Origin of the sequence: Streptomyces pilosus (genome assembly GCF_014649835.1) — a bacterium.
Classification (GTDB): domain Bacteria; phylum Actinomycetota; class Actinomycetes; order Streptomycetales; family Streptomycetaceae; genus Streptomyces; species Streptomyces pilosus.
Genome location: NZ_BMTU01000002.1, coordinates 398,830 through 455,092 on the forward strand (window position 1 = coordinate 398,830; position 56,263 = coordinate 455,092).

General features: G+C 73.8%; 54 protein-coding genes and 1 pseudogene. 30 read left to right on the plus strand and 25 right to left on the minus strand.

Annotation, left to right across the window (positions count from 1 at the left end):
- Positions 1-397 precede the first annotated feature (397 nt).
- Entirely contained in the window at positions 398-1,723 is a 1,326-nt protein-coding gene (locus tag IE118_RS06750; RefSeq protein ID WP_229846692.1) for a S1 family peptidase, read from the plus strand.
- Between the two features lie 134 nt (positions 1,724-1,857).
- Here the strand turns inward: IE118_RS06750 and IE118_RS06755 are convergent, their stop codons facing one another.
- The gene (locus tag IE118_RS06755) at positions 1,858-3,999 is read right to left on the minus strand and encodes a PP2C family protein-serine/threonine phosphatase (RefSeq protein ID WP_189556397.1); all 2,142 of its coding nucleotides are present in this window, start codon (positions 3,997-3,999) and stop codon (positions 1,858-1,860) included.
- Between the two features lie 265 nt (positions 4,000-4,264).
- Here IE118_RS06755 and IE118_RS06760 point away from each other — a divergent pair, with 265 nt between their 5' ends.
- From IE118_RS06760 to IE118_RS06770, 3 genes are all read left to right on the plus strand, one after another.
- Complete coding sequence (locus tag IE118_RS06760) at positions 4,265-6,709, plus strand: SpoIIE family protein phosphatase (protein WP_189556399.1); 2,445 nt, start codon at positions 4,265-4,267, stop codon at positions 6,707-6,709.
- A 122-nt stretch (positions 6,710-6,831) separates the two neighbouring features.
- Positions 6,832-7,014, plus strand: a complete 183-nt coding sequence (locus IE118_RS06765; protein ID WP_189556401.1) for a hypothetical protein — start codon at positions 6,832-6,834, stop codon at positions 7,012-7,014.
- A 135-nt stretch (positions 7,015-7,149) separates the two neighbouring features.
- Positions 7,150-7,650 carry a metallophosphoesterase family protein gene (locus tag IE118_RS06770; protein ID WP_189556403.1) on the plus strand — a complete coding sequence of 167 codons (501 nt, stop codon included), beginning with the start codon at positions 7,150-7,152 and terminating at the stop codon, positions 7,648-7,650.
- A 182-nt stretch (positions 7,651-7,832) separates the two neighbouring features.
- Here the strand turns inward: IE118_RS06770 and IE118_RS06775 are convergent, their stop codons facing one another.
- From IE118_RS06775 to IE118_RS06785, 3 genes are all read right to left on the minus strand, one after another.
- Positions 7,833-9,101, minus strand: a complete 1,269-nt coding sequence (locus IE118_RS06775) for a YncE family protein (RefSeq protein ID WP_189556405.1) — start codon at positions 9,099-9,101, stop codon at positions 7,833-7,835.
- A gap of 417 nt (positions 9,102-9,518) precedes the next feature.
- A complete protein-coding gene (locus IE118_RS06780; RefSeq protein ID WP_189556407.1) occupies positions 9,519-9,884 on the minus strand; it encodes a nuclear transport factor 2 family protein in 366 nt (121 codons plus the stop codon).
- 121 nt (positions 9,885-10,005) lie between these two features.
- Complete coding sequence (locus IE118_RS06785) at positions 10,006-11,760, minus strand: ABC transporter ATP-binding protein (RefSeq protein ID WP_189556409.1); 1,755 nt, start codon at positions 11,758-11,760, stop codon at positions 10,006-10,008.
- Positions 11,761-11,894: 134 nt separating this feature from the next.
- Here IE118_RS06785 and IE118_RS06790 point away from each other — a divergent pair, with 134 nt between their 5' ends.
- From IE118_RS06790 to IE118_RS06815, 6 genes are all read left to right on the plus strand, one after another.
- A complete protein-coding gene (locus IE118_RS06790; RefSeq protein ID WP_189556411.1) occupies positions 11,895-12,983 on the plus strand; it encodes an S-(hydroxymethyl)mycothiol dehydrogenase in 1,089 nt (362 codons plus the stop codon).
- Positions 12,983-13,612 carry an MBL fold metallo-hydrolase gene (locus IE118_RS06795; RefSeq protein ID WP_189556413.1) on the plus strand — a complete coding sequence of 210 codons (630 nt, stop codon included), beginning with the start codon at positions 12,983-12,985 and terminating at the stop codon, positions 13,610-13,612. Before IE118_RS06790 ends, IE118_RS06795 begins: the two co-directional genes overlap by 1 nt.
- A 101-nt stretch (positions 13,613-13,713) precedes the next feature.
- The gene (locus IE118_RS06800) at positions 13,714-14,628 is read left to right on the plus strand and encodes an SDR family oxidoreductase (RefSeq protein ID WP_189556415.1); all 915 of its coding nucleotides are present in this window, start codon (positions 13,714-13,716) and stop codon (positions 14,626-14,628) included.
- 50 nt (positions 14,629-14,678) lie between these two features.
- Positions 14,679-15,482 carry an SDR family NAD(P)-dependent oxidoreductase gene (locus IE118_RS06805; RefSeq protein ID WP_189556417.1) on the plus strand — a complete coding sequence of 268 codons (804 nt, stop codon included), beginning with the start codon at positions 14,679-14,681 and terminating at the stop codon, positions 15,480-15,482.
- A gap of 136 nt (positions 15,483-15,618) precedes the next feature.
- The gene (locus IE118_RS06810) at positions 15,619-16,314 is read left to right on the plus strand and encodes a L,D-transpeptidase family protein (protein ID WP_189556419.1); all 696 of its coding nucleotides are present in this window, start codon (positions 15,619-15,621) and stop codon (positions 16,312-16,314) included.
- A gap of 176 nt (positions 16,315-16,490) precedes the next feature.
- Positions 16,491-16,676, plus strand: a complete 186-nt coding sequence (locus IE118_RS06815; RefSeq protein WP_189556421.1) for a hypothetical protein — start codon at positions 16,491-16,493, stop codon at positions 16,674-16,676.
- Between the two features lie 223 nt (positions 16,677-16,899).
- On the opposite strand, the gene IE118_RS06820 is transcribed toward IE118_RS06815, so the two are convergent.
- A complete protein-coding gene (locus IE118_RS06820) occupies positions 16,900-18,270 on the minus strand; it encodes a S1 family peptidase (protein ID WP_189556422.1) in 1,371 nt (456 codons plus the stop codon).
- A 181-nt stretch (positions 18,271-18,451) separates the two neighbouring features.
- Between IE118_RS06820 and IE118_RS06825 the strand changes: the two genes are divergently transcribed.
- From IE118_RS06825 to IE118_RS06835, 3 genes are read left to right on the plus strand one after another with little or no spacing between them, the layout of a single operon-like run.
- Entirely contained in the window at positions 18,452-19,651 is a 1,200-nt protein-coding gene (locus IE118_RS06825) for a MalY/PatB family protein (protein WP_189556423.1), read from the plus strand.
- Positions 19,644-20,375, plus strand: coding sequence for a class I SAM-dependent methyltransferase (locus IE118_RS06830; protein WP_189556424.1), 732 nt, complete (start codon positions 19,644-19,646; stop codon positions 20,373-20,375). The genes IE118_RS06825 and IE118_RS06830 overlap by 8 nt, the downstream gene beginning before the upstream one ends.
- A gap of 10 nt (positions 20,376-20,385) precedes the next feature.
- Positions 20,386-20,766 (plus strand): PPOX class F420-dependent oxidoreductase, encoded by a 381-nt coding sequence (locus tag IE118_RS06835; protein WP_189556425.1) that lies wholly within the window; start codon positions 20,386-20,388, stop codon positions 20,764-20,766.
- 27 nt (positions 20,767-20,793) lie between these two features.
- Here IE118_RS06835 and IE118_RS06840 read toward each other — a convergent pair whose 3' ends face one another.
- Positions 20,794-21,210 carry a Zn-ribbon domain-containing OB-fold protein gene (locus IE118_RS06840; protein WP_189556426.1) on the minus strand — a complete coding sequence of 139 codons (417 nt, stop codon included), beginning with the start codon at positions 21,208-21,210 and terminating at the stop codon, positions 20,794-20,796.
- A gap of 163 nt (positions 21,211-21,373) precedes the next feature.
- Positions 21,374-22,096, minus strand: coding sequence for a TetR family transcriptional regulator (locus tag IE118_RS06845; RefSeq protein WP_189556427.1), 723 nt, complete (start codon positions 22,094-22,096; stop codon positions 21,374-21,376).
- Positions 22,097-22,225: 129 nt separating this feature from the next.
- Between IE118_RS06845 and IE118_RS06850 the strand changes: the two genes are divergently transcribed.
- Positions 22,226-23,071 (plus strand): ATP-grasp domain-containing protein, encoded by an 846-nt coding sequence (locus IE118_RS06850; protein ID WP_189556428.1) that lies wholly within the window; start codon positions 22,226-22,228, stop codon positions 23,069-23,071.
- A gap of 74 nt (positions 23,072-23,145) precedes the next feature.
- Entirely contained in the window at positions 23,146-23,793 is a 648-nt protein-coding gene (locus tag IE118_RS06855; RefSeq protein WP_189556430.1) for a peptidoglycan-binding domain-containing protein, read from the plus strand.
- Between the two features lie 44 nt (positions 23,794-23,837).
- Here the strand turns inward: IE118_RS06855 and IE118_RS06860 are convergent, their stop codons facing one another.
- The 3 genes from IE118_RS06860 to IE118_RS06870 form a co-directional block, all read right to left on the minus strand.
- Positions 23,838-26,285: a SpoIIE family protein phosphatase gene (locus tag IE118_RS06860; protein ID WP_189556432.1), complete on the minus strand. Its 2,448-nt coding sequence runs from the start codon at positions 26,283-26,285 to the stop codon at positions 23,838-23,840.
- A gap of 111 nt (positions 26,286-26,396) precedes the next feature.
- Positions 26,397-26,765 carry a hypothetical protein gene (locus IE118_RS06865; protein ID WP_189556433.1) on the minus strand — a complete coding sequence of 123 codons (369 nt, stop codon included), beginning with the start codon at positions 26,763-26,765 and terminating at the stop codon, positions 26,397-26,399.
- A 424-nt stretch (positions 26,766-27,189) separates the two neighbouring features.
- Positions 27,190-28,107: a MurR/RpiR family transcriptional regulator gene (locus IE118_RS06870; protein WP_189556969.1), complete on the minus strand. Its 918-nt coding sequence runs from the start codon at positions 28,105-28,107 to the stop codon at positions 27,190-27,192.
- Between the two features lie 174 nt (positions 28,108-28,281).
- Between IE118_RS06870 and IE118_RS06875 the strand changes: the two genes are divergently transcribed.
- Positions 28,282-28,443, plus strand: coding sequence for a hypothetical protein (locus IE118_RS06875; RefSeq protein ID WP_189556434.1), 162 nt, complete (start codon positions 28,282-28,284; stop codon positions 28,441-28,443).
- A 69-nt stretch (positions 28,444-28,512) separates the two neighbouring features.
- A complete protein-coding gene (locus IE118_RS06880) occupies positions 28,513-28,923 on the plus strand; it encodes a DUF3662 domain-containing protein (RefSeq protein ID WP_189556435.1) in 411 nt (136 codons plus the stop codon).
- Between the two features lie 135 nt (positions 28,924-29,058).
- On the opposite strand, the gene IE118_RS06885 is transcribed toward IE118_RS06880, so the two are convergent.
- Entirely contained in the window at positions 29,059-29,748 is a 690-nt protein-coding gene (locus tag IE118_RS06885; RefSeq protein ID WP_189556436.1) for a nucleoside/nucleotide kinase family protein, read from the minus strand.
- A 92-nt stretch (positions 29,749-29,840) separates the two neighbouring features.
- On the opposite strand from IE118_RS06885, the gene IE118_RS06890 reads away from it, so the two are divergent.
- The 3 genes from IE118_RS06890 to IE118_RS06900 all read left to right on the plus strand — a co-directional run bounded on the left by IE118_RS06890 (position 29,841) and on the right by IE118_RS06900 (position 32,872).
- On the plus strand, positions 29,841-30,578 hold the full coding sequence (locus tag IE118_RS06890; RefSeq protein ID WP_189556437.1) for an HAD family hydrolase: 738 nt from the start codon (positions 29,841-29,843) through the stop codon (positions 30,576-30,578).
- 173 nt (positions 30,579-30,751) lie between these two features.
- The gene (locus IE118_RS06895) at positions 30,752-32,230 is read left to right on the plus strand and encodes a hypothetical protein (protein WP_189556438.1); all 1,479 of its coding nucleotides are present in this window, start codon (positions 30,752-30,754) and stop codon (positions 32,228-32,230) included.
- A 153-nt stretch (positions 32,231-32,383) separates the two neighbouring features.
- Positions 32,384-32,872, plus strand: a complete 489-nt coding sequence (locus IE118_RS06900) for a DUF5709 domain-containing protein (RefSeq protein ID WP_189556439.1) — start codon at positions 32,384-32,386, stop codon at positions 32,870-32,872.
- A gap of 156 nt (positions 32,873-33,028) precedes the next feature.
- Here the strand turns inward: IE118_RS06900 and IE118_RS06905 are convergent, their stop codons facing one another.
- From IE118_RS06905 to IE118_RS06920, 4 genes are all read right to left on the minus strand, one after another.
- On the minus strand, positions 33,029-33,235 hold the full coding sequence (locus IE118_RS06905) for a hypothetical protein (protein WP_189556440.1): 207 nt from the start codon (positions 33,233-33,235) through the stop codon (positions 33,029-33,031).
- A gap of 184 nt (positions 33,236-33,419) precedes the next feature.
- Entirely contained in the window at positions 33,420-34,622 is a 1,203-nt protein-coding gene (locus IE118_RS06910; protein WP_189556441.1) for a glycoside hydrolase family 64 protein, read from the minus strand.
- A 322-nt stretch (positions 34,623-34,944) separates the two neighbouring features.
- A complete protein-coding gene (locus IE118_RS06915) occupies positions 34,945-35,841 on the minus strand; it encodes a Gfo/Idh/MocA family protein (protein ID WP_189556443.1) in 897 nt (298 codons plus the stop codon).
- A 230-nt stretch (positions 35,842-36,071) separates the two neighbouring features.
- Positions 36,072-36,485: a VOC family protein gene (locus IE118_RS06920; protein ID WP_189556445.1), complete on the minus strand. Its 414-nt coding sequence runs from the start codon at positions 36,483-36,485 to the stop codon at positions 36,072-36,074.
- Between the two features lie 109 nt (positions 36,486-36,594).
- Here IE118_RS06920 and IE118_RS06925 point away from each other — a divergent pair.
- Positions 36,595-36,962 (plus strand): annotated as a pseudogene (locus IE118_RS06925) (ATP-binding cassette domain-containing protein); the annotation flags it as partial.
- Between the two features lie 206 nt (positions 36,963-37,168).
- Positions 37,169-37,432 (plus strand): DUF5133 domain-containing protein, encoded by a 264-nt coding sequence (locus IE118_RS06930; protein WP_189556447.1) that lies wholly within the window; start codon positions 37,169-37,171, stop codon positions 37,430-37,432.
- 23 nt (positions 37,433-37,455) lie between these two features.
- On the opposite strand, the gene IE118_RS06935 is transcribed toward IE118_RS06930, so the two are convergent.
- Complete coding sequence (locus IE118_RS06935) at positions 37,456-38,424, minus strand: GlxA family transcriptional regulator (protein ID WP_189556449.1); 969 nt, start codon at positions 38,422-38,424, stop codon at positions 37,456-37,458.
- Between the two features lie 188 nt (positions 38,425-38,612).
- On the opposite strand from IE118_RS06935, the gene IE118_RS06940 reads away from it, so the two are divergent.
- Positions 38,613-39,086 (plus strand): hypothetical protein, encoded by a 474-nt coding sequence (locus IE118_RS06940; RefSeq protein ID WP_189556451.1) that lies wholly within the window; start codon positions 38,613-38,615, stop codon positions 39,084-39,086.
- 94 nt (positions 39,087-39,180) lie between these two features.
- Positions 39,181-39,396, plus strand: a complete 216-nt coding sequence (locus IE118_RS06945) for a hypothetical protein (protein WP_189556453.1) — start codon at positions 39,181-39,183, stop codon at positions 39,394-39,396.
- Between the two features lie 21 nt (positions 39,397-39,417).
- Here the strand turns inward: IE118_RS06945 and tgmB are convergent, their stop codons facing one another.
- The 3 genes from tgmB to IE118_RS06960 all read right to left on the minus strand — a co-directional run bounded on the left by tgmB (position 39,418) and on the right by IE118_RS06960 (position 41,056).
- Positions 39,418-40,401, minus strand: a complete 984-nt coding sequence (gene tgmB / locus IE118_RS06950) for an ATP-grasp ribosomal peptide maturase (RefSeq protein ID WP_189556455.1) — start codon at positions 40,399-40,401, stop codon at positions 39,418-39,420.
- Between the two features lie 16 nt (positions 40,402-40,417).
- Entirely contained in the window at positions 40,418-40,609 is a 192-nt protein-coding gene (gene tgmA / locus IE118_RS06955) for a putative ATP-grasp-modified RiPP (protein ID WP_149548982.1), read from the minus strand.
- A gap of 120 nt (positions 40,610-40,729) precedes the next feature.
- Positions 40,730-41,056 carry a YkvA family protein gene (locus tag IE118_RS06960; protein ID WP_189556457.1) on the minus strand — a complete coding sequence of 109 codons (327 nt, stop codon included), beginning with the start codon at positions 41,054-41,056 and terminating at the stop codon, positions 40,730-40,732.
- A 248-nt stretch (positions 41,057-41,304) separates the two neighbouring features.
- Here IE118_RS06960 and IE118_RS06965 point away from each other — a divergent pair, with 248 nt between their 5' ends.
- Entirely contained in the window at positions 41,305-42,597 is a 1,293-nt protein-coding gene (locus IE118_RS06965; protein ID WP_189556459.1) for a hypothetical protein, read from the plus strand.
- 144 nt (positions 42,598-42,741) lie between these two features.
- On the opposite strand, the gene IE118_RS06970 is transcribed toward IE118_RS06965, so the two are convergent.
- The gene (locus IE118_RS06970) at positions 42,742-43,893 is read right to left on the minus strand and encodes a hypothetical protein (protein WP_189556461.1); all 1,152 of its coding nucleotides are present in this window, start codon (positions 43,891-43,893) and stop codon (positions 42,742-42,744) included.
- Between the two features lie 452 nt (positions 43,894-44,345).
- Between IE118_RS06970 and IE118_RS06975 the strand changes: the two genes are divergently transcribed.
- From IE118_RS06975 to IE118_RS06990, 4 genes are all read left to right on the plus strand, one after another.
- On the plus strand, positions 44,346-44,747 hold the full coding sequence (locus IE118_RS06975) for a hypothetical protein (protein ID WP_189556463.1): 402 nt from the start codon (positions 44,346-44,348) through the stop codon (positions 44,745-44,747).
- Entirely contained in the window at positions 44,744-45,523 is a 780-nt protein-coding gene (locus tag IE118_RS06980) for a hypothetical protein (RefSeq protein ID WP_189556465.1), read from the plus strand. The genes IE118_RS06975 and IE118_RS06980 overlap by 4 nt, the downstream gene beginning before the upstream one ends.
- Positions 45,524-45,561: 38 nt before the next feature.
- Positions 45,562-46,080, plus strand: a complete 519-nt coding sequence (locus IE118_RS06985) for a roadblock/LC7 domain-containing protein (protein WP_189556472.1) — start codon at positions 45,562-45,564, stop codon at positions 46,078-46,080.
- Positions 46,081-46,164: 84 nt separating this feature from the next.
- Positions 46,165-46,539 carry a roadblock/LC7 domain-containing protein gene (locus tag IE118_RS06990; RefSeq protein WP_189556474.1) on the plus strand — a complete coding sequence of 125 codons (375 nt, stop codon included), beginning with the start codon at positions 46,165-46,167 and terminating at the stop codon, positions 46,537-46,539.
- A 47-nt stretch (positions 46,540-46,586) separates the two neighbouring features.
- Here IE118_RS06990 and IE118_RS06995 read toward each other — a convergent pair whose 3' ends face one another.
- Entirely contained in the window at positions 46,587-47,789 is a 1,203-nt protein-coding gene (locus IE118_RS06995; RefSeq protein WP_189556476.1) for a globin domain-containing protein, read from the minus strand.
- Positions 47,790-48,165: 376 nt separating this feature from the next.
- Here IE118_RS06995 and IE118_RS07000 point away from each other — a divergent pair, with 376 nt between their 5' ends.
- A complete protein-coding gene (locus tag IE118_RS07000; protein WP_189556478.1) occupies positions 48,166-50,538 on the plus strand; it encodes a glycoside hydrolase family 65 protein in 2,373 nt (790 codons plus the stop codon).
- A 91-nt stretch (positions 50,539-50,629) separates the two neighbouring features.
- Here IE118_RS07000 and IE118_RS07005 read toward each other — a convergent pair whose 3' ends face one another.
- From IE118_RS07005 to IE118_RS07020, 4 genes are all read right to left on the minus strand, one after another.
- Positions 50,630-51,994, minus strand: coding sequence for an FAD-dependent oxidoreductase (locus IE118_RS07005; RefSeq protein ID WP_189556480.1), 1,365 nt, complete (start codon positions 51,992-51,994; stop codon positions 50,630-50,632).
- 134 nt (positions 51,995-52,128) lie between these two features.
- Complete coding sequence (locus tag IE118_RS07010) at positions 52,129-54,855, minus strand: SpoIIE family protein phosphatase (protein WP_373303161.1); 2,727 nt, start codon at positions 54,853-54,855, stop codon at positions 52,129-52,131.
- A gap of 214 nt (positions 54,856-55,069) precedes the next feature.
- Positions 55,070-55,615 carry a hypothetical protein gene (locus tag IE118_RS07015; RefSeq protein WP_189556484.1) on the minus strand — a complete coding sequence of 182 codons (546 nt, stop codon included), beginning with the start codon at positions 55,613-55,615 and terminating at the stop codon, positions 55,070-55,072.
- Positions 55,616-55,643: 28 nt separating this feature from the next.
- Positions 55,644-56,198 (minus strand): ATP-binding protein, encoded by a 555-nt coding sequence (locus tag IE118_RS07020; protein WP_229846693.1) that lies wholly within the window; start codon positions 56,196-56,198, stop codon positions 55,644-55,646.
- Between the last annotated feature and the right edge of the window lie 65 nt (positions 56,199-56,263).

A 56,263-nucleotide genomic window follows, 5' to 3' on the forward strand; every position in this document is an offset into this window, starting at 1 on the left:
CCAGGCAACTTGCGCCCGGTCGGCGTGCAAGCGTGCAGACGCGGGCACGGCTCGGCGGCGACTTCTTCACATGGCTCACGGCATCGTCCCCTCCCGCCGCTTGCGTCCCCGGGCCGGATTCCGGCAGACCGGCCGCAAAGCCGTGCTCCGGCCCGTCGGCGCCGGGGCGGACACCGACTGCGGTGACCGCGTTGGGCATGCGCTGTGCAGATTCGCTGAAGCCGCCGTTCCGCTCACCCGCGGCAACGTGCTGCGCACGGTCGGTGACGTTCCGTGAAGCCGGAGGCGGGATTGAACACGCCTCGGGCCCCGCGCGTACCAAAAGCCATCCAGGCGCCCCCCGTTCACTGCCGCACGGCGGCAGGACGCCGGTACCCCCCCCAGGAGGTCGAGTAGTTTGAGTCACAAGCGAATGCCGAAGCGCAAGGCCGCGATAGCGGTGGGCGGTGCGGCGGCGCTCGGTGCCGCCGCGATCCTGCTCCCCCACGCCAACGCCTCACAGGACGGCGCGTCGGACGGCGCGGCCGCCGCGCCCAGGACCCTGAAGGCGGGCGACGCCTCGGACCTCGCCTCCCAGCTCGCCGGGCTCCTCGGCGACGCGTTCGCCGGCTCCTACTACGACGGCGAGAACAAGCAACTCGTCGTCAACGTCGTGGCCGGCGACGACAACACCGTCGTGGTGCAGGCCAAGAAGGCAGGCGCGGCCGTCCGCGAGGTCGACAACAGCATGACGGAACTGGAGGCGGGAGCGCGGACGCTGAAGGCGGAGGCCACCATCCCGGGCACCTCCTGGGCCGTGGACCCGCGCACCAACAAGATCCTCGTCACCGCGGACCGCACGGTCACCGGGGAGAAGTGGGACCGGCTGGAGTCCACGGTCGAGAGCCTCGGCTCCGGCATGGCGACCATCAAGAAGTCCGCGGGCACGTTCAAGACGTTCGTCTCCGGCGGCGACGCCATCTTCTCCGGCGGTGCACGCTGCTCGCTCGGCTTCAACGTGACCGCGGGCGACGGCACCCCGGCGTTCCTGACGGCCGGTCACTGCGCCGCCGGGGGCGACCAGTGGTCCGACGCGCAGGGCGGAGCGCCGATCGCCACGGTCGACCAGGCGGTCTTCCCGGGCGAGGGCGACTTCGCACTCGTCACGTACGACGACCCCGCCACCCAGGCGCCCAGCGACGTCGACGTCGGCGACCAGTCGGTCCCGATCTCGCAGGCGGCGGAGGCCACCGTCGGGCAGGAGGTGTTCCGGATGGGCAGCACCACCGGACTCGCCGACGGCCAGGTGCTGGGTCTGAACGCCACGGTGAACTACCCGGAGGGCACGGTCACCGGTCTGATCCAGACCGACGTCTGCGCCGAACCCGGTGACAGCGGTGGCTCGATGTTCACCCGGGACGGTCTCGCCATCGGCCTGACCTCCGGCGGCAGCGGCGACTGCACCTCCGGGGGCGAGACGTTCTTCCAGCCGGTCACCACGGCCCTGGCGGCGGTCGGCGCGACCCTCGGCGCCGACGGCGGAGCGGGCGCCGGCGACCAGGCGGGCGGCGAGCAGGACGCCGGTGGTGAGCAGGGTGCTGGTCAGGACGCCGGTGGCGGGCAGGCGGGCGCGGGAGAAGAGGCCGGCGCGGGCGACGGAGCCGGGCAGGACGCCGGTCAGGACGCAGGGCAGGACGCCGGTCAGGACGCCGGGCAGGAGTCCGGCCTGACCGACACCCACTGACGCCCCGCCCGGGGAGCCCGGCCCGGTCCCGCCACCGCGTGTGAGGGGACCGGGCCGCCGCGCGCGAGGCCGGACGGGGCCCGGGAGGACCTTGTGCGCCCCCGGGCGCGTGCCGCGCCTCCGGCCGGCCCGGTTCATCCGGTCGGCAGAGCCCTCAGCAGCAGCACCGCCACGTCGTCCGGCCGGCCCCCCACGTCCGCGCCGTGCTGGACCAGAGCGTCGGCCAGCTCGTCCATCGGCAGATCACCGAGGTCGGTGAGACGCCGGCCCAGATCGGCGAGCGCGACTTCGAAATCGGTCCCCGGGGACTCCACCAGCCCGTCGGTGTACAGCACGAGCACCGAGCCGGGGGAGAAGTCCACCTCGGTCGACGGGTAGGACGCCGAACCGTCGATCCCCAGCAGCGGACCACCCGCCAGGTCCAGCACCCGCACCCGCCCGTCGGGCCTGCGCAGCAGCGGCGGCGGATGACCCGCCCGGGACATCACGGCCCGGCCGCGCGCCGGATCGAGCCGCAGGTACAGACAGCTCGCGAACAGTTCCGCGCCCAGGTCCAGCAGCAGCCGGTTGGTGCTCCGCATGACGTCCTCGGGCGCCTGCCCGACGGCCGTGTACGCGCGCACCGCGGTGCGGACCTGGCCCATGAGCCCGGCCGCCGTGACGTTGTGCCCCTGCACGTCACCGATCACCGCCGCCGCCATGCCCTGCGTCGGCACCAGGTCGTAGAAGTCGCCGCCGATCTCCATGCCCTGGGTGGCCGGCAGATAGCGCGCGGCCGCCTCGATCCCGGCCAGCGACGGCAGCGTGTGCGGCAGCAGCGCCTCCTGCAGCCCGTGCGCCAGCCGGTGCTTGGCGTCGTAGAGCACGGCCCGCTCCAGCGCCTGGGCGATCAGCCCGGCCAGACTGGTCAGTACCGCCCGTTCCTCCGTCGCGAAGTGGTGCGGGGACGTGTAGGACAGCACGCACGTCCCCACCGGGCGCCCCGAGGCGATCAGCGGCAGGTACGCCCACGCCGAGAAGTCGGACAGGCTCACCAGCGACGGATACAGGCGTTCGACGTCCGCGCGGCTCTCGAAGAACGCGGGCACCCCCGTACGCAGCACCTGGCTGCCGGGGGTCGGCTCCGACAGCGGCATCCCGTCGTACCGCTCCACGACCCGCGGATCGGGGTACCCGCGGTGGCCCAGCACCTGCAGCCGGCCCGCCCGGGAGACGAGCACCACGAGCCCCTGGCTGCCCACCGCCGGGGCGACCTCGTCCGCGACGAGCTGCACCACGTCCTGCACCCCGACCGCCTCGGTCAGCGCACCGGCCAGGTCCAGCACCTGGCTGATGGTGACCAGCCGGGCGCCCGCCCGTCCCGGCTGCGGCGCCGCGCGGTTCATCTCCGTGACCGCGCGGGCCCGGCTGATCCGCACACTGAGGCCGGTGGTGCTCGGGTACAGCCGGAACGACAGCCAGTCGCTGGGCGGCCGCAGCGCGACGAACGAGGTGACGTGCTGGCTGAACAGCGCGGCCCGGTAGCGGTCCTCGTACACGGGGTCGTTCAGCCACGGCACCGACGCCCACAGATGGGTGCCGAGCAGCCGGCCGACCGGGACGTCGAGCAGGTCGGCGGCGGCCGCGTTGGCGAAGCCGACCCGACCGTGCACGTCGAGCGAGCACAGCCCGTACGGCAGCCGCGCCACCATCCGCGCCGCCTCCACCGAACCGAGCGTGCCGGCCGTGCCCCCCACCAGCGGAGCGGCCAGCAGATCCGGTTCGTCCGCCAGGGGCAGGCTCTGCTCGGCGGCCCGCTCCAGCCGCACCGCCAGCCGGTCGCAGGCGGCGGCCATGTGATCCCGCTCCCAGTCGGACAGCTCCTGCGGGCGTGTGCCCGGCCAGGTCACGAACACCGCCCCGTACGCCCTCGTCGCGGTCGCCACCGGCAGCGCGGCCAGCGCGAAGGGGTAGGGGAGCACCACGGCGATCCGGGGATAGCGGCGCGCCATCTCCTCCTCGCCGCCCACCCAGACCAGCCGCCGGTCGCGCACCGCGTCGGCGACCGGGATCGGCGCGCTCAGCGCCACCCGCTCCCAGGGCGCGGCGAAGGCGCGCGGCAGCCCCGCCATCACCGCCATCTCCAGCACCGGACGGTCCGGCGAGAGCAGGTACACCGCACCCGAGTGCGCGTGCACCTCGTCCATCATGGAGGCCAGCGTCAGCGACAGCAGCGGACGGCCCACCGGCGCCCGCGCACCCGCCGGCGCCCGCGCGGACGACTGCCCCTCGGACACGCCGACCACCTCCTCGCACGGCCGCGCCCCGCGACCCAATCTCCTCCCTGCCGGGCCGTCGCGCACGACGAGCGGCGGGGAAGGGGGCCGTGCGCCGAGGGGGAGAACGGACCGGTCGCCGTCCGCAGGCGCGGAGCACCACTCCGGTCACCCCCTCCGGGCGGGTCTCCACGGCCCGCCCGCCGGGACCGCCCGGGAGCGACCGGCGAGCCGGTCCGCAGCCGAACGCCCCCAGGGGCTGCGCCCGTGTCCCATAAGCGCTGTAATGGCCAACGTGGTCGGTGAGGGCGCTGCGGGACGCAGCACGAGGACGCTGCGCGCGGAAGGTGCCCTCGCGGCGATCGCGGCCGACCCGGAGTCACCCGACCGGGTGCGCAGGACGCTGGAGCAGGCCCTCGTCTTCGCCGGCGCCGCCTTCGCCGGCGTGTACGCGCCCAGCGCGGACGGGGAGGTGCTCTGTCTGGCGGAGTCCGCCGGTGTGCCGAGGACCCTGTGCGGGGTGCGGGACAGCTACCCCCTCGCGGAGCACTCGCCGGTGGCCGAGGCGTACCGCGGCCGGCCGGTGTGGCTGGGGCCGCGGGACCTCGCCGCGCAGGCCCAGTCCAGGCGGGTGCCCCGCCGCGACTTCCACCTCGCCGCCCTGCCCGTGAGCCGGGACGGCGGCGGCTGTCTCCTCGCGATCGGCGAGCGCCCCGGCGGGTTCGACGCCGACGACCGCGCCTGCCTCGGGCTGGTCGCCGACGCCGTCGCCTTTCCCGCGCCGCCCGCCGCCACCGACGGCACGGAGCTGCCGCCGGGCGGCTTCAGCCTGGCCATGGACACCGGCCGGGTCCGGGTCGACGGGGACGTCCTGGAGCTGTTCGGTCTCGGCCCCGGGGAGTTCGACGGACGGGTGGAGACCCTGCTCGGCCTGACGGTGCCGGAGGACCTGCCCTCCCTGATGTCCGTGGTGGAGGCCGACCACATGACGATCGGCGAGCGGGAACTGGAGTTCCGGGTGCTCCAGCCCGCGGGACCGCCCAAGTGGATCCGGCTGCGCGGCAGGCTGCTGCCCGGCGGGGAGGGTCGCCCGGCCCGGCTGGTGGGTTCCGTCACGGACGCCTCCACGCTGCGCTCCGACATCACCGACGTGGCCCGCGTCCAGCGGCTCGCCGCCGCCCTGGCCACCGCGGTCACCGTGCGCGACGTCGGCAAGGCCGTCGTCACCGCGCTGCGCCGGCCGCTGCGCGCCGACCGGATCGCGCTGGCCGAGCTGGAGAGCGAACGGCTCGTCGTCACCGTCCTCGACCCGCCCGAGCCGGAGGCGTGGCCGGAGGTGTGGCGCGCGGAGTGGCGCACCGAGTGGCCCGACGCGCCCGTGCGCACCATGCCCACCCTGGCCGCCGCCCTGCGGGAGGGCCGCGCCGGCATCTGGCCGGCGGGGTCACCGCTGGAGAGCGCCCTCGCCGAGGTCGGCCCCGGCGGGCTGGCCGTGCTGCCGCTGCCCGCCGGCAACCGCATGGTCGGCGCCTGTCTGATCGGCTGGGACGCCCCGCACGACTTCGGCGCCGACGAACGCGCCCTGCTCACCGCCGCCGCCGGCCTCGCCGGGCAGGCCCTGATGCGGGCCCGCGCCTTCGACGCCGAGCACGAACTGGTCGGCATGCTCCAGCGTCAGCTGCTCCCGCGCAGGCTGCCCCGCCTGCCGGGCGCGGTAGCCGTCGCCCGCTACCTGCCCAGCACCGCGGGCCTGGAACTCGGCGGCGACTGGTACGACGTGATCCCCCTGCCGGACAACCACGTCGCCCTCGTCATCGGCGACGTCCAGGGCCACAACGCCGGCGCCGCCACCCTCATGGGCCAGATGCGCACCGCGCTGCGCGCCTACGCCGTCGAGGGACACCCGCCGGACGTGGTGGTGTCCCACGCCAACCGCCTGCTCATGGACATGGAGACCGACCTCTTCGCCACCTGCTGCTACGTCGACGTGGACATGGAGGAAGGCTCCGCCTGGTGCGTACGCGCCGGTCACCTCCCGCCCGTGCTGCGTCACCCGGACGGCCGGACGGAGATCGCGGAGGCGGAGGGCGGCCCGCCGCTCGGGGTGGTCCGGCAGTGCGACTTCCCCATGAGCCCGATCCGGCTCCAGCCGGGCACGGTGATCGCGCTCACCACCGACGGCCTGGTCGAGTCGCCCGGGACCGACATCGACGCGGGCATGGCGGGCTTCGCCCGGCAGCTGGCCGCGGCCGACCCCGCCCGTCTCGGGCCGGTCGCCGACACCCTGCTCGGCAAGGCGCCGCGCAGCGACGACGTCGCCCTGCTGCTGATGCGCTACGACGGCATGACCGCGCTCCCGCTGCGGGAGAGCTGGACGGTGTGGCGGGTGCCCCAGGCCGTCGGTCACGCCCGCCGCTTCACCCGGCGCACGCTGCGCTCCTGGGGCGTGAGCGAGGACGTCGACGCCGCCCTGCTCGCCGTCTCCGAACTGGTCACCAACGCCCTGGTGCACACGGACGGCCAGGTCCGCCTCGACCTCACCCTCGTGGGGGACAGGCTGCGCCTCGCGGTCGCCGACGCCTCGCCCCGCTCTCCCGTGAAGCCCACCAGCATCGGCTGGGAGGCCACCGGCGGCCGGGGCATCCTGCTCGTCGAGGCCGTGTCGGCGGGCTGGGGCACGCTTCCGGTCAGCGGGGGCAAACAGGTGTGGGCGGAATTCCTCCTGCGCTGACCTCGCCGCCCCGGCCGGACCGCCCGCGATGTGCTCCGCCGGCGCGTACGACGGCGGAGGGTTTGTGCGACGCCCTCCCGGGGACCCGGGCGCGAGCGGAAGCAGAAGGAAGATGATGCGGCGTGATACCGGAGATCAGCGACAAACCGAGGCCCCGTCGGCCGGAGACCGGCTGGGCCCGCGCCCGGCGACTGCGCGGGGAGGAACCGCTGCGGACCTGCCTGCCCGCCGTGGAGCTGCGCGTCGCCCCCACCGCGGCCCCGGACACGGGCCCGGAGGCGAACATCGTCAGGGGCGAGGACTAGGCCCGTCCGGCGGATCATGCCGGAGACGCGGGGGCCGAGACACCGTCGCCTTCCTCCGACTCGATCCGCCGGGACCGGCCCCGGCGGGGGCCCGGACGGACGGCCCGGGCCGTCGACGCGCCTAGGCTGTGACGCGTGCGACTCCTGCTGATGTCCGACACCCACCTGCCCAAGCGCGCCAAGCGGCTTCCCGAGCCGCTGCTCGAGGAAGTCCCCCGCGCGGACGTCGTGTTCCACGCGGGGGACTGGGTCGACACCGACACCCTCGACCTGCTGGAGAGCCGCAGCCGCAGGCTGATCGCCGTGTACGGCAACAACGACGGGCTCGGGCTGCGGGCCCGGCTGCCCGAGACCGCGTACGCCGAACTCGAAGGGCTGCGCTTCGCGGTGGTCCACGAGACGGGGCCCTCGCAAGGGCGGGACGCACGGTGTGCCGCCCGCTTCCCCGACACCGACGTGCTGGTGTTCGGGCACAGTCACATCCCGTGGGACACCACCGCGTCCACGGGACTCCGTCTGCTGAACCCGGGCTCCCCGACCGACCGCCGCCGTCAGCCCCACTGCACCTACATGACCGCCCTGATCTCCGGAGGCCGGCTGACGCAGGTGGACCTCCACCGGCTGCCCCCGCGCTGACGGTCCGGGCCGCTTCGTCTCGGTGGAAGCGGCCCGGGCGCTGCGAGTATGTGCGCTTTCACGGACCTCCTTCCCACGATCGGAGGTGATGAAGGGCGACTACCCCGTGTGGCCCGGCTCACACACCTCCCGTCTCCCGGGTCTCCGGGCCACGGAGGTACCGCCCCCGGGGGAAGCGGCCGCTAGGGCCGGGATCCCGGCGTACCCGTCCAGTCGGCCCGCACATGGCCGAGGCGCACCCGCTGCGGATGGTCACCGACGGGGACGGAGACGGTCTTCGCTCCGGTGGCGAAGTCGATGGCGGTGACCCGGTCGGCGCCGCTCTCCGACACCACGCAGGACCTCCCGTCGCCGCTGACCGTCGCCCAGTACGGCTTGGACACGGTGACGAGCGGTCCCTCCCGCAGGGTCGTCCGGTCGACGACGGTCGCGTAGTCGTCCATCGTGCCCGCGACGCACAGCTTCGTGCCGTCCGGCTTCATGGTGATGCCGTGGTGGCGCGAGTCGTTGACCCAGGTGGTGCGGTCGCTGCTGGTGGCGGGGTTCTTCGGCAGGGTCTTGGTGCGGGTGATCCGGTCGGTGGTGACGTCGTACTCGAAGAAGCCGTTGAAGAAGGAGACCTGGAAGTACAGCTTCGACTCGTCGGGGGAGAACGCGGCCGGGCGGACCGCGTCCGAGTGGTCCTTCAGGCCGATCGCGTCGAGTCGCTCGCGCATGTCGACGACCTGGACCTGCTCGAAGGTGGTGGCGTCGACGACCGTGATGCGCCGGTCGCCCTTCGTCCAGTCCAGCCAGGTGGCGTCGAGCGCGGTGTTCACCTCGCCGATGGACATGTTCCAGATGTGCCTGCCGTCGGCGCTGAAGATGTTCTCGTGCGGTTTGTCGCCGGTGGCGAACGAGCCGAGCTCCCTCCCCGTCCCGATGTCCAGGACGTGCACCCTGTTGGAGGTCGAGGCGGAGACGGCGACACGCCGGCCGTCGGGGGAGACGGCCATGTGATCGGAGCGGTAACCGGACACCGGGAAGCGCCAGTTGACCGCGCCGGTGGCGAGGTCGAGGGAGACCACGTCGGCGAAGCTCGGCCGGGAGACCACCACCGAGGTGCCGTCCGGCGTGGAGTACATGTCGTCGACGAGCTGGTCGTGGCCCTCGCCGACGCCGCTGCGGATGGCCATGAAGTAGATCCAGCGGATCGGGTCGGCGTTGATCTCCGCCATCCGTTCGGCCTTGTCGGGGACGACGTCGATCCGGCCGATCTTCGCCAGGTCCCCGGCGGAGGCGAGGACGTCGGCGGTCCCGTCCCAGTTGTTGCCCACGAACAGCACCTCGCGCAGGGCGGCGGGGGAGCCGGGGGCTGATCCGGCGGCGCTCGCGACGGACGCCGGAGCGGTGAGGGTCAGGGCGAGGGCGGCGGCGAGGACGCACAGGTGCCTGGTTCTGCGGAGCGGCATGACTGCTCTCTCCTCTGCGGTGGGGGTGAGTGGAACATGTCAAGTCGAGGCGCCGTCACTCCGAGAATCGGTGTTTTCGGAGTCAACTTACTGAAAAGTAGGGAAGGGTTTCCCTCCTCCACAAGACTCCGGACACGACGGAAGGCCACGCGGACGTGATGACCCCGTGGCCCCGGGCGGTGCCCGGCGTCCACGGCATGACGGAGTTCCTCACCCCCGTGCGCGCCGGACGCGGCACGACACCGGTGCCGGCGTCCGCCGCGGCGGTCCCCCCGTCCCGGCATCGCCCGCGTCACCGGCGCCCCGCCCGGCGGGGTGGCGCCCGCCCGGGACGGCGGCGTCCCTCACCTCTCGTCGAGAGCTCCAATGGCGGCCGCCCGGGACACCCCCGCCGAAGCAGGGGATACGGCGGTGGCGCTATTCGTCCCAGGCCTGGATCATCGTCTGACCGGTGATCTTCCCGTCCCGCAGGGTGAGCATCGACTCCGAGAGCACCCGCACCCCGTCCGGGTAGCGGCAGCTCTCGCAATAGGCGGCGTGGTCACCCTGGACGACGCACGCCTCGAGCGAGTGCGTCATGTCGCGGCTGTAGACGTCCTCGAGCATCGCGGCGATCTCGTCGCGGCCGCGCAGCACCTTGGGATGACTGGGCTGGGTGTTGCGGTCGACGACGCGCAGTTCGGCGTCGTCCGCGTACAGCGCCACCAGCCCTGCCGCCGTATCCGCCTCGATGCCCCGGCGCAGGGTGTCCGTGCCGAAGCCGGACTGTGCCGCGGTTGTCATGCCGACCACCTCCCGGGAAGGCCGCGGCCCGTACCTCCGGCGGGCCGTGACGGCCTCTCCTACGAGCCTCCTCCGGCCCGGCGGGCGAGGCAAGTCCCGCTCCGGCACCAGCGGCCCGCGGTCACCCGCCCGTCGCCAGGAACTGGGTCGCCGCCAGCTCCGCGTACAGCGGATCGGCGGTGACCAGCTCGCGGTGCGTGCCCACGGCACGGACCCGGCCCGCGTCCATCACCACGATCCGGTCGGCCGTCGTCACCGTGGACAGCCGGTGCGCGACCACCAGCACCGTCGTCGTACGGGCCACGTCGGCGACGGTGTCCCGCAGCGCCGCCTCGTTCACCGCGTCGAGCTGTGAGGTGGCCTCGTCGAGCAGCAGCAGCCGGGGCCGGCGCAGCAGGGCGCGCGCGATCGCCACCCGCTGCCGCTCACCGCCGGACAGCTTGGTGCCGCGGTGCCCGACGAGGGTGTCGAGACCCTGCGGCAGCCGGGACACCAGACCGTCCAGCCGGGTCGTCTTCAGCACCCGCGTCACCGTGTCGTCGTCCGTCCCGGGGCTGCCCAGCAGCAGGTTGTCCCGGAGCGAGCCCGACAGCACCGGCGCGTCCTGCTCGACGTACCCGATCGCCGCCCGCAGCTCCCCGAGGGGCCAGTCGGCCAGATCCCGGCCGTCGAGGGTGATCACACCGCCGCCCGGGTCGTAGAACCGCTCGATGAGGGAGAACACCGTGGTCTTGCCCGCGCCGGACGGGCCGACGAACGCCGTCATGCCCTGCGCGGGCACGGCGAACGTCACCCCGTGGTGGACGTACGGCAGGTCCTCGGCGTACCGGAAGCGGACGTCCTCGAAGGCGAGCGAGGCGGGCGCCGCGCCGGGCGTGGGCAGTTCCGCGGGCCCGGCCGCCGGTTCGGCGGGCAACCGCAGCGCCTCCTGGATCCGGGCGAGGGCGGCGCTGCCCGCCTGGTACTGGGTGACAGCGCCGACGACCTCCTGGATCGGCGCCATCAGGTAGAACACGAACAGCAGGAACGCCACCAGCGTCCCGATGTCGACGGCCCCCGTCGCCACCCGCGCACCGCCCACCGCGAGCACCGTGATGAACGCGATCTGCATGGCCAGCCCCGCCGTGTTCCCCGCCGCGGCCGACCACTTGGCGGCGCGCACGCTCTGCCGCCACGACTCCTGTGCGGCCTCGTGCAGCGTCCGCTCCTCCCGGGGCTCGGCCCCCGAGGCCTTGACCGTGCGCAGCGCGCCCAGCACCCGCTCCAGCGAGGCACCCATCACACCGACCGCGTCCTGCGCCTGCCGGGAGGCGCGGTTGATCCGCGGCACGATGACCCCGAGCACCGTCCCCGCGGCCGCGATCACCCCCAGCGTGACACCCAGCAGGACCGGGTCCACGAATCCCATCAGCACCACGGTCGCGATCAGTGTCAGCCCGCCCGTGCCGAGGCCGACCAGGGAGTCGGTGGTCACCTCCCGCAGCAGCGTGGTGTCGGAGGTGATCCGCGCCATCAGATCGCCCGGCTCGGTGCGGTCCACGGCCGCTATCCGCAGCCGCAGCAGGTACGACGACAGCGAACGCCGCGCCCCGAGCACCACCGACTCCGCCGTGCGTCGCAGGACGTACGAACCCAGCCCGCCCAGCACGGCGTTGGCGACCACCAGGGCCGACATCAGCAGCAGGGCCCCGGAGATGGCCCGGTCGGCCGAGAGGTCGTCGATCAGCTCCCGCGCCACCAGCGGCAGCATCAGCCCCGTCGCACCGGTCATCAGCGAGAGCAGGGCACCGCCCAGCAGGGCCCACCGGTGCGGCCGCACGTACCCGAGCAGCAGCCGCAGGGCGGACGGGCCGGATTCCTCGGCTGCGACGGTCACGTGGCCCCCCTCGGTGACGGATGAAGCTCCAGGCTACGTCGACGCCGTGCACCCGCCGCACGCCGGTCGGCACCACCGATCGTTCCCGCGTAGGGTCGGGGAGACGGACACCGGCCGATGAAGGAGTCAGCACCATGGCCCAGGAAGTACGCGGCGTGATCGCACCCGGCAAGGACGAGCCGGTGCGGATCGAGACGGTCGTCGTACCCGACCCGGGACCCGGCGAGGCGGTCGTGCGGGTCGAGGCCTGCGGCGTGTGCCACACGGATCTGCACTACAAGCAGGGCGGGATCAGCGACGACTTCCCGTTCCTGCTCGGCCACGAGGCGGCGGGCGTCGTCGAGTCGGTCGGTGACGGAGTCACCGACGTCGAACCCGGTGACTTCGTGATCCTCAACTGGCGCGCGGTGTGCGGAAAGTGCCGCGCCTGTCTGCGCGGCCGCCCCTGGTACTGCTTCGACACGCACAACGCCGAGCAGAAGATGACCCTGGCCTCCACCGGCCAGGAGCTCTCCCCGGCCCTGGGCATCGGCGCCTTCGCCGAGAAGACCCTGGTCGCCGCCGGACAGTGCACCAAGGTCGACCCCGCCGTCTCCGCGCAGGTCGCCGGCCTGCTCGGCTGCGGCGTGATGGCCGGCATCGGCGCCGCCATCAACACCGGCGCCGTCGGCCGGGGCGACTCGGTCGCCGTCATCGGCTGCGGCGGCGTCGGCGACGCGGCCGTCGCCGGGGCCCGGCTCGCCGGAGCGGCGAAGATCATCGCCGTCGACATCGACGCACGCAAGCTGGAGACCGCCCGCTCCATGGGCGCCACTCACACCGTCAACTCCCGCGAGACCGACCCCGTCGAGGCGATCCGCGACCTCACCGGCGGCTTCGGCGCGGACGTGGTCATCGACGCCGTCGGCCGCCCCGAGACCTACCAGCAGGCCTTCTACGCCCGGGACCTGGCCGGCACGGTCGTGCTGGTCGGTGTGCCCACCCCGGAGATGAAGCTGGAACTGCCGCTCCTCGACGTCTTCGGCCGCGGTGGCTCCCTGAAGTCCTCCTGGTACGGCGACTGCCTGCCCTCCCGGGACTTCCCGATGCTGATCGACCTGCACCTCCAGGGACGTCTGGACCTGGGCGCGTTCGTCACCGAGACCATCCAGCTGGACGACGTGGAGAAGGCGTTCGAGCGGATGCACCGCGGCGACGTGCTGCGCTCGGTGGTGGTGCTGTGATGGCCGCCCGCATCGAACGACTCGTGACCTCGGGGCAGTTCAGCCTCGACGGCGGCACCTGGGACGTCGAGAACAACGTGTGGATCGTCGGTGACGACCACGAGGCGATCGTCATCGACGCCGCCCACGACGCCGACGCCATCGCCGAGGCGGTGGGGGACCGGCGCCTGACGGCCATCGTCTGCACCCACGCCCACAACGACCACATCGACGCCGCCCCCGCCCTCGCCGAGCGCACCGGTGCCACCATCTGGCTGCACCCCGACGACCTGCCCCTGTGGAAGCAGACCCACCCCGACCGCGACCCCGACGCCTGGCTGGTCGACGGGCAGGTCATCGAGGCCGCCGGCGCCGACCTCACGGTGCTGCACACCCCCGGTCACGCGCCGGGCGCGGTCTGCCTCCACGACGCCGGACTGGCGACCGTGTTCACCGGCGACACCCTCTTCCAGGGGGGTCCCGGCGCCACCGGCCGCTCCTTCTCCCACTTCCCGACGATCATCGACTCGATCCGGGACCGGCTCCTCGCGCTCCCGCCCGAGACCAAGGTCCTCACCGGGCACGGCGATCCCACCACCATCGGCGCGGAGGCCCCGCACCTGGAGGAATGGATCGCACGGGGCCACTGACGGGCCACCCGGGTGACCGGCGCGAAAAGACGACAGAAGGTGTCCGGCTTACCCGTCACCATCGATGAGGGAAACCGAGCAGAGGTGACGGGAGGCCGTACATGTCGGAGCAGCTGAAGGACAAGGTCGCGCTGGTGGCCGGGGCGACGCGGGGAGCCGGGCGGGGTATCGCCGTGGAACTGGGCGCGGCGGGCGCCACCGTCTACGTCACGGGCCGCAGCACCCGTGCCCGCCGCTCCGAGTACGACCGCCCGGAGACCATCGAGGACACCGCCGACCTGGTCACCGAGGCCGGCGGCACGGGGATCGCGGTGCCCACCGACCACCTCGACCCCGCACAGGTCCGCGCGCTCGTCGACCGGATCGACGGCGAGCAGGGCCGCCTGGACGTCCTCGTCAACGACATCTGGGGCGGTGAGACCCTCTTCGACTGGGAGGCGCCGGTCTGGGAGCACGACCTGGACAAGGGTCTGCGGCTGCTCCGCCTCGCCGTCGAGACGCACGCGATCACCAGCCATCACGCCCTGCCGCTGATGCTGCGCACCCCGGGCGGACTGGTCGTCGAGATGACCGACGGCACCGCCGACTACAACCGCGACACCTACCGCGTCTCCTTCTTCTACGACCTCGCCAAGTCCTCCGTCCTGCGGATGGCCTTCGCCCTCGGCCACGAACTCGGGCCGCGCGGCGCCACGGCGGTGGCCCTCACCCCGGGCTGGCTGCGCTCGGAGATGATGCTCGACCACTTCAAGGTCCGCGAGGACAACTGGCGCGACGCCCTCACCGACGTCCCCCACTTCGCCATCTCGGAGACCCCGCGCTACGTGGGGCGCGCCGTCGCCGCCCTCGCCGCCGATCCGGACGTGGCCCGCTACAACGGAACCTCCCTGTCCAGCGGCGGCCTCGCCCGCGAGTACGGCTTCACCGACCTCGACGGCAGCCGCCCGGACGCCTGGCGCTACCTGGTCGAGGTGCAGGACGCGGGCCGGCCGGCGGACGTGACCGGCTACCGCTGATTCCCTCCGGCACCCTGCCGCGGTGATCGTCCGGCGGATACCGTCACCGCATGACGACGGACACGCACCGGTTCGAGGGATACGGGGTTCTCATCACGGGGGCGGCACGCGGCATCGGCGCGGCCACCGCCCGGCGGTTCGCCGAGGAGGGCGCGCGCGTCCTGGTGGCCGACGTCGACCCGGACGCGGCGCGGTCGACGGCCTCGGCCCTGCGGGAGCGGGGCCTCGGCGCCGAGGCGGTGGCCTGCGACGTGGCCGACCGTGCCTCGGTCGAGGCGGCCGTGGCGCACGCGGTGGGCACCTTCGGCTCGCTCGACGTCCTGGTCAACAACGCCGCCCACTGCACCCCGGACGCGCCCCGCTTCGAGGACGAACCGGACGAGGAGTGGGCCGTGGACCTCGACGTCACCCTCACCGGTGCCTGGCGCTGCTGCCGCGCCGCGCTGCCGCACCTCGAGGCCTCGGGCCGGGGGGCCGTCGTGAACGTCGGCTCCGTCAACGGCCTGCAGGACTTCGGCAATCACGCCTACAGCGCCGCCAAGGCCGGACTGATCTCCCTCACCCGCACCCTCACCGGGCACGCCGCGCCGCGAGGGGTCCGGGTCAACCTCGTCGCGCCGGGAACCGTCCGCACCCGCGCCTGGAGCGGCAGGGACGACGACCTCGAGGCGCTCCGGCGCCTGTACCCGCTGGGCCGGGTCGGCGAACCGGAGGACATCGCGGCCGCCGTCGCCTTCCTCGCCTCCCGCGACGCCTCCTGGATCACCGGGGCCACCCTCGCGGTCGACGGTGGGATCACCGCGGTGAACACGGCCTTCGGCCAGGCGGTGCGCCGTCCGGGAGCCGAGCGGTAGGTCCCGTTCCGGGACCGGATGTCACCGTTCGGTTGCGGACGGTCCGTGCCGTACAACCGATTTTCCCGATGAGTCGTCTACCTGGCAGAGTGCGCAGGCCATGCGCCACACCCGCTGCGGAAAGGCAGAACGAACCATGGGGGACATACGGAGACGGAGTGCCGTGATCCTCGGAGTCACCTCGCTGGTGGCTCCGCTGACCATCGCGCTCGGTGCCACGCCGGCGCAGGCCGCGAGCTGTACCACCTCGACGGGCCCGCACCAGAAGAAGGTGGAGAAGTTCCTCGGCCGACCGGTCGACGGCAAGCAGTCCTCCGCCGACTGCAAGGCCATCCGGGCCTTCCAGAACAAGCACGGCATCAAGCCGAACATCGGGTACGCCGGTTCCGTCACCTGGGGCGTGATGGACCTCATGAACAAGCAGAAGGCCGTCGGGAAGAACCCGAACAAGGCAGGCAAGTGCCCCACCAACAAGGGCCGGATCGCGTGCGTGAACCTCACGCTCCAGCTCAGCTGGATCCAGGACGGCAAGAAGCTCGTCTACGGCCCCGTCCCCGTGCGCACGGGGCGCAACGGGTACGAGACCCGCACCGGCCTGAAGAAGGTCTACTGGCGCAACATCGACCACCACTCGACGATCTACGACGTGCCGATGCCCTACAGCCAGTTCTTCGACGGCGGCCAGGCCTTCCACTCGGTCGGGGTCAGCATGTGGAACCCGCCCGGCTCGCACGGCTGCGTCAACATGACCAGGACCACCGCCAAGAAGTACTGGTCGCTGCTGAAGAAGGGCGACGACGTCTACGTGTACGGCCGCAAGCCGGGCACCTGATCCCGCCCGCCGCCCCCGGGCCCGCCCGCGGGCCCGGGTGAGGGCGCCCCTGGTGGGAGCGATGTGAACTCGCCCACGTTGCACGGCAGATACGGCAGATGGACGTGATCAGCAACACTGTCGGAAATGTCCGATGTAGGTGCGATTACTCACAGCGTCTTCACGTCGGGCCCCGTATGCTTCACGGCATGTCCACCACTGTTGAACCCTCTTCCGAGCGATCGGCGGCCGAGGTCAACGAGGAGATCCGGGCCCTGTGGCTCCGGTCGGGCGGGACACTGAGCGTCGAACAGCGCGAGCAGTACCAGCGCCTGGTCCGGGAGTGGGCCTCGGCTCTTCCGCAGCCGGCCAGGGCCGCCTGAGCGAACCGCAGGCGGCCCCGTCACCGACGACCGGGCACCCATGAACGACGGGTGCCCCGCTCGTACCGACCTCGGCCCCTTCTCACATCCTCGTCGACCGGGTCGGCGGCCTGCCGACCCGCGCGACACCGTCACCTTCCCCGGCCGGATCGACGGCCGGGAGCCCGCCGCGGCCGCCCTCCTCCGGGCCGCGGGCCGACCGGCCCGCACCCCGCCGCCGCGCTCACCCCCAGTTCGCCGAGTAGTGACGCCGGTACGCCTTGCGGTCCTGCTCCGCCCGTATCCACCGCGAGGCCACCAGGGCGACCAGGCTGCCCCCGATCACCAGCAGACCCGGCCCGACGTTCCGGGGGTCGGCCAGCCGGGACAGCAGCGTCGAGGGGTCCGGGACGATGCCGCGCACCGGAGTCGACGCGCCCGGAGAGGCCGCGTCCGCAGCCGCCCCGGCCTCCGACGGCGCCGGGGACGGCGCCGCCGCACCACCGTCGGCCCCGGGCGCCACGATCAGCCGGACGTCGAGATCGGCCAGCGCCTTCGTCAGCGGCTGGAAGAAGGTCGTACCGCCCGTGCGGCAGTCGCCGCTGCCGCCGGAGGTGACACCGAGCGCGATCCCCTCGGAGAACATCGGACCGCCGCTGTCGCCCGGCTCCGCGCACACATCGGACTCGATGAGACCGCTGACCGTGCCCTCCGGGTAGTTCACCGTCGCGTTGAGCGCGGTCACCTCACCGTCGCGCAGCCCGCTGGTGCTGCCACTGCGGAAGATCCGCTGCCCGACCGCCGGATCCGCCACACCCGTGATCCGTACGCCCTTGCCGTCGCCGATCGCCACCACACCGGCTCCCTCGCCCGCCCGGCCGCCGGCGTACTCGATCAGCGAGTAGTCGTCCCCGGGGAAGCTGCCACCGATCGTGGTGCCGACCTCCTGCTCGGCGCCGCTGTCGGCGAACCACACCGACCCGTTGGGTCCGCAGTGCCCGGCCGTGAGGATGAACTCGCGCTTGCCGTCCGTCACGTTGAAGCCCGCGGAGCAGCGGCCGGCCGTCGACAGGATGGGCCGGGCACCGTTGAGCCGGGTGGTGAAGGTGCCCTCGGTCCGCTCCATGCGCACGAACCCGCCGATGCCGTCGGCCACTTCGGTCAGCTCGGACCAGTCGTCCGCGGACACCGTGGTGTCGCCCCGGACCACCACCTCGTTGGACCGGTAGTCCATGACCCACGCCGTCCCGGGCACGCGCGGCGCCGAACTCAACTTCCTCGTCGCGGACTTGAGGTCGTCCATGCTGTGGCGGACCATCCTCGCCTCCGCGCCGGCCTTCCGCACCTCGGCTGCCGCCTCCTCGTCGGTGACCGCGACCACCGTCCTGCCCCGGTCGTCCACCCAGCTGCCCGCCGTACGGGACGTGCCCAGCCGCGACATGAGGCCGGCGCCCGGGCCGGGCGACGTCTCCTCGGCGGTGGAGAACGGGACCGCGTCGGGCACCTGGGGTTCACCGGCGACGGCGCGGGTGACCATCGTGGCCCCCAGGAGGAGTCCGCCGACGGCCGCCAGCCGTGTCACTCGCCGGACCACCCGTCGTCGTGCGTGCCTCATGCATGGCTCCAGAACCTCTGCGGCACGGTGCGAACACCGCGGGGCCTCCCCGGAGTCGGGTGCCCTCCGTCCATACGGACCCGGAGCCCCGCGCGTTCAGCGCGGAGCCGGTCCCGGCGTGCCGGCCCGGCGCGGACCGATTTCGGATGCCGCCCGCGGCACGGCTGCCTATCGTGACCCCATGACCACGATCCCGCACGAGAAGCCCGGTGAACCCAACCCCCTGCACGCCCTCACCCTCGACCGCCTGCGGCGCCGCACCAGCATGAAGTGGCGCACCTATCCGGAGGACGTACTGCCGCTCTGGGTGGCCGAGATGGACGTGCCGCTCGCCGAACCGGTCGTCCGCGCCGTCACCGAGGCCATGGAACTGGGTGACACCGGCTATCCCGCCGGCAGCGCCTACGCCGAGGCGCTGGCCGTGTTCGCCGGCAAGCGATGGGACTGGGACGGTCTCGCCGTGGAGCGCACCGCGATCGTGCCCGACGTCATGCTGGGCGTGGTCGAGATGCTCGGACTGGTCACCGGGCACGGCGACGCGGTCGTGGTCAACCCGCCCGTCTACCCGCCCTTCTACGACTTCGTCCGGCACGCCGGCCGCGTCCCGGTCGAGGCGCCGCTGGGGGCCGACGCGCGGATCAACCTCGACGTCCTGGAGGAAACCTTCCGGCGTGTGACGACGGGCCGGCGACGCGCCGCCCATCTGCTGTGCAGCCCGCACAACCCGACCGGCACGGTGCACACCGCGGACGAGCTGACCGCCGTCGCCGCCCTCGCCGACCGGTACGGCGTGCGTGTCGTCGCCGACGAGATCCACGCGCCCCTGGTCGTCGGCGACACGCGCTTCGTGCCCTACCTGAGCGTGCCGGGCGGCGAGCGCGGCCTGTCCCTGATGTCGGCGTCGAAGGCGTGGAACCTGCCCGGGCTCAAGGCGGCTCTCGCCGTCGCCGGGGCGGGCGCGGCGGACGACCTGGCCCGGATGCCGGAGGAGGTCGGCCACGGCGCGAGCCACGTCGGTGTCCTCGCCCACACCGCGGCCCTGCGGGACGGCATCCCGTGGCTGGACTCCCTGCTCACCGGACTGGACGCCAACCGCCGGCTGCTCGCCGGCCTCCTGGACGCGCAACTGCCCGCCGTCCGCTACCGCCCGGGGGACGCCACGTACCTCGCCTGGCTCGACTGCCGCGCCCTCGGGCTCGGCGACGACCCGGCCGAGGTTCTCCTCCGGCACGGCCGCGTGGCCCTCACCTCCGGCCTCCCCTTCGGCACGGGCGGCGCCGGGCACGCCCGCCTGAACCTGGCGGCCTCGCCCGAGGTGATCACGGAGGCGGTGCGGCGGATGGCGGAGGCCGTGGGCCGGGCGGGCGCCATCCGTGGCTGACGACGGCTTCGACCACCCGCGCCTCGCCGCGCTCTACGATCCGCTCGACCCCGACCGCTCCGACCTCGACGCGTACCTGCGCACGGCGCGGGAGTCAGGAGCCCGGCGGGTGCTGGACATCGGCTGCGGGACCGGGGTCTTCGCCCTGCTCCTGGCCGACCGCGGGGTCGACGTGGTCGGTGTCGATCCCGCCGGGGCCCCCCTCGACGTGGCACGGAGCAAACCGGGTGCCGCGCGGGTCCGGTGGATCCGGGGCGACGCGAGCGCGCTGCCCCCGCTGGAGGTCGATCTGGTGACCATGACGGCGAACGTCGCCCAGGCCGTCGTCGCGCCGGACGCCTGGCACGACACCCTCGCGGCCGCCCGTACGGCACTGCGGCCCGGTGGGCGGCTGGTGTTCGAGACGCGGGACCCGGCCCGGCGGGCCTGGGAGGCGTGGACCAGGGAGCGGTCGTACCGGGAGGTGGACGTGCCCGGCGCCGGCCGGGTCGAGACCTGGCACCAGGTGACCGGCGTGGACGGCCCGCTGGTGACGTTCCGTACGACCTACGTGTTCGCCGCGGACGGGACGGTGCTGACGACTCGGTCGACGCTGCGCTTCCGTGAACGGGAGGAGGTCGAGGCGGACCTCGCCGCGCACGGCTACGAGCTGGAGCGGGTGGGGGACGCACCGGACCGTCCCGGCCGGGAGTTCGTCTTCGTCGCCCGCCGCCCGGACGCCTAGACTTCGCCGCATGGACGAAGCGTCGCTCGACCGGCTCGGGGCCGGGAAGTACCTGTTGGTCACCAGCTACCGCAAGAACGGCACGCCGGTGGCCACACCGGTGTGGGTGGTGCGGGACGGTGACGCGCTCGGGGTGTGGACCGTCGCCGACTCCTGGAAGGTCAAGCGCATCCGCGCCCGCGGCGACGTCCTCGTCGGACCGTGCGACGTGCGCGGCAGGCCGACCGGTGGCCAGGTCCCCGCCACCGCGGAGATCTGCGACCCGGCCACCACCGTCCGCTACCGGCGGCTGCTCGCCCGCAAGTACGGCCTGCTGGGCCGGCTGACGCTTCTCGGCAGCCGCCTGCGCCGGGGGTCCGACGGCACGGTGGGGATCCGCATCACCCTGTGAGACCGGGTGTCCGGGTCCGACGGCCCGTCAGGTCCAGGCCCGGAACGGCTCGTCGATCAGCTGGAAGACCGGCTCGCCCCGGACCGGGTCCTTGGCCGTCGACAGCCGGACCCGGTCACCGCTGTGGATACCGATGGGCGGGCCCATCACCCGGCCCCGCACCACGAATCCCTCGGCCATCTCGATGAGGGAGATGTTGCGTGCCGCGGGGGTGTTGCGGTGCAGCACGGTGGAGTGGCGGACCGTGCCGACGCCCTCGCTCCGTTCCGTACGCAGCTCGCTGCCCTGACAGACCGGGCACAGGAGCCGGTGGTACATGGCGGTGCCGCACCAGGTGCAGCGCTGGTAGGTCATGGCTTCCGTGTGGTCGGCGCCTCGCGGTGCGAGAACGCCCGTCGCGGAGCCGGCGGCCTGCTGAGCGACGCTTCCTGAGTGGTGATACACGCTGGTCAACTCCCTGCACTCGGCCGGAATCCCGGGTGCCCGGTCGCCCGGGCACACGTGTGCCCGGTCTGCGGTGCCACCGCGCACAGCCCCAGAGTATGGCACTGAGTGCCACGCGTAAAGGCACTCCGTACCCTCACCTTGACGGGAGGGGACGACCGGCTCAGCCACGGCCGAGCGCGGCCTCCAGCTCCTGCACCACCCGCCACAGCGGCGCCCCGCGGCGGGAGACGATCACCACCACGTCCCCGGGACCCCCCGACACGGCGGGTGCCGGCTCGGCGCCGAACGACGCCCGCACATGGCCGAGCGCGTGGTCGACCGCCGCCTCCGCGTCCCCCTTGCCGTCCGAACGCAGCCAGGAGCGCAACGCGTTGTTGTGCGCCGCCACCACGGCCGCCGCGATCACGTCGGCGCGCAGGATGCCGTCCCGCAGACCGGCGTAGCGGGCCCGCAGGTATCCGGCAAGGGCACGGTCGTAGCGCCGGACGACGGAGAGTTCGTACTGCCGCAGGCCCGGCACCTGCTTGGTGAGCCGGTAGCGCTGCACGGAGAACGTCGGGTTCTCGGCGTACATCAGCAGCACCAGCCGGGCCGCGTCGCAGACCCTGCGCACCGGGTCGGCGTCGGCGGACCCGGCGGCCAGGAAGGCCGTCATGTCGGCCAGGCACCGCTCGTGGTCGGGGAAGACCACGTCCTCCTTGGAGGGGAAGTAGCGGAAGAAGGACCGCCGCCCCACCCCGGCGAGCGCCACGATGTCGTCCACCGTGGTCTGTTCGTAGCCCCGCTCGAGGAACAACCGGAAGGCCGCCGCCACCAGGGCGTCCCGCATCGGCGGTTTCTCGGCCTTGTCACCGCGGCCGGGAGCCGCACCGGTGGAGCTCATGCACGGAACGTAGCACCGGGACGTCCCCGATGGCACTCGGTGCCCGCCGGCACGGAACCCGGTACCGTCGCCACGCCGCGTCGCGGGCCGTGCCTATGATCGGGCACCCGCCGCCTTCGAGGAGCACGTATGCCGCCCGCCCGTCCCCGCGTCCTCTACGTCACCGACCTGGCCTACCCGGCCCGCGGGCGCCGCTACTGCGACGAGGACATCTTCCTGACGTCCCGGCTGCGCGAACACGTCGACCTCGCCCTGTGCCACCCGCGCGACGCCGCCGCCCTGATGGACGGCTTCGACGCCGTCGTCGTCCGCAACAGCGGCCCGGTGCTCGGGTACCTGGAGGCCTACGACGCCTTCCGGGAGCGCGCGCTCGCGCACGGCACCCCGGTCTACAACCCGCTCACCGGCCGGGGCGACATGGCCGGCAAGCAGTACCTGCTCGACCTGAGCGCGGCCGGCCGGCCGGTGATCCCCACCGTGGGCCGCTCCGAGGACCTGGACCGGCTGCCCGCCGCGGAGCGGTACGTGGTCAAGCCCCGGCTCGGCGCCGACTCGGCGGGGCTGCGCGTCGTCACCGCGGACCAGGTGCGCGGCCTCGCCGACGGCGAGGTCCTGGTCCAGCCGCACATCGACTTCGCCTACGAGGTCTCCTTCTACTTCGTCGACCACTCCTTCCAGTACGCCCTCCACACGCCCGATCCGGGGCGGCGCTGGCAGTTGGAGCGCTACCGGCCCACCGCGGACGACCTGGACTTCGCCCGGGGCTTCATCGAGTGGAACACCCTCGACCGCGGCATCCAGCGCGTCGACGCCTGCCGCGCCCCCGGCGGCGAACTGCTCCTGGTCGAACTGGAGGACCTCAACCCGTACCTGTCCCTCGACGCCCTCGACGACGAGGACCGGGAGGCGTTCGTGTCGGCGATGGTGACGTCCCTGCGCGGCTTCCTCCGCGAGGCCGCCGGCACGGGCGGCTGAACCCGCGGGCCCTGCGGCGCGTATCTCTCCCCGTGGGCGCCCGACTCCCCCGCACGGGACGGAAGGAGAGCAGCGTGACGACACCGTCCGGGCCCGGCCGGCCGCACGGCGGACCGCCCCTGGAACCCATCCGCGTGCTGCGCCCGCGCCGCACCGACGCGCTGGCGGAGCTGTTCCGCGAGTTCGAGGAGGGGGAGCGGGACGGCTACGAAGCGGTGCCGCCGCCTCCCGGCGCGGACGACAGGACCCAGGAACTGCCGCCCGCGCCCGCCGGCCCGCCGCCGGGACGCGTACGACGCTCCTCGGGGCCGCGTGGAGCCGGGCCGGCGCTCGCCGTCGCCGCCGCCGTACTGATCGGGTTCGGCGGCGCGCTCCTCGTCACGGACCGGAACGCGGACGACCGCGCGGCCCCGGGACCCGCACCGTCCGCCGCTGCCCCGTCCGCCCCCGCACCGGCCACCCCGGCGCCACGCCCTCCGGCCGGCCGGGGTTTCCTCCAGGAGGGGGACTCGGGCCCCGAAGTGAGCGAGCTGCAGGAGCGGTTGCTGCGCGTCCCGGACGTCTACCGGTCCGGTTCCACCGACGGCCGCTACGACGCCGGCCTCTCGGCCGCCGTCGCCCGCTTCCAGCTCTGGTACGGCATCCGGGGCGACGAGACGGGCGTCTACGGCGACGACACCCGGCTGGCGCTGGAGTCCCGCACGGGCGAGGGGGCGAACTGAGCCGCGGGGCTGGACGCGGGGCGCCGGAGGGGGGCGGTCCGCGCCTATGTGGGGCGCCGGTCTCCCGTGGTCCGGTCCGGGGGGCCGGCCCCGCGGGGCTTCCCCGGCACCCGGATGTCCAGGACGCACACGTCGTCGCGGCGCTCCTCCTCCAGCATCGACTCCAGGAGCGTCGCGAGGGACCCGCGTCCCGGCCGGTCGCCCGGCGGGGCCGCGACGGCCCGCGCGAGCCGTTCGAGGCCCGCGTCGATGATCTCCGGGGGCCGCTCCACCAGGCCGTCCGTGTACAGCAGGACCCGGTCGCCCGGTTCGAGCCGGCACTCGGCTTCCTCGAAGTGCGGCGTGGCGGTGGCGCCGAGCAGCATGCCGGGGGGCCGGCGCAGGAAGGTGACCTCGCCGTCCCGCGCGAGCAGCGGCGGGGTGTGGCCCGCCTGGGCCCACAGCAGCCGCCGGTCCCGGCGCCGGTACCGGGCCAGGACCATGGTGGCGGTGCCGTGGGTGTCCCGGGAGTGCAGCAGCAGGGTGTTGAGCCGGGCGAGCGCTCCGGTCAGCGAGGAGCCGGTGATCACCATGCCCTTCGCGGTGAACCGCAGCAGCGCCATGGCGGCGACGGCGCCGACACCGTGTCCGGCGACGTCGCCGACGACGAACAGGGCGTCGCCGTCGGGCAGTTCGATCGCGCTGAACCAGTCGCCGCCGACCTGGATGCCGGACTGGGAGGGCAGGTAGGCGACCTCGACGCGCAGCCCGGCGAGACCGACCGGACGCTCCGGCAGGGGCAGCAGGGCGTTCTGCAGGCGGGTGACCAGGGTGCGTTCGGACTGCAGGACGTCGTGCTGGGTGAGGATCGCCCGCTCGCTCTCCACCAGGGCGAGTTCGGCCCGCCGCCGCGCGGTCAGGTCCTGGACGATTCCGTGTACCTCGACGGGCGTGCCGTGCGCGTCGGCCACCACCTCGGCGACCAGGCGCAGATGCCGGACACCGCGCGTGCCGCGCACCCGGAACGAGACGTCGAACGGCTGTCCCTCGCGGATCAGCGCTCCCACGGCCCGGCTGAGTTCGGACCGGTCGTCGGAGTACGCGAGCCGCGGCAGACCGGCGAGCGGGACCGGGCCGTCCGCCGGATCCCGGTCGAGGATCGCGAAGACCTGTGACGACCAGGACGCCTCGTCGGTCGCCAGGTTCCAGTTCGCCCAGCCGAGGTTGCCCAGCCGCTGGAGCACGGCGAGACGCTGTTCCTGCCGGTCGGAGGAGGCGTGCCGGGCCCAGGTGACGACCAGGGCGTCCTCCAGGCGCGTCACCCGTACGGAGTAGGTGGAGAGTGCGCGGGCACCGTCCACCGTCTCCTGGTGGGCGAACGGCTCGCTCTCGTAGGTACGCCCGCTCGACAGGGTGTCCAGGCAGCCCGGCCACACCGGTGTGTCCGTCAGGTCGGGCCACAGTTCCAGCAGCCGCCGGCCGGCCGGTTCGCCGCCCGCCCCGCCCAGGAGGTCGGCCGCCTGCGCCGTCGCGGCGTCGACCCGGAAGTCCTCGACGGTGCCCGAGGGGCCGCGCAGGGGGGTCAGCAGCATCGCCGCGACCGGCAGTGCCGCGAACAGCGCCTGGACGGCGTCCGAGGGCGCGTCGGACGCCGGCTCCGGCAGGGAGGTGAACGTCCGCATCCGTCCGGCGCAGAGCCGGACGACGCCCCGCAGGTGGACCCGGTCGCGGGCGGTGAAGCGGCCGGGCCGGCCGCGCAGCACGCCCAGGCAGGCCTCGGCGCCGTCCCCGGCGGGCAGTGGCAGCCAGGCCCGGGACCGCCACCGCTCGGGCGGTTCACCGATCAGCAGGTACCGCGTGCTGTCCTCGGCGTAGTCCTCCAGCCAGCGGGGCTCACCGGCGTCCATGGCTTCCAGTACGGCGACACCGCTGAAGGGGGGCACCTGGCGCCACCGGTCGGCCAGCCGTTCACCGATACCGGCGTGTCCGAGCAGTTCGAGACCTCCGCCGGCCCGGCGGCCGTAGATCATGACCGAGTCGGCGTCGAGGCCGGGACCGAGGTGGTCCAGCAGGCAGCGGGCCAGCTCCCGGTAGGTGTCGACGTGCACGAGGTCGCGGGCGAGGCGGCGCAGGGCGTCGGCGACGTCGTCGGGCGTGGCCGGGGCCGCGGTGAGGTCGCTCGCGGTCCCGGGGAGGCTCCCGGGGTCGCCGTCCGGTCGCGGGGTGCCGGTGCCGGGGCCGGCCGGGGTCAGATCACCGAGGGTGATCCAGCACTCCTCGAGCAGGGAGCGGCGGGCGGCCTTGGCGCGCTGGAGCAGGGTCTCGCCGGCGGCGTCCGCGGAGCAGCCGGTCAGGGCGATCACGGCGCCCTTGGCGCGCTCCACGACGGCCGAGGTCGCGGCCTGCTCGCGCAGCCGGTCCAGTTCGGCTCGCTGCTGGGCGACGACCCTGGCCAGTTCCACCAGATCCGGTGCGGAACCGGACCCTGTGGGGACGACGGGCTCGCTTTTCACGCGACGAGCATGGCACACCTCCGCCGGTTCGTTGACCGGCTTGTTCGGCCCGGTTGCCGACCGGCCCGGAGTGCGGGGCCGATTCCGGACGGCCCGGGATGCGGGGTGCGGTCAGCGGCCGGTTCCGGCCAGGGCCTGGGTCACCGCCCGCACGCTGCGGGCGATGTGCTGGAGCTGCATGATCTCGGCGGCGTAGAGCTTGATCGTGTGCTCGATGACCCCTTCGTGCAGTCCCGCCCGCGGCAGCTCGGCCCGGGCGGTCTGCAGGGCGGTGCGGGCGACCCGGATCTCGTGCTCGACCTGGATCTGGGCGTGCCGGCCGAGCAGAACGGGGTGCCGGATGAATGCCGGGTAGCTCGCGTAGCGGGCAGGCACCAGCTCGCGCAGCCACTTGGCCGCCGAGCGTTCCCAGTCGTAGCTGCCGGGGGTCTTGACCTGGCAGGGCCAGTCGGGACTGAGGCGCGTGGACGTCAGGGACATGAGCATCGCTTCCGGGTGTGCGGTGTCGCCGCGGAGGACGACGGTGTGGGGCGGCCCCGGTCTAGGGGATGACCGGGGCCGCCACGAGTGGCCGGGCAGGGGAAGCCCGGCCGAACACCCCGGTCGCCGGAGCGGGTAGGAGCCGGCGGCCTCGGGTGTTCGCGCAGGCGCCCGGTCGGGACCGTCGTCATCCGCGGCGAGTGGTGCTGGCAGCGCATGGGCGGACCGTCGGCTTTCCGGGCGGAGCGGGTGGGGACGAGGGTGCTGGAAGGCGGTCCCGGCTGTGGGCTCGCGATCCGTGAGCAGTATTTATATATGCCATCGGGTTTGCAAGACGTATGAAAACATTCATGTCCGCTTTGAATCGTGCACCCCTCGCGCACCGCTGGGCGCCCCTCCCGCACCGCCGGGCGCACCGAGTGGCTCAGTCCCTGAGGAAGAAGTGGTGCTCGTCGGCCACGTGCTCGTACTCGTCGAGCCGCGCCTGGGTCCGCTCCGGGTCCGCGTCGGTCATGGCCTGCAACAGTGCCGCGCACATCACGCCCGGCGCCGCGTAGGAGTCGAACACCAGCCGTGATCCGGTTCCCGTGGCGAAGGTGACGTCGGCCTCGTCCGCGACCGGGCCCAGTGCCAGATCGGTGATCAGCGCGACCTTCAGACCCGCGCTGCGCGCGACCCGCACCGCCGTCAGGGTCTCCTGCGCATGCCGCGGCATGGAGAACGCCAGCACCCAGGTGCCACCCGCTTCCCGTGACTGCAGCAGCGCGTCGTAGGCCACGCTGCCGCCCCGCGTCACCAGCCGCACGTCCGGGTGGATACGGCGGGCGGCGTAGGCGAAGTACTCGGCCAGGGAGACGGAGATGCGCAGGCCGAGCACGGTGAGCGGTGTCGAGGCCGACAGCCGGCGGCCGACCTCGATGAACCGGTCGGCGTCGGCGAAGTCGCGCCGCAGGTTCTCCAGGTTCTCGATCTCCGCGTCCACCGCCGCCTGGAGTTCGTTCCCGCGGGCCTCCTCGGCGGGTCCGCCCGCCCGGGTGCCGAGCGTGATCGACTGGAGCTTCTCCCGCAGCGCGGGGTAGCCGCTGAAGCCGACCGCCGAGGCGAACCGGGTCACCGAGGGCTGGCTCACCCCGACCCGGTCCGCGAGATCCGTGATCGACAGGAACGCCGCCTCGGTGATGTGCTCGATCAGGTACTGGGCGATGCGCCGCTGGCCGGGGGAGAGCCGTGGCCGGTCGAAGAGCGTGCGGAGCTGGGCCGTCGGGGACAACTCCGAGTCCTGGCCCGCCTTCCCCGACGTGATCGCGGATGCCTGTGCGCGTGCCCGCTGCGGCGAGGGCACCGGTGCGCCTGCTTCGTCTCCCACGAGAGTTCAACATAGCCCACGCGCCGCGGCGGCCCGGTTCCCGCCGGAGCACACCCGCTGTTCCCCCGAGCGGGGATATCCGCGCCTCATGGGGGAACCCGCCGACGCAGCGGAACAGGCCCACCCCCAGCACACGAGGAGCCACCGGACATGACCGTCCCCGAGGAGAACCGCCCGAAGACCCGGGACACCGACGAGATCGTCGAGCAGCGGCAGGACGACGGGACGCGCGCGCAGGGCGGCACCGGCCGCACGATGCGCGAGGCGCTGGAGGAGGCCGAGATCCGGCCGGACGACTACGACGAGCGGTAGACGAACGGCACTTCCGACGGCACCCGCCCGTCCCCCCCCCGACCCCGACCACTTTCGGCAGGTGAAGGCATGAGCGCCCTGAGCGCGCTGGAAAAGGCACTGGAGAACCGTTGGGAGGCGCTGTGGGCGCGCATGTCGGGCCGGGACCCGGTCGAACTCGTCGACGCCCTGCGGCGCGAGTGCGACAGCAACGCGGTGGTGTGCCGGGCGGGCCGGGTGATGGTGCCCAACGCCTATGACGTGGAACTCTCCGGCCCGGTGCACGAGGAACTGACGCGCCAGGGCGGCCGCGTGGGCCAGTTGCTCACCGACCGGCTGGCCCGGCACGCCGCACGCCACGGCTACGAGTGGGCGGGCCCGCTCGCCGTGCACGTGCGCCGGTCCGCGGAAGTCCCCAACGGCCGTTACCGCGTGGCCAGCAGTGTGATGCCGCACGTGAGCGCGGACGGCTTCCAGCGGGCGGCGGCGGGACACGGCTGACCCCGTACCCGGCCCTCAATCCCCCGTCCGGGGACGGCCGATGCGCCCAGCGGACCGCGGAACCGCCGGACCGCCGGATGGACGGCGCGGACACCGCCACCCGCGGCCGCTTCCGCCGACCCGGGTGAGCCCGTGTCAGCCGGCCGTGCCGCGTCCGGCCCGTTCCGCCGGACGGGACGCGTCCGGCAGCGCCGGGGCCGGCACCACGAGATCGGCGCGGTCCCGCGTCGCGGCGACCAGTTCGGCGTTGGGCCGGTCGGAGCGTTCGACCCAGGCGCACGCCTCCGCGTGACTCTTGCCGAACTCCACGTGCCGGGCGATCAGACGCCGCAGCCGCTCCTCCTCGTCCAGGGCACAGAACCACACCTCGTCCAGCTGACGCCCGACCCGCGCCCACGCGCCGGTGTCCAGCAGCAGGTAGTTGCCCTCGGTCACCACCAGCCGGGCGGCCGCCGGCACCGGGACGGCCCCCGCGAGCGGCTGTTCCAGCGTCCGCTCGAAGCCGGGGGCGTAGACGTCCTCGTCGTACGCCTCCTCGCGCAGCCGCTCCAGCAGCGCCGCGTACCCGGCGGCGTCGAAGGTGTCGGGGGCGCCCTTGCGGTCCCGGCGGCCCAGCCGGTCGAGTTCGGCGTCGGCGAGGTGGAAGCCGTCCATGGGGACGTGCACCGCCCACGGCCCGCCGGAGCCGTTCAGCTCCCGCACCAGGAGCGCGGCGAGCGTGGACTTGCCCGCGCCGGGGCTGCCGGCGATGCCGAGGATCGCGCGCCGGCCGCCGCGCGGGAGGGAGCGGGCACGGCCCAGGAGGTCGTCGAAAGTAAGCGCCACATGCCCGAGTGTGTCACCCGGGCAGGGGACGACCGGCCGTCGGGCGGCCGGACCGCGTGCTCCCCGCCGCACCGCGGGGGACGATGTCCCGCATGACGGATCCGGGCCTGCCCGACGGCATCCTCGCGTGCCTCTTCGACCTCGACGGCGTCGTCACCAGGACGGCCACCGTCCACGCGGCCGCCTGGAAGGACCTGTTCGACGCCTTCCTCCGGGAGCGGGACGGCGATACCTTCCGCCCCTTCACCCAGGCCGACTACGACGCGTACGTCGACGGCCTGCCCCGCGCCGACGGCGTACGCGCCTTCCTCGCCTCCCGCGGCATCGCCCTGCCCGAGGGCGGGCCGGACGACCCGCCCGGCTCCCGCACCGTGCACGGTCTCGGGAACCGCAAGAACGAGCTGCTGCTGGCGAGGATCCGCACCGACGGCGTCGCGACGTACGACAGCACCCTGCGCTACATCGAGGCGGTCCGCGCCCGGGGCCTGCGCACCGCGATCGTCTCCTCCAGCGCCAACTGCCTCGACGTCCTGCGGTCCATCGGCGCCGAGGACCTCTTCGACGTCCGGATCGACGGAGTGGTCGCGGCGGAGCGCGGCCTTCCCGGCAAGCCCGCCCCGGACACCTTCCTGGCCGCCGCCCGGGAACTCGGCGTGGCACCCTCCCGCGCCGCCGTCTTCGAGGACGCGCTCGCCGGCATGGACGCGGGCCGCGCCGGGGGCTTCGGATACGTCGTCGGCGTGGACCGGACCGGCCGGGCCGACGCGCTGTACGCACGCGGCGCCGACCGGGTCGTGACGGACCTCGCCGAACTCGGGTGCGACACCTGAGCACACCGTCACCGCCGGCCGGCATGGGACGGTTGGCCGTATACCGCCCTGCGTGCTCCTTCCGTCCGGGTTAGGTTGTCGGTGATCTTCGAGAACCCGGCCGGTCTCCCCGCCCCGGACCCCGCGGCGCAGGACCCCGGCAGCCCTGACGCGCGAGATCCGGAGGACGGACGATGACCGACGGCGCCGGTGCCCTCCTCGCCGCGGCACGGCGCCGTGAGCAGCGGTCGGGGCCGGACGCCTCCCGCGGGGCGCACGGCAGCAGACCGCTCGCGGTGCTCGCCGCCGTCTTCGTCCTCGCCCAACTCGTCCTCGTGCGGCCCGTGCTGGGTCTCGGCTGGGACGAGATCGTCTACACCAGCCAGGTCACCTCCCACCACCCGGCCGCCTTCTTCAGCGCCCCGCGCTCCCGCGGCGTCTCCCTGCTGGTCGCCCCCGTCGCGTCGTGGTCCGAGTCCACCGCGCTGCTGCGCGTCCATCTTGCCCTGCTCTCCGGCCTCGCCCTCTACCTGGCCCTGCGCGTCTGGCGGGGCCTGTTCCCGACCCGGATCCTGGTCACCGCGGGCGCGTTCTTCGCCTCCCTGTGGGTGACCCTGTTCTACGGTCCGCAGGCCATGCCCAACTACTGGGTCGCCGTCGGCGCGCTGATCGCCGTCGGCGGCTTCCTGCGCCACCGCGCGGACCCCTCGTCCGGCGGCCCGCTGTGGACCGTGGTGGCGGGGACCGCGCTCATGGCCTGGATGCGTCCCACCGACGCCGTCTGGGTGGTGATTCCCCTCCTCGTGCTCTCCCTGGCCCGGCACCGGCGCTCCCTGCTCGCCCTGACGGGTGGCCTCGCGGCGGGCGGGGTCCCGTGGGTGATCGAGGCGTACGCCGCCTTCGGCGGACTGGCGGAGCGGCTGGCGGAGGCGTCCCGCATCCAGGGCGGGCTCGGCTGGCACATCGCCGTCGACGACCAGCTGCGCAGCCTGGGCGGGCGGGCGCTGTGCCGCCCGTGCACCGGGTCCATGCCGCACCCGGTGATCACCCTGTGGTGGTTCGTCCTGCCACTGCTCGCGGTCCTCGGCCTGGTCGTCGCCGTACGGGCCCGCCGCACCCTGCGCACCCTGGTGCCGCTGGCCTGTGCGGCGACCGCCGCGCTCCCTTACCTCTTCATGATCGAGTACGCGGCGCCCCGCTTCCTGCAGCCCGCCTACGCCCTGCTCTCGATCCCGGTCGCCCAGGCGCTGTGGTACCTGATCACGGCACCGCGCGGGAGGTGGCGGACGGCCGGCCGGATCCTCGTGGCGCTCGCCGTGGCCGGCCATCTCACCGTCCAGCTGACCGTCCTCGCGCACACCGTCGACCGCAATGTCGACAGCCGCCGCGACTGGGCCCGCACGGCCGGAGAACTCCACCGGCTCGGCATCCGCCCGCCCTGTCTGATCACCGGGTACGAGGCCATCCCGATCGGCTACTACGCGGGCTGCTCCTCCGGTGCCACGTCCGGCAACAACGAGAACACCACGCCCGCCGAAATCCTGCGCACCGCCGCCCGCCTCCCCGTCGCCACGCTCACCGGGCCCGGCGGCACCCCGCCCGGATACGCCCGGCCCTGGCCGGTCCACCGGATCGGTGACCTGAAGGTACGGGTCGCTCCCGCACCCGGGTGACGGGGCCGGCCGCCTCCCCGCCGGCGTGCTCCCGGGGCCTCCCCGGGAACCGCTGCCGCCGTCCGGTGCACGGGGTTAGAGATCGCGTGACGGGAAACGCGGATCCCACACCGCAGACGAATTGTGCCGACGCAGCGTGACAGGGAGGACGCCATGGGCTCCGAACCGATGGCCGACGACGCCTACCAGCCCACCGGGAGCAACGAGGAGCAGGAGGACGCCGCGCCGCTCGACATGCAGGACGCCCTCGACGAGCGGACCTACGACGACCACCTGGACGAGGGCTACTCACCGCCGGAGAAGCCGCTGGGCGTCACCAAGTACGGCACCACGGCCGCTGAGCAGCACGAGGGGGAGAGCCTCGACCAGCGGCTGGCCCAGGAGGTGCCCGAGGAGTCCGCGCCCGCCGGGGACGCGGTGGGCGACCTGCCCGGCGGTGAGGGCGAGCCGGTGGACCCGGAGGCGGGCACCGCCCGCGCGGGACGGCTGGTCGCCCCCGACGAGGGCGCCCGCACCGACACGACCAAGGAGACCGTCGCCGAGGACGTCGGCATCGACGGCGGCGCCGCGGGCGCGGAGGAAGCCGCGATGCACGTCGTCGAGGACGAGACGGCGCTCCCGGACGACCAGGACAGAAGTTGACCGGACCGGCCGGACCGGCACCGGCCGGACTCGAACCGGACGGAAGGACACCGCCCGGACGGGGACCGGACGGGCAGGGCGGAGCGGCGCCGCCGGCCCGCGCGTGAGCGCACCGGGCCGGCGGCGCCGCTCCGCCGCTGCGGGGACCCGGGAGGGTCAGGGCAGGATCTTGTCCAGGGCGGCGGGCCCCTCCTCGGCCAGCTTCCGCTCGGCCCACTCGAGGTTCCGCGGGGTGAGGTCCTTGCCGGAGGCGAGAACCAGGTCCTCCGGTGACACCTCTGTGCCGGTGCGGGCGTGGAGGATGCTGTCCGGGGTGGCGCTGTCCTCGGGCTGCCGGGACGCGTCGGGCTGGGACGTCGACATCTTCTGGCTCCTCGGGTCCGGATCGCTGTGGCGGTCCCGGTGCTGGCATCGGGTCCGATACCTACCATTCAACGCGGGAGCCCGCCGTGCATCCGGAAGCACGCGCGGCGCCGCGGTGAGGGGCCGCCTCCTGGAGGCCGGGGTACCTTCCCGGGCCCGCGGGAAACCCGTCCCGCGTCCCGGCCTAGAAGGGCGTGAGGGTCAGCCGCAGACCCGTCGGTGCGGTGTCCTGGATGTACGAGGCGAAGTCGGCCACGTCGTCGAAGGCGAAACCGTACGCCCGGCCGTCCTCGGTGGCCGTGTGGACCGCCTTGGAGTAGTGGTTGGTGAGCTCCGTCCGGTAGAAGACCGAGGCGTCGGCGGTCGGCTGGTCGGGGTGGCTGAGCAGCGTCGACCGGTTGAAACCGGCGCCCAGCACCGCGGCCACCGGACCGGTGGTGCCGTCGTTGGGGGCGGCCAGGGCCCCGTCGCAGAAGAGGACGTCCCGCGTGGACGGCTTGGCGAAGGAGACCTGGGCGGGCCCGTCGAAGGTGAACCGCTCCCCGCGCACCCGGCCCGTGAAGGTGCCGGCGTTGGTGGTGACCTTGAGGTCCCGGCCGGTGTACGTGCTCCACACCTCGTCGATGTACGGGGCGAGGTAGTCCCCGGCGAACAGACCGGCGTCCAGCCCGTGGCCCGGGGCGATGATCCGGGTGTCGTCCACGACCAGCCGGGAGAACGCCTCCTGCTCCCTGACGGCCGCGAACGCCGCCTCGCGGCCGCCCTCGCGCACCGTGCCCGTCACCTGGTCGGCGGAGCCGGTGAGCCGGATGCTCAGCGGCACACTGAACATGTCGACCATCGTGGTGTTGCAGAACATGCCGGCGGAGTTGTAGGTGAACTCCGCGCAGTCGTGCAGCACGCCGTAGTTGGGGTCGGAGGTGACCCAGCCGGCCGGGTACTGCAGCGCCGCGTCGCCGTTGCCGTCGGTGACGGCCTTGAACTTGAGCTTGGCGCCGAGGGAGACGTAGATCCGGCCGGACATGTGGGGGAGGGACAGCTTGGTCTCGCCGCTGCCGGACAGGCTGATCGCGTAGTCGGTGAAGCCGTCGGGGCCGTTGTCCGACGCGGCGATCGGGACGACGTTCCCCTCGGGGGTGAGCCGGACCTGGCGGCCGTCCGCGTTGCCCACGACGTACAGGTGCACGCCGGCGTTGTCGAAGGAACCGCTGTTGTTGACGATGGTCAGCGGCAGGGAGGCCGCCGCCGTGCCGGGCCCGCGCCGCGGGGCCTGGTCCGCGAGGGCGTGCGGGGCGATCAGCGCCGCCGCGGGCAGGGCCACGGCGGCCCCGCCGAGAGCGAAGAGGACCTTGCGGCGGCCGAGGGTGCGCTGATGACGTGGAGTCATGTGGGGGTCTCCAGGGTGCTCGTGCGGGTTCCTGACCGCACCGGCCGACGCGGGGGGCAGTCGAGAGAGCGCTCTCAGACCGCACGTCGGGACCGGCGCGCGATCTCGATGCTAGGGACACCGACGCACCCCGCCAACGGTCCGACTTGTCCTCCGACACCCGCCGACCTGCGCAGACGTGCAGAGACGACCAACTCCCCACGATCGCTTAACCGGCCCTTAAGGGCCGCTTAAGCCGACCCGGCGGGCCGCGGCACACAGTGCGCACGCGGTGTTCCGCTGCGCAGTCGCCGGGCGTGTCACGACGGGCGGTCCCCGGGCGTCACGACGGGCGGCCCCCGCCGCGCAGCGACGCCTCGGCCGTGGCCAGGACCCGCGTCACCCGGAGGGCGAACCCGGCGTCGCAGGCGTGCGGAACGCCCGTGCGGGCCGCGGTGAGCAGGGCGTCGACGGCCCGCCCGAGGACCGGGACGACGCCCTCCGAGGACTCCGGGAGGACCGTCACCCCCGCGTCGCCCCGCAGCTCCACCCCGGCGCCCGCGGCAGCCGGGGGCGCGGTCAGGCTCAGGGTGAGGCTGCTCGACGCGCCGCCCGCGTGGTCGAGGACGAGATGGACCGTGTCGCCGGGCCCGTAGGCGGCCGCCGTCACCCGCCGCGGCTCGCCGAGCACCGGGAGCAGCACGGACAGGGCGTGCGGGCCCACGTCCCACAGCGCGCCCTTCTCCCGCCGCCACGGCGAGGCGGCGTAAGGACTGCCCGCGTCGCCGAACACCGCCCCGAGCCAGTGCACCCGCCCCGTGAACCACCCTCCCCTACGCGCCTGTTCGGTGATCCATGCCTCCGCCTCGGGCTGGAAACGGGTGGTGAAGAACACCACCGAGGCGACCTGGGCCTCCTCGGCGGCCTCGGCCACCGCCAGCCCTTCCTCGACCGTCGGCGCGAGCGGCTTGTCGAGCAGCAGGTGGCATCCCGCCCGTGCCGCGCGCACCGCCAGCCCCGCCTGCACCGCCGGCGGCAGCGCGACGGCGACCGCGTCCACGTCGGCGAGGAGGGCGTCGACGTCGTCGTAGGCCCGGGTGCCGTGCACGGCGGCCAGTTCCCCGGCGGCCTCGGGGCGCCGGCCCCAGACCCCGGCGAAGTCGACGTCCGGGTGCCCGCTCAGCGCGGGGGCGTGTGCCACCCGCGCCCAGGGGCCGGTGCCGAGCAGTCCGATCCGCATGCCGCCGCCTCTCCCGCGGCCCGCTGCCGCACCGCTCGTCCCGCGCGCGCCGCGCCGGCCCGCCGCTCCGGGTCAGAACGATGATCCCTGCCGAAATCACCTGTCAACAGCCCGGCTGCCCGGATACCTGGGGCCGCCACCCGGCTGCCCAAATATCTGGCCGCCGCCCGGTTGTCCGAAGACCTGGGGCCGCCCCCGGTGCCGGGGGACCGGGGGCGCCGGCCCCGGGCTCAGCCCTCGTGCTGGTTGATGTTGACCATCCAGGGAACGCCGAAGCGGTCGGTGCACATGCCGAACACGTCGCCCCACATCTGCTTCTCCAGCGGCACGGACACCGAGCCGCCGTCGGACAGCCGCTCCCAGTAGCGCCGCAGCGAGCTCTCGTCCTCACCGCTGATGCTCACGGCGAAGTTGTTCCCCGCGGCGTACTCCATGCCCGGCGGAGTGTCCGCGCCCATGAGGGTGAAGCCGTCGGTGGTCGTCAGCATGCCGTGCATGATCTTGTCGGAGCCCTCGGCGCCGGGCTGCCCGGCGTCACCGAAGGTGTTGAGGCGCAGCTCACCCCCGAACACCTCCTTGTAGAACTCCATCGCCTGCCGGGCGTGCCCGTCGAAACTCAGATACGGGTTGAGGAGCGAGCCCATCGATGCCTCCTGGAACGTGCGAAAGGTCGGCTGCGCGCAGGCTAACGCCGGGCGCCGGCCTCCGCGCGGCGACCGGTGGAGGGCCGGTCCCGATTCAGTGCCCCGCCCGGGCAAGTCCACGGTGCTCGACCCCGTCATCGGCTTCATCCGGCCGACCTCCGGCCGACTGCTGCTCGACGGCACCGACATGACTCGACGGCACCGACATGAACAGCCTCGACCTGCGCACCTACCGGCGCTTCCTGTCGGTGGTGCCCCGGGAGTCCATCCTGTTCGACGGCACGGTCAGGGAGAACGTCGCCTACGGCATGGACGACGCCGACGAGGAGACGGTGCGCGCCGCGCTGCGCGACGCCAACGCGCTGGAGTTTCGCCGACCGGCTGCCCCGGGGCCTCGCCACCCTCGTCGGGGAGCGCGGCGCCCGGCTGTCCGGCGGCCAGCGCCTCGCCATCGCCTGCGCCGGGGAACCGCTGCGCCGCGGCGGGCCCTACACGGACCTGCACAGCGGGCAGGTGGCCTGACGCCCCCGCCGTCCGGGGCGGCGCGGGGGACACCCTCACCTCCCCACCGGCGCGACCGGCCGGGTGCGCATGTTTTCGGTCAATTGCCGCCACATGGGCACAGGGGTGAGTGCTTCCGCCAGGTGGGGGCATACGCAGCGGAAACCAGAAAGGGGCGCTTCGTGCTCGTACCGGACCCCAAGGTCGTCAGGCAGCTTCTGACGACGTACGCGTCGCTGCGGATCGCGCAGGCCGAGCGGCACTCGCCGACGGCCGCGCGTGAACTCGAGGACGTCAGCTACACGCTCTGCGTGATGATGGCGACGTCCCGCATCGACGAGGCCATCGCGCGGGCGGACGCCCTGCTGGTCCGTCCCGTGCCCGGGTCCACGCCCGGCCGGACGCCCGAGGCGGACGGCGGGACCGGCCTGTCCCTGGCCGTTTGAGCCGCGGGCGGCGGGCGCGCCGGCTAGGAGACGCCCGCGGTGGCGGCGCGCCGCCCGTGGAACGACGAGCGGTAGGCGTACGGAGTGGTGCCCACCACCTTGCGGAACCGTTCACGGAACGCCGTGGGCGAGCCGAAACCGGCCTGCCGGGCGATCCGTTCGATCGTGTGGTCGCTGTTCTCCAGCAGGTACTGGGCGCGCCGCACCCGGGCCCGCAGTAGCCACTGCAACGGCGTGGTGCCCGTCTGTTCCCGGAACCGGCGGCTGAACGTGCGCTCGCTCATGCCGGCGCGGGCCGCCAGTGCCCCGAGGGTGACCTCGTGCGCCAGGTTGTCCTCGATCCACTCCAGCAACGGTTCGAGAGCGGACCCGCGCGGCACGGGCGGATGGTCGTGCACGATGAACTGGGCCTGCCCTCCCTCCCGTTCGAGGGGCATCACCGACATCCGGGCCGCGTCCGCGGCCACGGCCGAGCCCAGATCCCGCCGGATCATGTGCAGGCACATGTCCAACGCGGCGGCGGCACCGGCCGAGGTGAGGATCCTGCCGTTGTCGACGTAGAGCACGTCCGGCTCCACGTCGACCAGCGGGAAGGCGTGCGCCAGCCGGCCGGCGGCCACCCAGTGCGTGGTGGCGCGCAGGCCGTCCAGCAGTCCCGCCTCCGCCAGTACGAAGGCACCCACGCACACCGAGGCGATACGGGTCCCGGCTTCGGCCGCCTGCCGCAGTGCGGCGACGACGGCGGGGGAGAGCGGGGTCTCGTCGGTGCGGCCCGGGACGATGACCGTGTCGGCGTCCGCGAGCGTCTCCAGGCCACGGTCGACCCGCAGGGTGAAACCGCCGTCCGCGGCCACCTCCGGCCGCTCGGCGCACAGCCGCACCCGGTAGGGACTCCGGCCGTCGGGCAGCCGGGTCCAGTCGAAGACCTGCATCGGCGCCGCCATGTCGAACGGCACGACCCCATCGAGAACCAGAATCGCCACGGAGTGCATGAACCTCACGATAGACGGGTTCCCGCCACACCCCGGAACGGACGCGTCGGGGCGGCGGCACACCGGCACCGTGGTGGGAGGTGTTGGCGAGAACCCGTGGAAACGTGTCGTTCCGGCCTCTGGGTGATCATCCGGCGGACTCCTAACGTGGGCCCGGCACCGCCGACCGCACCAAGGAAAGAGCCCCGGTGACGAAGTTCCTGCTGTCCCTCCACGTCCTGGCCGCCATCATCGCCATCGGTCCCGTGACCGTCGCGGCCAGCATGTTCCCGCCCGCAGTGCGCCGGGCCGCCCCCGGGGAGGGTGACGGGCCCGACCCGAAGGCGGTCACGACCGTCGCACTGCTCCACCGCATCTGCCGGGTCTACGCCCGCATCGGGATCGCCGTGCCGCTCCTCGGCCTCGCCACCGCCCTCGCGATGGGCGTCCTGGGCGACGGCTGGCTCATCGCCTCGATCGCCCTGACCGCGGTGGCCGCCGGAACGCTGCTCGCCTTCGTGCTGCCCCGTCAGGACGAACTCCTCGGACAGGTGAGCGAACACCGGTCCGTCGACCGGCGGATCACCGTCCAACTCGCGATGTTCACCGGGGCGTTCAACCTGCTCTGGGCCACCGTCACCGTCCTGATGATCGTGCGCCCCGGCTCCACGACGGGCGCCTGACCGCCCGGAACGCCCACTTCACCGCGAACGGACGCCTACACTCGGCAGTCGCGACCCCGCACCGGGGCCGCCGAGAAGAAAGGCACGTTGACGGGTGTTCCAGGATTCCCCCATCTACGACCGACTCATCGCGGAGCAGGGCGACGTGCCCGCACAGGTCCGCCGCGAAGCCGAACGCGTGAGCAGGGAACTGGAGCTGGTCATGCGGCCCCTGCAGTCCCCGGGTTACGGCCCCGGCCTCGACCGGCCGCACGCGCCGGGCAACGGCTGGCAGCGCACCGCCCTGCTGCCCGGACCGCGGCCGCACTGACCGTCCGGCGGTGACGTCCCCTCAGCACACCGTGGTCCCCGCCCCGTTGAGCTTCGCGGGTTCCTCGGGAACGGGGCGGGACAGCCACTCGGCGATGCTCCGCGCGATCGGCTGTTCCGTCTCCACCTCCACGAACCCGAACTGCCCCGACTGGTTGCACTCCAGGAACCACCACGTCCCGTCCGCGTCCTCGGCGAAGTCGAAAGCCCCGTAAGCCAGTTCGGCCTGGCGCAGATAGGTGAGCACCGCATCCGCGGTGCGTGCCGGGACCTCGACCGGCTCCCAGGGCGACCCGGGCGCGGCGAACCGCACGTCCACCTCCTGCGGGTCCGCGTCCGGGGACGTGGCCTTCCGCGCGGCCAGCAACCGCTCACCCACCGCGGTCAGCCGGATGTCCGCCCGCTTGGCGATCCGCCGCTGCAGCAGCGTCGGGCCGTACGCGACCGCCGAGAAGTCCGTGTCCGGAGCCACCCTGCTGGTCGGCACCGCACGCGGCGGATCCTGCGGATGCGCCCCCGACACCGGCTTGACCACCAGGTCCGGGAAACGCTCGGCGAACTCCCGCGCGGCGCGCGGGAACGTGGTGATCACGGTGGCCGGCACGGGCAGACCGCAACGCTGCGCCAGCCGCAGCTGCCACGGCTTGTGGCGCGCCTGCCGGGCCGCGTCCGGGTGGTTCATCCACCGCGCGTCGCAGCCCCGCAGCAAGCCGTAGAGCGCTTGCGAGGCCTCCTCCGACAGCCACGCCGACGGCTGCGGCGCTCGCGCGGCGGGGGTGCCGGGCCTGCGCACCCACACGGACCGCAGCCCGCCGATGCTCACCAGCCGCCCCCCGGCCGAGAGATGGCCGCGGAAGCGGCCGTGGACGAACTCGCCCGACAGCGAGACGCCACCGGTCAGGTCCGCGGGATCGAGGCGCACCACCGGCACGCCCGAGCCGTTCAGATGCACGACCACCATGTCGGCGGTCACATCCTCCTCACAGGTGAGGATCAGCACGGTCATGGTCTACGGTCCGCGTTCAGTCGTCGAAGTGGGTCTTGGAGCCCGCGGTGGACGTCGTCGTCCCCACCTCGCGCAACAGCGCGTGGTCGCAGGCCGCGATCCGACCGTCCCCGAGGACGTTCAACTGCATTCCGGAGTCATACGCGTACGGAGTGGCAACGGCCAACTCAACTGCCGGACGTGCGTAGTTGAGCGCGAACGGTTGCATCGTCTCTCCCTCGTCGGTGCTGCGCCGACCGAGCAACGGCCCACTGGGCGCCGCGGCTTGGTCCGCCGACTTCTTTTGGCTTCCAGAGACTTATACGAATCGAACGGGTGGTTGGTTTCCTTACGGAGCGTAGTCACCGGCGGGTTGCCGTCCCGGCCGCCGCGAGGACGCGGGGGACGGGGCCCTGCCGGAGGAGCCACGCATGGAGCGCAGTGCGAGAAGGAGGACGCCGATGTCATCCAGGTAGACCGGGTCGGGCAGCAGATCGGCCGGCAGCACCAGGTAGAGGATCGCGCCCCAGAACACCCAGCGCGGACCCGTGGGCAGACCCGCCCGCCGCAACTCCCGCCGCGTACGGACCAGTCGGACCAGGACGGCGACGGCGCCGGCCAGCACCGCGGCCGCGAGGACCGCGGCGGCGGTCAGCAGTACGGTGGTCGAGTCCATCGTCACTGCCCTCCTCCGGGTGAACCGGCGTGCCGCGGCCGGTCGCCGCGGCACAGCCTTCTCCGATCGGATGCCCGCTGACGGCCCCGGTATGGCGTCGGGGACCAGCCATGCGCGCACGCGTCCGATGCCCCGCCGCCTCCTCGTGAAACGCCGGATCCCCGCAGGTCATCCCGGTGGAGCAGTCGAGTGGCAACGATCTGCGGGGGCGCCTAGTAATGGTCATCAGCCTTCCCAGGGAGACGATCATGACCACTTTCTCCACCTCGCCGCGCCCGGACGAACCGGTCATACCCCCCGAGGCGGCCGGCGCCGGGCCCGCCGCCCCGACGGCCAGCACGACCGGCACGCGCCATCCGGATCCGCCACGCGCACGGCCCCTGGTGGGCGACCGCGCGGATCCGGCGGACACCGTGCACCGCCGCGACCCGGTCGCCGCGGTCGATCCCGTGGACCCGCCCGGGCGGGCGCTGCCCGCCGAGCCGCCGCGCGCCGACGCCCCCGCGGCCGGGAAGCCCTACGGCGATCCGGTCAGCGACCTCGTGCACGCCGCCGTGGCGGACCGGCCGCTGGAAGAGGTCGTCGACCTGATCACCGCGCTGGAACGGTCGCCCGAGCACACCAGGGCCGTGGTCGACGCGCTGCGCGCCGCCGGGATCGACCGGTCCGTGGAGGACGTCACCCGTCTCGTCGCCCTCCTCACCCGGCCGCCCCGCGACGCCGCCAGCGCCGACGAGACCATCCGCGCGGCGGCGGCGCACCGCTCGGTCGAGGACGTGACCCTCCTGGTGGCACTGCTGCACGACGAGCCGCTGGCACCCCGCTGCCGCGAGGAGGCGCTGCGCGCCGCCGCGACCGGCCGCTCCGTCGACGAACTGGTCGAACTGATCGACCGCCTGGCCGTGCACCGGCCCGCCGAGCACCCGCGCCGTCCGGAACCGCCGGCACCCGGGCCGGATGCCGGGGACCCGCCGGCCGCGCCGGGCGAGCAGCGGCCCGGCGCGAGTGCGCCCGCCCCGCACAGCGGCCTCCGGGTCGGCCGCCGGCGTCCCCCCGCCCGCCTGACGCGGCCCGCGCGCCGGCGTCCCCGCATCGCCGCCCGCGACCGCACGCACCGGCCCGTCGCCCTGCCCGTGGTCTGGTCGAGCTGGCTGGCCGCCGTGGCCCTCGCCGTGTGCGCGGTCACCCACTTCCCGCTGCAGCGCGACGGCGTCCCCCTCGGCCTGCACGCCTTCGCCGTCGGACTGTCGGTGCTCTGCACGGTGCTGGCGCTCGTCCTGGTCGTCCGTCCCGGTGCGCTGGTGCTGGCGGGAGCGCTCCTGGTCCCCGCGGTCCTGGCCGGCACCCATGCCTACGGCGGTTCCTATCCGTCGTCGGCCCTCTCCCGGGCGGTGGACCTCGCCCTGGCACCCGCCTGGCTCGCCACCTCCGCCGCCGTGGCCGCCGCACTGCTGGCACTGGCGGCCCTGGTCGTCCGTGTGGCCTCCCCCCTCCCCGGCACCCGCTGGTCCCCCTGGCCGTCCCCGAGCCCGACCGAGTGACGGACCGGGTCCCGGCGTTCCGCCCGGCGGGCGGCGGCTTCCCCGGCATCCCGGAGAGGGGTCCGGACCGGTCACCGAGGCCGGAACGGCGCCCGGGGGCGGTGAGAGCGCCGCCCGCCCGCACGGGACGCCGGGGCGACCCCCTCAGAGGTCGGACGTCGTCGACTCCCGTTCCGGAGCCGGTCCCCTGGCTCGGCGGGGCCCGGCGCCCCCGCCCTTCAGGCGTTCCAGCGTGCGGGTCAGGTGCTGGAGGGGAGAGGCGGGGGCCGTCCGGGGCGCGGGCGGCCCCCCGGCGGCCGGGGTGCCGGAGGCCGCGTCCTGGTAGGCGGCCAGGGCCTCGTGGGCGCGTTCGGCGGCCTCCCGGTACAGGTCCCGGGACTTCGTCATCGCCTCCAGGGCCTCCGCGTACATGGCCACCAGCGCGCGCTCACGGTCGAGCTCCTCCGCGAGGGTCAGCAGGCGCCAGTCCTCCCGCAGCGCGGTCAGCTCCTCCCGCGCGCCGTCCGGCAGCGTGCGCGGCAGCGCGTCGAAGCGGGTCACCGCGTCGACGAGACCGGCCGGTTCCGTACCGTCCAGGAACACCGCCCGTACGGCGAAGGCGTCACCGTCGTAGCCCGCCGGGGCCGGGTTGCCCGGCAGCACCACGGCGCCCCCGCGTGGAACCTGCACACCGTGCTCCCGCAGCGCCCAGTTCGCCACCCGGAACTGCTGGGGCGTGGCCCGGTGCTCCACGACCCGGTGCCGCAGCCCCGGCGGCAGCCAGTGCGCGAGCGGCACCCGGCCGCGTTCGTCCGTGGTCATCGCCTCGTGGACGAGGACGTGCACGTGCCAGGCGTCGCGCGCGCAGTCGCGCAGCAGTCTCCGTACGGCCTTGTCGTCCTCCGGGAGCGGATTGATCTCCCCCGGCCGCAGTCCCGTCGTCGCGTCGTGGTGCCACTCGGCGTCCTGCCCGGGCTCCCAGAACATGCCGGCCGGAGACGGCCAGCCCTGGTCCCAGGGCCGCTCCGCCTCCGCGACCAGGATCCAGTCCCGCCCCTCGTCGGAGTCGGTGCCGGGAGCGAGGCTCAGCCGGGCGCGCACGGTGACCTCCCCGGCGACCCGGGTTCTGGACTCGAACACCAGGCCGGAGGCGGGACCGGTGGCCGGGACCTCCAGGAAGTCGTCGATGTCCCGGCTGTCCTTGAGGCGGCGCAGGGCGCGCCGCAGCTTTTCGTCCGCCCTGCCGCCGGTGTGCCGGCCACGGGCCAGCCAGACCGTGGGAGGGGCATCGGCGCGGACTGTGGAAGAAGTCGGCATGAGTCCAGTGGTGAGCGGGGGCACGTGCTCCTGCCAGTATCGTCGCCGTCGGCCGGCGAAGTGACGCGGGGTTCCGCCGGGCGGCGGTCCGGGCCCGCGCCCACTCGCCCCGGACGGCCCGCATGTCGGGTGAGGGCCCGGCGTGTCGCGCACGGGGTGTGCGCGGCGCACTCGCGGTCACCCGGCCTCACCCGTGGTCCCGGCGGTGTGGGCACCGCCACCATGGCCGGGCGGGCGGGGCCGTCCCACCATCCGCATCGGGGCCGGCCCCGCCCGCGCCGCGCCCGGACGGAAACGGTCCGCCGGGAAGCGGAGGCGCGGACCCTACCAGCGGCACCGCACCCCTGTCGCATATTCCCCCGGAAAACACCGAAGCCCTCACCTCGGCCGAGCACACACCGTAGCGTCGACGTCACGTTCGCGGTACAGCCGTGCGAGGAGGGGGATCCGGCGTGCCCGGAATCGACGAGAGCCTGCTGGAAGCCATGCGACTGCCAGGGGCGCGCGGTGCCCTGGTGGTCGACTGGATCAGCGGGCTCGCCCTGGGCGCGGTGGGCGAGGCCCCGGGCGGCGACGCGGAGGCCACGGCCGCGGAGACCGCCGAACTCGCCCGCCAGGCCATGGAGAGCGGCACGCTCGCACCGGCCGTCGACACCGCCGGTCCCGCCGGGAAGGAGCGCCCCGTCGAGGACCTGATCCTCACCGGCGCCGACTCCTACCACCTGCTGCGGTTCGTCGTCACGACGTTCGACAGCACCGTGTTCCTCTACCTGTGGCTCGACCGCGCCGACGGCAACCTCGCCCTCGCCCGCATCAGACTCGCCGACATGGCGGACCGGCTGGTGCTCGGATGACCACCGTGCCCCGCACCGGTGGCTCCGCCCCCGACCTGCTCGGCACCCTCGCGGCCGACCACGCCACCGGCGCCCTCTCGACGCACTCCGGGGTCTTCTACCTCGCGGCGGGACACGTCGTGCACGTCGAATCCGCCCACAGCCCCGACCTCGGCGACCTGCTCACCCGCAGCGGAGCCGTCGCCCCGGCCGGCTGGTGGGAGGCCGTCCAGCGGGCGGGCGCCCTGCACCGCGTCGGCCGCCAGCTGGTGGACAGCGGGCGGCTCACCACCGGCGCGCTGGAACTGTGCCACCTCGGTGCCCTGTTCGATGCCGCGTACTTCGCGCTCGCCCACGACGGCACCGCCCTCCGCTTCCGCCCCGGCGTCGCACACTGGCTCGGCGCGGTCCGTCCCGTACCGGTGGCGACGGTGCTGCGGGAGTCGCGCCGCCGCCGCGACCTGCTGCACCGCATATGGCCCGACCCCGCCGTCGACACCGCCCCGCTCAGCCGCACGGCCGGCGCCGATCCCGCCGAACTGCCGCCCCGCCGCGGGCGCACCCTCGCTCTGGTCGACGGCGGCCGCACCGCCGCGCAGATCGCCTCGGCCCTCGCCTGCCGTACCTTCCACACCCTCGTCGAACTACGCCGCCTGGCCGCCGACGGGCTGGTCACGCCCGCGCCGGCCCCGCCCGCCACGCCCGTCCACTCCGTCCCCGACACGGGCGGCGCGGCGTGGGACGAGCCCGACACAGCGCTGCTGAGACGGCTCCTGGACGCCTTGGAGGCACTGTGATCCGCGCGCGCCGGCAGCGTGCCGAAAGGAGACTGCTCATGGCCGTCGAGACCGACGTGCTGGACGAACTGCGCGGGCTCCGCACCCGCATACCCCGGCTGGCAGGCACCCTCGCGGCCACCGTCGACGGACTCGTGCTGGCCCACGACGTCCCCGAGACCGAACCGGAAGGGCTGGCCGCGCTCACCGCCGCCGCGCTCGGCGTCGCCCACCGCATGACGGACGCCGCCGCACGGGGCACGTTCCGCGAACTCCTGGTGCGCGGCAGCCAGGGCTACATCGCGACCTACGCCGCCGGCACCACCGCGGTCCTCACCCTCCTCGCCGACGACCGGGTCAACGTCGGCCGGCTGCACCTGGAGGGACGGCGCAGCGGTGCCCGGATCGCCGAACTGGTGGACACCCACATCGGCCCGGGCGGAGGGCGGCACGCCGACCGGCTCGCGCCCCGGGAACTGCCCGCACGGGCCCCGGACCCCGACCGCCCCATCGGCACCCTCCCGGTGCGGACCCCGCAACTGCCCGCACACCGGCCCAGGACCCAGCCCGGCGGCTGACCCGGGGCTTCACCCTCCGGCCGGACGCCCGCGCACCATCCGGCGCCGGCCCGAACCGCTCATCCATGTGAAAGGACACCACTCATGGCCAACACCGAGACGTCGCTCAAGGAATGCCTCGCCTCCATCGACGGCGCGACGGCCGTCGCGCTCGTCGACTACACCAGCGGCATGGCCCTCGGCACGCTGGGCGGCGGCAAGGACTTCAACCTGGAGGTCGCCGCCGCCGGCAACACCGACGTCGTGCGGTCCAAACTGCGCACCATGGAGCACCTCGGGCTCAACGAGGAGATCGAGGACATCCTCATCACCCTGAACAGCCAGTACCACCTGATCCGCCTGCTGAAGGGACGCGGCGGCAACGGCCTCTTCCTGTACCTGGTGCTCGACGGGGCGCGGGCCAACCTCGCCATGGCACGGCACCAGTTGCGCCGCATCGAGGCCGAACTGGAGGTGTGAGACGGGCCGGGGCCCCGCACGCCGTGCGGGGCCCCGGCCCGTCCGGGTCAGGCGGCATCGGGCAGCCACAGGTCGGGACCGAAGACCTCGTAGTGGACGGACCGGGCGGGGACCCCGGCGGCCAGCAGTTCGCCGCGCACGGCCCGCATGAACGGCAGCGGACCGCACAGGTACACCGTCGCGTCCGCCGGGACGTCGATGCCCTCCAGGCTCAGCAGGCCACGGCGGGCGTCCGGCTCCTCGGCGCCGGGACGCTCGTACCAGAACACGGCCTCCGCGTCGGGCAGTGCCGCCACCGCCTCGCGGGTCTCGGCCCGCAGGGCGTGCCCGGCCGGCGAGTCGTCGGCGTGCAGCACGAGCACCCGCCGGGCCGAACCGATGGCCGCCAGCCGGGCCAGCATGCCCAGCATCGGGGTGCACCCGATCCCCGCCGAGACCAGCACCAGCGGGGTCTCCGCCTCGTCGAGCGCCACGTCCCCGGCCGGCACGGACAGGGTGAGCTCGTCGCCCGTGCCGATCCGCTCGAACAACAGGTTGGACACCTCGCCGTCCGGTGCGCCCCGCACGCCCGCGACCCGCTTGACGGTGATCCGGCGCACCTCGCCCCCGGGGTCGGAGGACAGACTGTACTGACGGAGCTGCCGCACCCCGTCCGGCATGGTGAGCCGCACGCTGACGTACTGGCCCGCCCGGGCCCGGGGGGCCGGCCTGCCGTCGGCCGGGCTCAGCAGGAACGACACCACGTCGTCCGTCTCCTCGTGGCGCTCCACGACCGTCCACGGACGCCAGATGTCGCCCGGCTCCACGCCTGCCTCCTGGTACAGCCGGGCCTCCCGCGCGATGAGCGCGCCCGCCATCAGCCAGTACACCTCGTCCCAGGCGGCCGCCACCTCGGGCGTCACCGCCTCGCCCAGCACCTCGGCGATCGCACCGAACAGGTACTTGTGCACGATCGTGTACTGGTCGTCGGTGATCCCCACCGCGACGTGCTTGTGGGCGATCCGGGCCAGCAGGGCGTCGGGCCGGCTGTCCGGGTCGGCGAGCAGCGCCCGGGCGAATCCCGCGACGGACCCGGCGAGCGCCCGGCGCTGCGCCCCGCTGGCCTGGTTGCCCCGGTTGAACAGGCCGTCCAGGAGTTCGGGCCGGTCGCGGAACATCGCACCGTAGAAACGCGTGGTGATCTCGTCGAGGGCTCCGGCCACGGCGGGCAGGGTCGCCCGCACCACTGCTGCGGACTCTTCGGACAACATGGGGTCTCCCAAAGACGGGACGTAAGGGGGGCGTTGGACCGCGGATCCGGACCGGCGGCAGCACCTGTATAGCAACCCGGAACACCTGTTCCCATGGGTAAGGGGGGCGTCGGCGGCAACACGGGACCGTCGTCCCGCCCGAAGAGGACCTACGGCCCCGCGAACGGTCCCGGAACGGGGCCGGCCGGCCCCCGCGCCGGGGCGGCGGGTCCCGTGCTGCGGTGGCGGGTGCCGGTGGGGGGCGGCCAGGCCCTGGCGGCGCGAAGGGAGCGTGCGGGGCCCTGCCGCCCCATGGTGTGTGCGCGCCCGCCGGGGGGTACTCGTGCACGTCCTTCGGCCGGAGCGGCCGGTTCCGCGGCGGCGGGAGGAGCGTCGGGTGACGGGCTGGACGTGGGAGTACGAGGGCTACGACCCCGGCGGCGCGCGACTGCGGGAGTCGCTGTGCACGCTCGGCAACGGATACTTCGCCACCCGGGGAGCACTGGCGGAGTGCTCCGCCGACGACGTGCACTACCCGGGGACGTACGCGGCCGGCGTCTACAACCGACTCACCTCCCACGTCGCCGGACGGCAGGTCGACAACGAGGACATGGTCAACCTGCCCAACTGGCTCCCGCTCCGCTTCCGCCTGCCCGGCCGGCCGTGGCTCACCCCCGACACCGCGCCCGTGCTCGACCACGCGGTGATCATGCACCTGTCCTCCGGGCTGATGGAGCGCAGGACCCGCTACGGCCTCGGCGCGGGCCGGACGCTCCTCGTGCGCCAGCTCCGGTTCGTCCACATGGCCGACCCCCACCTCGCGGGACTGCGCACCGAATTCACCGCCGAGGGGTTCTCCGGCCCGCTCCAGGTGGAGGCGGCGCTCGACGGGGGTGTGACCAACACCGGGGTGCCGCGCTACGGGCAGCTGGACGGCCGTCACCTGACCGACGTGCTCACCGGGACGACCGCCGCGGACCGGGTCTGGCTGTCCTGCCGCACCCGCACCTCCAGTGTGCGGATCGCGCTCGCCGCCCGGTTCACCTCACCCGCGCCCGTCGCCGACCGGCACGACCGTCCGCGCGCCGTCCAGTCGACCCGGCTGGACCTGGCCGACGGGCACACCGTCACCGTCGACAAGGTCGTCGCCCTCCACACCTCGCGCGACCCGGCGATCAGCGACCCGCTGCACGCCGCCGTCGACCGGGTGAGCCGGGCGGGCGGCTTCGACGCGCTGCTGGCGCCGCACCTGACGGCGTGGGCGCAGCTGTGGCGCCGGGCCGAACTGGACGTACCCGGTGAGGCGGGCCGCATCCTGCGGCTGCACCTGTTCCACGTCCTGCAGACCCTCTCCCCGCACACCGCCGGCCTGGACGTCGGGGTCCCGGCGCGGGGACTGCACGGCGAGGCCTACCGGGGGCACGTCTTCTGGGACGAGCTGTTCGTCCTGCCCTACCTCGACCTGCACTTCCCCGAGGTTTCGCGCGCGCTGCTGCACTACCGGCACCGGCGTCTGGAACGTGCCCGCACCGCGGCCCACGACGCGGGGCTCCGGGGCGCGATGTTCCCGTGGCAGAGCGGCAGCGACGGCCGGGAGGAGACGCAGCAGCTGCACCTCAACCCCCGTTCGGGCCGCTGGCTGCCCGACCACTCCCATCTCCAGCACCACGTGGGCTCGGCCATCGCGTACAACGTGTGGCAGTACTGCGAGGCCAGTGGGGACGAGGAGTTCCTGCACACCAAGGGCGCCGAGACGCTGCTGCAGATCTCCCGCTTCTGGGCGGAGGCCGCGGTCTTCGACGAGGGGCTGGGCCGGTACCGCGTCAAGGGCGTGCTCGGCCCCGACGAGTACCACGACGCCTACCCGGACGCCTCCTCACCGGGCCTGGACGACAACGCCTACACCAACGTCACGGCCGCCTGGGTACTCACCCGCACCCTTCAGGTGCTGCACGAACTGCCCGAGCCGAGGCGCCGGGAGCTCGCCGAGCGGACCGGACTGGACGCGGGCGAGCTCGAGGAGTGGGAGGAGGTCTCCCGCCTGCTCCACGTCCCGTTCCACGACGGTGTCATCAGCCAGTTCGAGGGCTACGGCGAACTCGCCGAGCTGGACTGGCGGGGCTACCGGCGCCGGTACGGGGACATCCGGCGCCTGGACCGGATCCTGGAGGCCGAGGGCGACAGCGTCAACCGCTACCAGGCCTCCAAACAGGCGGACGTGCTGATGCTCGGCTACCTCTTCTCGCCCGCCGAACTCCAGGGCGTCTTCCACCGGCTGGGCCTGAGCCTGGACGAACGGACCTGGCGGCGCACGGTGGACCACTACCTGCACCGCACCAGCCACGGCTCCACCCTCAGCGGACTGGTGCACGGCTGGGTCCTGGCCCGGGCCCGCCGCGCGGACGCCTGGACGTTCTGCCAGGAGGCCCTCCAGGCGGACATCGCCGACATCCAGGGCGGCACCACCGGAGAGGGCATCCACCTCGGCGCCATGGCCGGCACGCTGGACCTGGTGCAGCGCGGGCTGACCGGTCTGGAGACCCGCGGCGGAGCGCTGTGGCTCGACCCGGTGCCCCTGCCGGAGCTGTCCTCCTACGGCTTCACCCTGCGCTATCACGGCCACTGGGGGGTGCGGCTGCGGCTGGAACACGGCCTGCTGGAGATCACCGTGCCCTCCTCAGGCCGCTCCCCGATCGAGGTGCACCTCCCGGACCGGCGTTCGGTCCGGGTCGAGCCGGGCGAGACCGCCCGGCTGCCCCTGCCCGGCTGAAGCACCGGGCGCCCGCCCGGTCACGGACCGGACGGGCGCCCGGCGGGAGTGGCGGAACCGAACCCCGGACGGCGTGCAGGGAAGGTGCGCCCTACGCGCCGCTCTCCCGCAGCATGTCCTCGCGCTCGACGATCTTCACCCGCGCACGGCCCTGCGGCTCACCCAGCGCCTTCTCCGCGGCGTCCAGGCGGTACCAGCCGTCCCAGGTGGTGAAACGGACGTCGCGCTCGGCGAGGAACGCGTCGACCGCCTCCGGCTCCGGCGACCCGGGCGTCAGCAGCCGCCCGCCCGCGTAGTCCTCCAGCAGGTTCGCCACGGTCTCGTTGGCGTCGCCCTTGGTGTGGCCGATGAGGCCCACCGGACCACGCCGGATCCAGCCGGTGACGTACGTGGACGGCAGGTGTTCGCCGGTCTCCTGGAGGACCCGGCCGCCCTGGTCCGGGACCGTGCCCGAGCCGAGGTCCCAGGGCAGCTTGGGGAGCTTGTCGGAGAGGTAGCCGACGGCCCGGTAGACCGCCTGGACGTCCCAGTCCTTGAACTCGCCGGTGCCCTTGACGTTGCCCGTGCCGTCGAGCTCGGTGCGCTCGGTGCGCAGGCCCACGACCTTCCCGTCCTCGCCGAGGATCTCCACCGGCGACTCGAAGAAGTGCAGGAACAGCTTGTGCGGACGGTCACCGGTGTCGCGGATCGCCCAGTTCTCCAGGGTCTTGGCGACCATGTCGGCCTGCTTGTTGCCGCGCCGCGTCGCGATCGAGCCGTCGTCGTAGTCGATGTCCTCGGGGTCGACGATCACCTCGATGTTGGGGGAGTGGTCCAGCTCCCGCAGCTCCATCGGGCTGAACTTCGCCTGCGCCGGGCCGCGGCGCCCGAACACGTGCACCTCCATGGCCTTGTTCTGCTTCAGGCCCTCGTACACGTTCGCCGGGATCTCCGTCGGCAGCAGCTCGTCGGCCGTCTTGGCGAGGACTCGGGCGACGTCGAGGGCCACGTTGCCGACGCCGAGCACGGCGACCTTCTCGGCCTCCAGCGGCCAGGTGCGCGGCACGTCGGGGTGGCCGTCGTACCAGGACACGAAGTCGGCCGCGCCGTAGGAGCCGTCGAGGTCGATGCCCGGGATCGGCAGCGCGCGGTCCGCGGTGGCACCCGTGGCGAAGATCACGCCGTCGTAGAACGTGCGCAGGTCGTCGAGGTGGAGGTCGGTGCCGTAGTCCACATTGCCGAACAGGCGGATCTGCGGCTTGTCGAGCACCTGGTGCAGGGCCGTGATGATGCCCTTGATCCGCGGGTGGTCGGGCGCGACGCCGTACCGGATCAGACCGAACGGCGCGGGCATCCGCTCGAAGATGTCGATGGACACACCCGGTTCGGCGGCCACGTCGGACTTGAGCAGGGCGTCGGCGGCGTAGATCCCGGCGGGGCCGGATCCGACGATGGCTACCCGCAGGGGGCGGGGCATGGTCAGGTTCCCTTCGAGCGATGACAAGCGTCTCGTGGGGAAGCCTAAATTAAGGCATGCCTAACCTGGTACGCGGGTCCGGTCTATGGGCTCATAATCGAACCTTATGACTTCTCCCAGGTTCGCCTTATGTGTCAGGGGAGGGGCTGCTCCGCCCAGATGACCTTCCCGGCCGGGAGGTAGCGGGTGCCCCAGCGCTCGGCGAGCTGGGCGACCAGGAACAGTCCCCGCCCGCCCTCGTCCGTCATGGTCGCGTGGCGCAGGTGGGGCGAGGTGCTGCTGCTGTCGTAGACCTCGCAGATCAGGTGGCGGTCGTGCAGCATGCGCACCTGGATCGGGGTACCGCCGTAGCGGAGCGCGTTGGTGACGAGCTCGCTCAGGATCAACTCCGTGGCGAACGTGAGCTCCTCCAGCCCCCACTCCGCCAGCTTCCGGGCGACCGCGGCCCGTACCTCGCCGACGGCCGCCGGATCCGACGGCACCGGCCACTCGGCGATCCGGTCGGCGGGCAGCGCCCGCGTCCGCGCCACGATCAGCGCGATGTCGTCCGCCGCCCGGGCCGGGCGCCGGGCCTCAAGGACGGTCCTGCAGGTGTCCTCGGGGGAGTCGCCGGCCCGGGACAGCGCCTCGCGCAGCTGCTCCAGGCCGACGTCGATGTCGTGCTCGCGGTCCTCGACCAGACCGTCGGTGTAGAGGACCAGCCGGCTGCCCTCGGGCAGTTCCAGGTCGGCCGAGTCGAACGGCAGACCGCCGAGCCCCAGCGGGGGACCGACGGGCACGTCGGCGAACTCCACGCTGCCGTCGGGCCGGACCAGGGCCGGCGGGGGATGGCCCGCGCGGGCGACGGTGCAGCGCCGCGAGACCGGGTCGTACACCGCGTACAGGCAGGTGGCCCCGGTCACCGGCGCGCTCTGCTCGTCCTGCGCCTCGTCCTGGTCGATGCGGCCCACCAGCTCGTCCAGCAGGCCGAGCAGCTCGTCCGGCGGCAGGTCGAGGGCGGAGAAGTTGTGCACGGCCGTCCGCAGCCGCCCCATCGTGGCCGCCGCGTGCAGGCCGTGCCCGACGACGTCGCCGACCACCAGCGCGACCCGCCCCCCGGACAGCGGCAGCACGTCGAACCAGTCGCCGCCCACCCCGGCCTGCGCCGGAAGGTAGCGGTAGGCGACCTCCAGGGCGCTCTGCTCGGGCAGGCTGCGCGGCAGCAGGCTCCGCTGGAGCGTCACCGCCATGTTGTGCTCACGCGTGTAGCGGCGGGCGTTGTCGATGGACACCGCCGCCCGGGCCACCAGCTCCTCCGCGAGCGCCAGCTCCTCGGTGTCGAACGGCTCCGGCTTCCGCGAACGCCAGAAGCTGACCACGCCCAGCACCAGCGCGCCGGCCCGCAGCGGCACCGTGATCAGCGAGTGGATGCCGTAGTCCACGACCTGTCCGGACCGCTCCACGTCCTGGGCCTGCCAGCCCGGCGCCTCGCTCAGCCGGGGTTCCAGGACCGGCCGGCCGGTGGCGAGGCTCCGGCCCTGCGGGGAGGACGCGACGAAGCGGATCTTCTCGTCCCTCGGGTACAGCGGAGCTTCCCCGGCGATCCCCGTCACGGCCGTGCGCCGCAGCGCGCCGGCCGCGTCCGGGTGGCCGCCGGCCAGCACCTGCTCGAACAGGTCCACCGTGACGAAGTCGGCGAACCGCGGCACGGCCAGCTCGGTCAGCTCCTCGGCGGTACGGGTGACGTCCAGGCTCGTCCCGATGCCCACCCCGGCCCGGTACAGCATGTCGAGCCGCTCGCGCGAGGCCTCGGCCCGGCCGGACAGGGCCCGCAGTTCGGTGGAGTCGCGGACGGTGGCGACACTGCCGGGCGGGCCGCCCGCACGGTCGGTGGGCCGCTGGTTGACCGCCAGCAGCCGGTCGCCCACCCGGTGCACCTCGTCCGTGGCGACCCGGCCCGAGGACAGCAGGTCCGCGGTGCCGGGGTCCAGGCCGACGTCGAGCACGTGCCGGCCCTCGGCGTCGTCGGGGAGGCTGAACAGCCGGTTCGCCTCGTCGTTGGCGAGCATCAGGGTGCCGTCGCCGTCGACGATGATCACCCCTTCGCGCACCGCGTGCAGCACCGCGTCGTGGTGTTCGTACATCCGTGTCATCTCGTGCGGGCCGAGGCCGTGGGTCTGGCGCAGCAGCCGTCTGCTGACCAGGGCCGCGCCCCCGACGGCCAGCGCGAGCGCGGCGAGCGCGGCGCCCATCACGAGCGGCAGCTGGTCCTCCGCGGCCCCGCCGACGTTCTCGGTCGTGATGCCCGCCGACACCAGACCGACCACCGTCCCGTCGGGGTCCTTGACCGGCACCACCGCCTGCACCAGCTCCCCGATCGTGCCCTCGACCTCCTCCACGACCGGTTCACCGGCGAGTGCCGGCTCGATGGTGCCGACGAACTTCTTGCCGATGCGGTCCTGCCTGGGGTGGGTGTAACGGATGCCGTCGGTGTTCATCACGACGACGAAGTCGACGTTCGCCAGCTCGCGGGCCGCCTCGGCGCGCGGCTGGAGCACGGCCGTGGGATCGGGGGACCGGAGCGCCTCGACGACGCCCGGCGCGCTGGCGAAGGTCTCCGCGACGGCGAGCGAACGGTTGCGGGCCTCCTGCGTGCTGTCCCGCTGCACCTGGAGCACGAGGGCGACCACGGCGGCCACGACGAGCAGCAGCACGATCACCAGGTGCAGGACGAACACCTGTCCGGCGACGCTGCGCCCGCTCAGTACCGACCGCAGCCCCGCCGCGGGACGCCACCGGGAGCGGCCGTCCCGCTGCTGCCGGCGCCGCGCCGACGCCGCGGCGCCGGGCCGCTGGGGCGACCGGGGCCGGGATCGACCCATGAGTCGGACCATGTGCCATGTCTACACTGCCGCGCCACGCGAGGCGAGGGGCACACCCCCCTGACCGGCGCGTCGCCGGCGCGGCGAAGCTGCGAGGGTCGCGCGCGGCCTTCCCCCCTCGGCCGCGCGCGACCCTCTCCCCCCGGCGCGCGACTCGTCCCCCGAAGGTCGCGCGCTCTCGGCCGGGCCGCCGTCGGCGGGGCGGCCCATGGTTTCAGTCGGCCAGTGACCGGGCCAGTTCCGTGGTCGCCCGGGCGATCTCGGTGTCCGGTTCGGTCAGCAGGCTGTTCAGGTCGCCGCGCCGGTCCCGCACCGCCTGACGGGCGGCGCGCTCCCACACCACCGGGTTCTCCCGGCGGCTGAGCAGCTTGGGATACAGGGCGGCGGTGCTCTCCCACTGCCGGGCGTCGGCGATCGCCTTGAGGAGCTGGATGATCCGGGCCCGGCAGGTGACGTGGGGCAGCTGGGCCAGCTCCCAGAGGAAGGGGACCGTGGCCGCGGTCGCCTGTTCCGTGACGAAGCCGTACTGGCAGATGCGTTTCCGCAAGTCCTCCAGGGCGGCCAGGGCCGTGGCGGAGTCCCCCCAGGCGATGCCGTTGAGCAGCAGGGGGATGGCGGCCGCCGATCCGGTGGAATCCTGCATGTCGGCCCACGGCACGCGGGAGACCGCGGTGAGAGGCGTGGTCCGTGCCACTCCGGTGGGGGACGTGTGGCGCACAGGGCGCTCGCTGCTCGGCTGCTGTGTCGAAGCGCTGCGCATGGCGTGGGGCCTTTCCGCGGCAGTTGTGTCAGAGGGGAGGGTGGGTCGACAACCTGGCCCACACCGTCTTGCCTGCCGGGGCCGTGGGGGACCAGCCCCAGGCCTCGGACAGGGCTTCGACGATGCGCAGCCCCCGGCCGTGCTCTTCGAGGGCGGCTCCGGGCGCCGGCACGGGCGGGTGGTCGTCGGGGTCGGTGACGGTGAGCAGTACGTGCGCCGGTTCCAGCCGGAAGCCCAGCCGTACGTCCGGCACACCCGCGCACCGCGGTGCCGCATGGGTCACGGCGTTGGCGGCGAGTTCGGTCATCACGAGCGTGGCGTCGTCGCAGCGGTGTCCCAGCGACCAGGCCCGGAGCGTGGCCCGGGTGAAGGAGCGCGCCCGGGCGAGCCCCTCCCCGCTGCACGGGATGCGCAGCCCCACCGGGTCGCACGCCGCGCGGGCCGTCTCCGGCGCCGGGCGGGACTCCTCGGGCCGCACCGCCGGGAGCGGTGCGTGGGGAAAGGGCGGGGCCGTGCCGGAGCCGCCCGCCCGTACCACCGCCAGGGCCGGCGGCCGGAGCAGGGGAAGCGCAGGTGATGACACGGCATCTCCTCGATGCGACGTCAGGACGGGGCGCCCACACGGGGGTTGACGCCGCGGCTATTATC

What these genes read in the sequence shown, in the direction of transcription:
- IE118_RS06760 (WP_189556399.1), top strand. Translation starts at nt 4,265, where the DNA reads ATGGCCAACGTGGTCGGTGAGGGCGCTGCGGGACGCAGCACGAGGACG.
- IE118_RS06775 (WP_189556405.1), bottom strand. Translation starts at nt 9,101, where the DNA reads ATGCCGCTCCGCAGAACCAGGCACCTGTGCGTCCTCGCCGCCGCCCTC.
- IE118_RS06780 (WP_189556407.1), bottom strand. Translation starts at nt 9,884, where the DNA reads ATGACAACCGCGGCACAGTCCGGCTTCGGCACGGACACCCTGCGCCGG.
- IE118_RS06790 (WP_189556411.1), top strand. Translation starts at nt 11,895, where the DNA reads ATGGCCCAGGAAGTACGCGGCGTGATCGCACCCGGCAAGGACGAGCCG.
- IE118_RS06795 (WP_189556413.1), top strand. Translation starts at nt 12,983, where the DNA reads ATGGCCGCCCGCATCGAACGACTCGTGACCTCGGGGCAGTTCAGCCTC.
- IE118_RS06800 (WP_189556415.1), top strand. Translation starts at nt 13,714, where the DNA reads ATGTCGGAGCAGCTGAAGGACAAGGTCGCGCTGGTGGCCGGGGCGACG.
- IE118_RS06805 (WP_189556417.1), top strand. Translation starts at nt 14,679, where the DNA reads ATGACGACGGACACGCACCGGTTCGAGGGATACGGGGTTCTCATCACG.
- IE118_RS06810 (WP_189556419.1), top strand. Translation starts at nt 15,619, where the DNA reads ATGGGGGACATACGGAGACGGAGTGCCGTGATCCTCGGAGTCACCTCG.
- IE118_RS06815 (WP_189556421.1), top strand. Translation starts at nt 16,491, where the DNA reads ATGCTTCACGGCATGTCCACCACTGTTGAACCCTCTTCCGAGCGATCG.
- IE118_RS06820 (WP_189556422.1), bottom strand. Translation starts at nt 18,270, where the DNA reads ATGAGGCACGCACGACGACGGGTGGTCCGGCGAGTGACACGGCTGGCG.
- IE118_RS06825 (WP_189556423.1), top strand. Translation starts at nt 18,452, where the DNA reads ATGACCACGATCCCGCACGAGAAGCCCGGTGAACCCAACCCCCTGCAC.
- IE118_RS06835 (WP_189556425.1), top strand. Translation starts at nt 20,386, where the DNA reads ATGGACGAAGCGTCGCTCGACCGGCTCGGGGCCGGGAAGTACCTGTTG.
- IE118_RS06845 (WP_189556427.1), bottom strand. Translation starts at nt 22,096, where the DNA reads ATGAGCTCCACCGGTGCGGCTCCCGGCCGCGGTGACAAGGCCGAGAAA.
- IE118_RS06850 (WP_189556428.1), top strand. Translation starts at nt 22,226, where the DNA reads ATGCCGCCCGCCCGTCCCCGCGTCCTCTACGTCACCGACCTGGCCTAC.
- IE118_RS06865 (WP_189556433.1), bottom strand. Translation starts at nt 26,765, where the DNA reads ATGTCCCTGACGTCCACGCGCCTCAGTCCCGACTGGCCCTGCCAGGTC.
- IE118_RS06875 (WP_189556434.1), top strand. Translation starts at nt 28,282, where the DNA reads ATGACCGTCCCCGAGGAGAACCGCCCGAAGACCCGGGACACCGACGAG.
- IE118_RS06880 (WP_189556435.1), top strand. Translation starts at nt 28,513, where the DNA reads ATGAGCGCCCTGAGCGCGCTGGAAAAGGCACTGGAGAACCGTTGGGAG.
- IE118_RS06890 (WP_189556437.1), top strand. Translation starts at nt 29,841, where the DNA reads ATGACGGATCCGGGCCTGCCCGACGGCATCCTCGCGTGCCTCTTCGAC.
- IE118_RS06895 (WP_189556438.1), top strand. Translation starts at nt 30,752, where the DNA reads ATGACCGACGGCGCCGGTGCCCTCCTCGCCGCGGCACGGCGCCGTGAG.
- IE118_RS06900 (WP_189556439.1), top strand. Translation starts at nt 32,384, where the DNA reads ATGGGCTCCGAACCGATGGCCGACGACGCCTACCAGCCCACCGGGAGC.
- IE118_RS06905 (WP_189556440.1), bottom strand. Translation starts at nt 33,235, where the DNA reads ATGTCGACGTCCCAGCCCGACGCGTCCCGGCAGCCCGAGGACAGCGCC.
- IE118_RS06910 (WP_189556441.1), bottom strand. Translation starts at nt 34,622, where the DNA reads ATGACTCCACGTCATCAGCGCACCCTCGGCCGCCGCAAGGTCCTCTTC.
- IE118_RS06915 (WP_189556443.1), bottom strand. Translation starts at nt 35,841, where the DNA reads ATGCGGATCGGACTGCTCGGCACCGGCCCCTGGGCGCGGGTGGCACAC.
- IE118_RS06920 (WP_189556445.1), bottom strand. Translation starts at nt 36,485, where the DNA reads ATGGGCTCGCTCCTCAACCCGTATCTGAGTTTCGACGGGCACGCCCGG.
- IE118_RS06935 (WP_189556449.1), bottom strand. Translation starts at nt 38,424, where the DNA reads ATGCACTCCGTGGCGATTCTGGTTCTCGATGGGGTCGTGCCGTTCGAC.
- tgmB (WP_189556455.1), bottom strand. Translation starts at nt 40,401, where the DNA reads ATGACCGTGCTGATCCTCACCTGTGAGGAGGATGTGACCGCCGACATG.
- tgmA (WP_149548982.1), bottom strand. Translation starts at nt 40,609, where the DNA reads ATGCAACCGTTCGCGCTCAACTACGCACGTCCGGCAGTTGAGTTGGCC.
- IE118_RS06960 (WP_189556457.1), bottom strand. Translation starts at nt 41,056, where the DNA reads ATGGACTCGACCACCGTACTGCTGACCGCCGCCGCGGTCCTCGCGGCC.
- IE118_RS06965 (WP_189556459.1), top strand. Translation starts at nt 41,305, where the DNA reads ATGACCACTTTCTCCACCTCGCCGCGCCCGGACGAACCGGTCATACCC.
- IE118_RS06970 (WP_189556461.1), bottom strand. Translation starts at nt 43,893, where the DNA reads ATGCCGACTTCTTCCACAGTCCGCGCCGATGCCCCTCCCACGGTCTGG.
- IE118_RS06980 (WP_189556465.1), top strand. Translation starts at nt 44,744, where the DNA reads ATGACCACCGTGCCCCGCACCGGTGGCTCCGCCCCCGACCTGCTCGGC.
- IE118_RS06985 (WP_189556472.1), top strand. Translation starts at nt 45,562, where the DNA reads ATGGCCGTCGAGACCGACGTGCTGGACGAACTGCGCGGGCTCCGCACC.
- IE118_RS06990 (WP_189556474.1), top strand. Translation starts at nt 46,165, where the DNA reads ATGGCCAACACCGAGACGTCGCTCAAGGAATGCCTCGCCTCCATCGAC.
- IE118_RS06995 (WP_189556476.1), bottom strand. Translation starts at nt 47,789, where the DNA reads ATGTTGTCCGAAGAGTCCGCAGCAGTGGTGCGGGCGACCCTGCCCGCC.
- IE118_RS07005 (WP_189556480.1), bottom strand. Translation starts at nt 51,994, where the DNA reads ATGCCCCGCCCCCTGCGGGTAGCCATCGTCGGATCCGGCCCCGCCGGG.
- IE118_RS07010 (WP_373303161.1), bottom strand. Translation starts at nt 54,855, where the DNA reads ATGGGTCGATCCCGGCCCCGGTCGCCCCAGCGGCCCGGCGCCGCGGCG.
- IE118_RS07015 (WP_189556484.1), bottom strand. Translation starts at nt 55,615, where the DNA reads ATGCGCAGCGCTTCGACACAGCAGCCGAGCAGCGAGCGCCCTGTGCGC.